Consider the following 57,671-nt stretch of genomic DNA (forward strand, 5'->3'; position numbering starts at 1 on the left):
TTCCCGATTCCGTGAGATATATGTCTATCGTTGCCCAGCGCTTGGGTGTTATGTCGATACATCTCATACTGCCCTTGATGGGTCCCCAAAAGAAAACCATAAAGAAGTCTTCATCGGGGAATATGTGACCAACATCAGATGTGGCTTCTCCCGGCAGCATTCTCTCTCTATGGATGTCGTGCTGCGTATCCCAGACCAATCGAAGTTCATCCTTACCTTCTTTGGAGTAATGAATAATTACGCCGGGGGTGGCAGTATACCAAGCCGCCAACAGGGCAATTAATGCGAAGAGAACGACATGACGGGCCTTAATTTTTCTCGCATTGATGATCAATGACACCTGCTCCCCATTCTTGTGGTGCAACCGAAAGAACCTCATCCATCACCATTTTCGCTGTGATGCCACCATTAGGATGCTGGTTAAAAAGTTTAATACCAATACCGACAGATATCCGGTCGGGATCGTCGTCCCATGCGCGGAGTCCCTCGACGTTCTCGGCACGTTGAGGCCCTCGGTGTTTTCTTCTTTCCTGTGGTTTTGTTATGTCAGTGAGCGCCCCGACAGAGTCTGAGACTATCTGCTCCAACCCTGCACCGTCGGCCAGTACGCTCTCTGAAAGACCACCTGCGCGCCCAACATAGCCATAGTGGATGTTGGACCAAATATCATAGAAGTATTCGTACTCGCCTTGCTTGTGGTAATACCCACCGAACTTCTTATGGATTTTCGGCTTGTGGTCCCAATCCCGATACTGCCCCACGCGCTCAGTCCAGATCGCCATAGCAGCAGCGCCATTTGCAGCACCAATAGCTTGTGGGCTGCTCGCACCTACTTGGGCATACCAAGGCAGCTCCATTTGCTTACGGGTTTCTTCCGCAACGTCATAGCTGAGCAGTTCCTTCATCTTCAGGACAGATGGGTGGTGGATGTTGTTGTTCATCTCGTCGGCTATATATGCCGCCAGTTCTTCCATCATGTCTGGGTCTTTGCAGACGGCAGGTTCCGCTTTCTCTTCAGGTTTCTCCTCGGGCTTCTTACCAGCAGCCTTAGGGTCTACCAAAGCGTTCGCCGCTAAGGCTTTCTCTTTGAGATTCGGGTCGGCCAACAAGGTCGCCATCTTCTCATCGTCTACGGAACCGTCTGGCCGGAAGGCTCCCAGCGCCATGAAGTTAATAATGGTCGCGCCACCAGCGTCACCCATGACAAAGCCACCACCGACATCGCCTGAGCCCGTGATGATCGTCCCACCGTGACTGGTAGGGCTCCCTAAGTGGGCCATAGGACGGCCATTCACCTGAATAGAAGGAAAGCCTGTAGTGATGACTGCACCACACCCACAGTGGACTTGCCCCTACAAAACCGGACACCAACTCTCCGTTAAATTGATGCAGCTGCCAAGCGCCTGAACTCCCTCGGTGAACGGTAGTTCAAGGCGCTGTGCGGATGCTGCTCGTTGTAGTGTTCGAAGGCAATCGCCAGGTTACGCAGCGCCGTTTCCCGATCCGGCTTGGGCATGTGCGCCACGTAGTCACGCTTGATCGTCTTCACGAAGCTCTCGGCCATGCCATTACTCTGCGGGCTACGCACTGGTGTGGTCACCGGCTGCAAGCCGATCTGCCGAGCAAACAGGCGCGTCTGTTCGGCGGTGTAGGCCGAACCGTTATCGCTGAGCCACTGCACCGGCGTTGCAGGCAGTTGATCACCGAAGCGCTTCTCCACACTTTCCAGCATCAAGTCGCGGATATCATCGCCGCTGTACCCGGTCGGGCTCGCGACCCAGCCGATGGCTTCGCGATCACAGCAGTCCAGGGCGAAGGTCACGCTCAGTTTAGCGCCGTCCTCACAACGGAACTCAAAGCCGTCCGAGCACCAACGCGTATCGCTGGTTTGCACCGCAATACGGCCTTCGTGCCGACGCGGCACGCCGGGTTGTTTGATCCGGCGCTCAAGCAGCAGGTTGTGATCACGCATCACCCGGTAAACTCGCTTCACGTTGATCGCAGGTAGCAGCTGGGTTTCACGGGCGCGACGCAGCAATCCCCAGACTCGATGGTAGCCATAGCTGGGCAGCTCGCTGACCTGTTGCTGGATTTCGGCCACCAACTCAGCGTCGTTCACAGGCCTGCTTCGCCGTGTCTTGGGCGATACCGATTGCTTGATTCGAACCGTTAATTGCGAGCGCGCCACACCGAGACATTCGCTGACCAGTTTCACTGGTCGTCCCCCGGCAACAAGGGTGAGTGCGCAATCCATTTTCGCGACCGGGCGATCTCCACGGCCTCTTTGAGGATTTCCGCTTCCATCGTTTTCTTGCCCAACATCCGTTGCAGTTCACGGATCTGCTTGAGCGCATCGCTCAGCTCTGAGGCCGGTACCACGGCTTCGCCAGCACTGACCGCCGATAGACTGCCGTCCTGGTACAGCTTGCGCCACAGGAACAACTGGTTGGCATTGATGCCGTTGCGCCGAGCCACGACCGAAACGCTTTGTCCTGGTTCAAGGCTCTCTCGAACCATGGCCAGCTTTTGCTCTGGGCTCCAGCGACGACGCCGCTCCTGGCCCAAAAGCTCACCACTCTTATCGTTGCTATTAGTCATAAACATAACCGTTTGCCTATCCCTTATCGTAAGGGGGAAACGGTGTCCTGTCTTTCATGGGGCTCGTTCACACAGGTATCTCCAACACGAGCGGATCCCATGAAGTTGATATTCACGTCACCGGAGGCGGAAGCGATAGGTGTAGTCCCGTGACCGGGTAAAGGGCAGACGTGTTTGTCACCCAGTCGTGCAGAAGAAATCATTGAGCATCGTCCTTGCGTCTTTCGTCCATAGACAATAACCAGCCTTTAGGCGAGCGCGTGGGAGGCTACCGGAAACGGAAGGGCAGGTCAGTAGGAAAAGTCTTGATTTGAGTGAAACAGAGAGTCTCGTTTGTGCGACCTCCCTGCAACTCATGCCTCCAAGACAAAACTGTGAGGAAGGGCTAACTATTCTGATCGGGGAGATTTGTCACCTTCATTGATAGTGCTTGATTCCCTGCCAGCACCTCAATTATGCCCTTACGGATTGTTGCCTGTTGCGCTTCCGTATCAGCATGATAACGCGGTGCATACGACGAGTTTTTGATGTGTGTCTTATCGAAATCGTAGTTAAGGATGGTCTGAAGTAGTCACGCTTTTCTGGCTGACTTCAGCCTCCGCTGATTTTGAAAACGGCGAATCGACCAAAACGATCAGATCATCCGCGTATTTCTGCGCTTTTAGCCGCCGCGAGCACCTCGCAACGGTCATTTCCCACATTACAGGCGCACCTCTCCTGTACTCGTCAGTAAATGTCGGCGTGCCATCCACAGATTCGACAGCGCGAATAGCGTCACCAGTTGCGCGGTGTTTTTGGCCAGGCCACGGAAGCGCGTTTTCACAAAACCGAACTGGCGCTTGACCACCCGAAACGGGTGCTCGACTTTGGCGCGCACCTGGGCCTTGGCCTTCTCGATCTTGCGCTTGGCTTTGTATAGAGCGCTACGCTTACCCAGCTTTTTGTAAGTACTGCGGCGTGCCGCGATCTGCCAGATCACCTCGCGCCCATCATGCTCGGTACGTTTCTCGACGCCGGTATAACCGGCATCGGCGCAGACCACGTTCTCCGCACCGTGCAGCAATTTGTCCACCTGAGTGACATCCGCCACGTTGGCGGCTGTGCCCACCACGCGGTGCACCAGACCTGACTCGTCATCCACACCGATGTGCGCTTTCATGCCGAAATAGTACTGGTTGCCCTTCTTGGTTTGGTGCATTTCTGGATCGCGTTTACCGTCCTTGTTCTTGGTCGAGCTGGGCGCATTGATCAGCGTGGCATCGACAATGGTGCCTTGGCGCAACGACAACCCTCGGTCACCCAGATAGCCATTGATCACGGCCAGGATGCCGGCAGCCAGCTCGTGTTTCTCCAGCAGTCGGCGGAAGTTGAGGATGGTGGTTTCGTCGGGAATACGCTCCAGATTCAGCCCGGCGAACTGCCGCAGGATGGTGGTCTCGTACAGCGCTTCCTCCATCGCTGGATCGCTGTAACCGAACCAGTTCTGCATCAAATGTACACGCAGCATCGTCATCAACGGATAAGCCGGACGACCGCCTTCACCCTTCGGGTAGAACGGCTCGATCAGTTTGATCAAGCCGTTCCACGGCACCACCTGATCCATGTCGATCAAGAACAACTCTTTGCGGGTCTGCTTACGCTTGCCTGCGTACTCGGCGTCAGCGAAGGTCATCTGTTTCATCGGAAAGCTCGGCGGGTGGAGTCCCGGTATTTTGCCAAAATCAGGAAGTCTTCTTCAGAGTTTCCTTAAGAACTACCGCCATTTTGTGCAGCAGTTCTGCCAGCAAATCAATTCTTTTGGTATCCCATTGTTCCGGCGATAGTTTGTCGTTACACAGGAGGTCGTGATACTCCTTCTATGCTTCAACCACGGCTTTTTCCTTCTTGTGACTTTTCATGAACTCAAGGTCAATGCGATTTAGGGCCTCGACATGACCCCAAGAAATCACATAGCCACGAGTAGCCATCAGTGTTTTGAAAATACTTAACTTGCGACCCCTAATCTCGTTTCGCTCGTCCAGATATCGTGTCGCCTGTACTGCAAAAAATGGACTGAGCAGAGTTACCAAGATGATTAGCCAATCCGAGATGGTTACTTTGTCCACGTTCAAGCCCTTTATTTACGGGTGGGATCATGGCTGGGACTGACCTACGATTTCGCTGCCAACCATCGCACTGTGACAGCATAGGTCTCCTTGAGAATCTGGCAGAAAAATCTCAATGACCACCTCAATCAGGTTCTGCCCTCGCGTCCCCCCGTAGGCCCTCCCGCCTCAGCCTTATCGCGCGCTTGCCTGAGCCTTATCGTGCCCGCGCAGGCCTCTGGAAGTGGCCATTCGAGGTGTCACAAACCGTTAGACTTCCGTTAGAACAGTGTTAGACATCGGCTGAAAGACGCCCGTAGAATGGGGCTCAAATGCCTCATTGGATGCCTTATGGAGTTTTTCACCGAATACGCCAGTTTCCTGGCCAAGACCGTCACCTTGGTGATCGCCATTCTGGTGGTGCTCGCCAGTTTTGCCGCGATGCGCAGCAAGGGCCGGCGCAAGTCGGCGGGGCAGTTGCAGGTCAGCAAGCTCAATGATTTCTATAAAGGTCTGCGCGAGCGGCTGGAGCAGACCTTGCTCGACAAGGATCAACTCAAGGCCCTGCGCAAGGGCGAGGCCAAGTCCGAGAAAAGCGAGAAGAAGCAGAAGAAAAAGCCCGAAGCCAAACCACGGGTGTTCGTGCTCGACTTCGACGGCGACATCAAGGCCTCTGCCACCGAAAGCCTGCGTCACGAAATCACCGCGCTGCTGACCCTCGCCACACCAAAGGACGAAGTCGTCCTGCGTCTGGAAAGCGGCGGCGGCATGGTTCACAGCTACGGTCTGGCCTCATCGCAACTGGCGCGTATCCGCGAAGCCGGCGTGCCGCTGACCGTGTGCATCGACAAGGTCGCGGCGAGCGGCGGCTACATGATGGCGTGCATCGGCGAGAAGATCATCAGTGCGCCGTTCGCGATTCTCGGCTCGATCGGTGTGGTCGCGCAGTTGCCCAACGTCAACCGCCTGCTGAAGAAGCACGATATCGACTTTGAAGTGCTGACCGCCGGTGAATACAAGCGCACCCTGACCGTGTTTGGCGAAAACACCGAAAAGGGTCGTGAGAAGTTCCAGGAAGACCTGGACATCACCCATCAACTGTTCAAGAACTTTGTCGCCCGCTACCGGCCGCAACTGGCCATCGATGACGTGGCCACCGGGGAAGTCTGGCTCGGCGTTGCGGCGCTGGACAAACAACTGGTCGATGAACTCAAGACCAGCGATGAATACCTGGCGCAGAAAGCCAGACAGGCCGAGGTTTATCACCTGCATTACGCCGAACGCAAAAGCCTGCAGGAACGCATCGGCATGGCCGCCAGCGGTTCGGTCGATCGCGTGCTGTTGAGCTGGTGGAGTCGTTTGACCCAGCAACGCTTCTGGTAAACAGTCAGGCATAAAAAACGCCGGTCAATGACCGGCGTTTTTTTATCCGCAGTAAACCGTTTGGCTTAGCGGCGACGGAACAGCGGCAGCGGTTCGTCGGTGGCTGCCTGATACGTCACCGAGAAGTCCTTGAGGCCTTCCAGGGCTTCGTACGGGTCTTTGTCTGCACGCACGGCAAAGGCGTCGAAGCCACAGCGGTGCATGTAGAACAACTGGTCGCGCAGCACGTCGCCAATCGCCCGCAGTTCGCCTTTGAAGCCGTAACGGTCACGCAGCAGGCGCGCGTTGGAGTAGTTGCGGCCGTCGGTGAATGCCGGGAAGTTCAGCGCGATGACCTGGAATTCAGCCACGTCGTCACCGATTTCCTCGGCTTCTTCGTCGGCGTCCAGCCATACACCCAGGCCGCCATCGCGGGCCTTGAGCATGCGGCTGTGTTCGCGCCAAAGTTGCAATGGAACGATCAGATCGTCGCAGTTGCTGATCTCGTCGATATTGAAATCCTTTAGCAGCAGGTGCCAGGTTTCGTCGACGACTTCGTTGTTCTTAATGATTCGCTGCATAGACGCGTTCCTTGAAGAGGTCGATGCCAATACGCTGATAGGTGTCGATGAAGCGTTCGTCTTCGGTACGTTGTTCCACGTACACGTCGATCAGCTTCGAGATGACGTCAGGCATGGCTTCCTGGGCGAACGACGGGCCGAGGATCTTGCCCAGGCTCGCATCACGGCTGGCGCTGCCGCCGAGGGAGACCTGGTAGAACTCTTCACCTTTCTTGTCCACCCCGAGGATGCCGATATGGCCGACGTGGTGGTGACCGCAGGCGTTCATGCAACCGGAGATGTTCAGGTCCAGCTCGCCGATGTCGAACAGGTAGTCCAGGTCGTCGAAACGGCGCTGGATCGATTCGGCAATCGGGATCGACTTGGCGTTGGCCAGCGAGCAGAAATCACCGCCAGGGCAGCAGATGATGTCGGTCAGCAGGCCAATGTTCGGCGTGGCGAAACCGCCTTCACGCAATTCGCCCCACAGGGTGAACAGCTGGCTCTGCTCAACGTCGGCGAGAATGATGTTCTGCTCGTGGGAGGTACGTAGCTGACCGAAGCTGTAGCGTTCGGCCAGATCGGCGACGGCGTCGAGCTGCTTGTCGGTGATGTCGCCCGGCGCTACGCCAGTCGGTTTCAGCGACAGGGTCACGGCCACATAACCCGGCTTCTTGTGCGCCAGGGTATTGCGCGAGCGCCAGCGGGCGAAGCCAGGATGTGCTTTGTCGAGCTCGGCCAACTGGCCCGTCTGGTTGTCCAGCGCCTTGTAGTCCGGGTCGACGAAGTGCTTGGCGACGCGATGCAGTTCGGCTTCGGTCAGTGTGGTCTGGCCACCGCGCAGGTGCTCCATTTCCGCATCGACTTTCTGCGCGAACACTTCAGGGGTCAGCGCCTTGACGAGGATCTTGATCCGCGCCTTGTATTTGTTGTCGCGACGGCCGTAGCGGTTGTAGACCCGCAGGATGGCGTCGAGGTAGCTCAACAGATCCTGCCACGGCAGGAACTCGTTGATGAACGCGCCAACCACTGGAGTACGGCCGAGGCCGCCACCGACCAGCACGCGGAAACCGAGTTCGCCAGCGGCGTTGTGCACCGGCTCGAGGCCGATGTCATGAACTTCGATGGCGGCGCGGTCAGCGGTCGAACCGTTGACGGCGATTTTGAATTTGCGCGGCAGGTAGGCGAATTCCGGGTGGAACGTAGTCCACTGACGAACGATTTCGCACCATGGACGCGGGTCGATCACCTCGTCGGCGGCGACACCGGCGAACTGGTCGGTGGTGACGTTGCGCAGGCAGTTGCCGCTGGTCTGGATCGCGTGCATCTGCACGGTGGCCAGTTCGGCGAGGATGTCCGGGATGTCTTCCACCGCCGGCCAGTTGAACTGCACGTTCTGCCGCGTACTGATGTGGGCGTAGCCCTTGTCGTAGTCACGGGCAATCTTGGCCATCATGCGCGTCTGTCGCGAAGTCAGCTGGCCGTAAGGCACCGCCACGCGCAACATCGGCGCAAAACGCTGGATGTACAGGCCATTTTGCAGGCGCAGAGGGCGGAATTCTTCTTCGCTCAGCTCACCTGCCAGATAGCGTCGGGTCTGATCACGGAACTGCTTGACGCGGTCCTCGATGATCCGCTGATCGTACTCGTCGTATACGTACATATAAGTCCTGTTCTCAGGCTTTGGGCTACTCGGAAAACGCTGCGTTTTCGCTTGCTGGAGTCCGATGGTGCCTCTGCAATTCTGCGCGCACGGCCGCGCGCTCCTTAACGGAGCCGGGGCAATATACCCGTTTGCAGTTATGCGCAAAAGTGATGTTTGAGTATATGTAAAGAACCAAATCGCCTAACGAGAACGGTTATTAGCTATTCCACATTTGTCGTGCGGACAATCATCGTCTTAACTGTGGACGAGTCTTTCTGCAATCACCGATAAAACCGATAAGAGGCGATGCAATGAGCAATCCGACCAAGGCAAGGAAAACCGATAGCAGCGTTGATGCATGGGCCATTTTGTTCCTGATCATTCTCGTCGTAGGGACAGCGGTATTTTGGGTCAGTCATCAGTAAACGACCCTTCCGGGCCCGCGCCCGACGATTGTCGGACAAAAAACGGGATCAGGCGTCAATAGCCGGTGGTTCGAGGGCTATACTGCGCGGCCTTTTTTCCTTGGGCCCGGATGATTCATGTTGAAGTTTTTACACCTCAGCCTATTGCTGCTTGGCGCATTCTGCGGGTCCGTTGCGCGCGCGGAATCGGTGCTGTTCCTCAATCCGGGCTCGACCGAGGAAGCATTCTGGGTCAGCTATTCGCAGTTCATGCAGGCGGCCGCCCGTGACCTGGGTGTCGAGTTGCAGATCCTTTATTCACAACGCCAGCCAGACCTGACCGTGGCCCAGGCCCGCGTCGCCCTGCAGGGGCCCGAACGTCCTGACTATCTGATCTTCGTCAACGAACACTACGTGGCGCCGCAGATTCTGCGTCTGGCGCAAGACAGCGGTGTAAAACTGTTTATGGTCAATGCCGGGCTCACAGCCGATCAGCAAGCGCTGGTCGGCGATCGCGCGGACCGGGTCGGCAGTCTGGTGCCCAACGACGAGGAGGGCGGCTACTTGATGATGAAGGAGCTGATTCGCCTGCATCCTGCGGTGGTACGCGGCGAGAAGATCGAGGTGTTGGCATTTTCCGGCCTGAAGATTACGCCGTCGGCACAATTGCGTGAGCTCGGTATGCAACGTGCGCTCGCCGAGCATCCACAAGTACGCCTGCGACAACTGGTCTACAGCGGCTGGACGCAGCAGCGTGCCTATGAACAGGCGAAACAACTGGTCAGCCGCTATCCGCAGGTGTCACTGGTGTGGTCGGCCAACGATGAAATGGCTTTCGGTGCGATGCGCGCCTTTGCCGAAGCGGGCAAGGTCCCGGGCAAGGATGCGCTGTTCAGCGCGGTCAATACCTCGCCGGCCGCTTTGCAGGCGCTGGTGGACGGGCGTCTGAGCGCACTGGTCGGCGGGCACTTCACCCTCGGCGGCTGGGCGCTGGTGCAGGTGCACGACGATGCGCAGGGTGTCGATCTGGAGCAGCACGGTGGTCGCGACCGTCAGTTGCCGCTGCTGCAACTGATCGACAAAGCTCACGCTCGGAAATTGCTGGCAATGGGCGCAGCGCCGAACTACGGGGTTAATTTTCGCCAACTCTCGGCGAAGGGGCGCCCGGCGTCTTACCGCTATGCATTCGACCTGCAAACCCTGATGCGCTGAACCACTTCACACCCCGGCGAAATGCAGCACCAGTTTGACGATGGCCAGCAAGGTCAGGGCAAACACCGCCGTGAACACAATCCCCAGAATCACGAAATGGCCGGGCTTGCCGTGGGTGAAATCCCTTGCCCGGTTCTTTGCGCTCTGCACCCCGAAGGCGGCGGCCATGACACTGTGCAGCATCTGCCAGAAGCTCGGCGGTTTGTTGTCGACTGGATCGTCCATAAATCCCTCGTCAGCGCTGTGTGAACAGTAAGCATAGTCAAATAAAGTCTGGGCACTGGCCTCTGTCGTCGGGCGTTATCCGATCTTCATTCGCGATAGATATGTACCACCAGCGCGGCCTTGCCCGGTGATTGACTGACGCTTCATTCAACAGCGTCAGGTAATCCCCCCATGATTGACACCCCGGCGGCCCTGGAAAAGGGTCAGCATCATCGTTTTCTGAAAAAAAAACTGCACGCGCGGATACGCCATTTCACCGGCGCCGATATCCATCATTTAAGCCGGGCGAGAACGCCTGGCGGGTTGGCCGAAGGCAGCCTGCCAGCGTGGTTCGCGGCGCTGCCGGTTGATCAGCGCCAAATCGTGCGCGACAGCCAGGCGCGCAGCCGCACCTCCAATGAAACCCTGGCGAAAACCCTCAAGGGATTCAAAAGCGTCGCCGAGTTTGCGCAACCGTTGCTTGAGGCGGCTCTGGAGAAAAAGTTTGGTTTGAAAGTCGATACAACGAAGACCTGGTGGTACAGCGAAATTCTCACCGACGCGCTGGGTACCGATCAGACCCTGTTGCAGTTGGCGCTGCGCAATTTCCGTGAAGGGCAAACCTTTAGTGCGCGCGAGCTGATCGCCGAACAGGGCGAACCGGCGCCCATGGGCCGGGGCAGCGAAGGCCTGTACGGTTGGTACTATCCGAAAAGTGGCCCGTCAAAGTGCTACAAGATCAAAAAACTGCCCATTCCACCGGCCGAGTTTGCTGCGCTGTGCCGTGAACTGGATGTCGGCAAACAGTATCAGGATCATCTGCAAGCGATCTTCGACGGCGAGGACAAACGCACTGCTGTCAAAGCCCAGACGATTACGGCATGGAAGGACAGCCTGCGCGTGCATGCACACCTGGCGCATGCCCAGGCGCGGATCTCACCTTCGGGTTATCTCGCGTTACTGGACGTGCTCAACGGTGAAAAAAACCCACAGCTGGACGGTGAAGCGGTCGCGTTCAGTCAGTTGTATGTACTCGGCTCAGCGGTCAGCGAAATGTTCGTCATCGGCGCCCGCCGACGCAAAGGCAAGAACATCGATTTCAGCTGGAATAACCCCGGTGTGAATCTGTTTGACGTGCTGACCTATAAAGATTCGCGGATCATCGTTTGCATACCCGGTGATCCGGTGGCTCCGGTCAAGGAGTACCCTTCGCTGCGAGCCTTTGAAAAGGATCTGGCGCTGCGTTTGCGTAGTGTGAATTACCAGCGCTGGTTCATGCGCCTGGTGCCCCACGGCGAGGCCGGCAAGTTTCTTGGCAAGATCCAGCCGGCCTTGCAGACGCTGAAGTGGAACGCTGACTTTGCGTACCGGGGGCAGGGCATGGCGGGCAGTCGGGACGGTGCCTACGAACGTGTTTACCATGACGAACCGCAACTGGACATCATTGAGGCCTTCTTCGCGGGCGAGCTGTTCAATGAGCTGTATGACAGGCACGAGAAGCGCCTGAAAACCTCGGCGGAGCAATTGGCAGTGCCCACCGCCAAGGTCGATCATGACGCCTGGTATGAGCGCATGATGCACTACGCCGAGTGGGGCCTGAGCATCCTCAACGTCGCGGCGTTTTTTGTGCCCGGCCTGGGCGAAGTGATGATGGCCGTGATGGCCGTGCAACTGACGATGGATGTGTATCACGGCGTGCAAGCGTGGAGCATCGGTGACACCGACCTGGCATGGCATTATCTGGGCGCGGTGGCCGCCAACGTAGCGTTCATGGCCGTCGCCGGCGCTGCAGCGAGCAAAGCACCGAAAATACTCGCTACGCCGATTGTCGAGGGGCTGGTCAAGGTCCGGTTGCCGTTCGGTGACGAACAACTGTGGCGCCCGGGCCTGACCCCTTACAAGAGCACAACGCGCCTGCCTGCGGGGCTTGCGCCGGATGCGCTGGGCCAATACACGCTGGACGGCAAAAGCTATCTGAAGATTGATGGCGAGGTGTATGAAAAGACCTTCGATCCGCAGGCCAACAGATGGCGAATCAAGCATCCAGATGATCCGCAGGCGTATCACCCGGTGCTTGAGCACAACGGCCAGGGCGCCTGGCGACATGGCTTCGAGCGCCCGCTGGAGTGGGATCGTGCCACGTTGCTACGACGCCTGGGCCCCGCGACGGACGGCTTTGACGTGGCGACGCTGGAGCGCATTGCCGATCTCAGCGGCGTCGACGATGCCGCCTTGCGCGCCATGCACACGGACAACCTGCCGATGCCTTCGACGTTGGCCGACACGCTGCGCCAGTTTCGAATCGACCGCCAGCTTAATGAAATGATTGAACAGATTCGCCTTGGCCAAGCCGTTCCAGACGACCTTTACCCGTATGCCGTGCCAGAGATGGTCAACCTGTCGCGCTGGCCGCAGGGGCGTGTCATTGAAGTGTTTGACCCGGCCAACCCGAGCAGCGCGGTTTCCCGTTATGGTCAGGCCACAACACCGGCCAGGTCGGCCATCAGGGTTTCCCGGTCGCAGGTTTCAGCAGGCCAATTGCCGGAACAGGTGCTTGCAGCGCTGGACGAGCAAGACACCGTCACTCTGCTCGGTTTTGAAGGTGCCAGGGTCCGCGCCCAGCGCACCGCCGTGCTGCGTGAACAACTGGCCAACCATGTGGCAGCCAACAAACGTACGGTGTTCGAGCGCATCAACGCAGCCGACCGCGCGCCTGTCACACAAACACCGGGATTGACGGCGTTACGCGAGGTATTTCCGAAACTCTCGACAGGCGCGGTCGAAGAGATTCTGAAGGCTGCCAGCGCGCGCGAGCGGTTGTTCATCAAACAAAACGATCGCCTGCCGACCAGCCTGCTGCTGAAGGCGCGTGCGCGAATGCGCATCGCGCGGCTGAATCAGGCGCTGGTCGGCCTGCAGCTGGACAACGCAGCCTCGGCCGACAGCCGTCGCCTGGCCCTGCACGCCCTGGAAAAGCTGCCCGGCTGGCCGGATAACCTGCGCCTGGAGGTCCGCCAGCAAGACGTGGCCGGCACGTTGCTCGACAGCATCGGCAGCGAGTCGGCCACACAGGTCAAGTACCTGGTTACCGATGGCTATCAGCACAATCAACCCGGCCAGTTCCAGGCGTTCGATCAGGTGGGCAATCCGCTGAACAGCGTACCTGCTAGAGGTGACAATTTTTACCCCTCGATCATGTCGGCGCTGCCGGATAACGCGCGGCTGCAACTGGGGTTACCGCATGTAGGACAGCAGGCGCAATTGCAGCGCGCACTGGCCAGCCATGCGACAACGCACCGTGAGCAGATGCTCGAGGTGCTGATTCCGCATGCACCCGCCCGGCGCTTCAAGTCACCGCTGAAACTGTCCGACGGACGTACGGGCTATCGCTTGAGCGGACGCGGTGCGGGCGGCAGGCGCAATCATTTGTTGCTGGCACGGGTGCGGGATATCTACCCCAACTTCTCCGATGAAGTGGCTGAAGGCATGGTCAATCAATTATTGCTGGAGGGGCGGAGCACCTCACAGATTTTCCATTTACTCAATGAGCGGGCCCGCGAATATGAGGCGCTACGGGTGCAGCTGGAGCACTGGAGTCAGGCCGACGGTGCGGTGTTTGTGCGCGCTCCGGTCGCGCGAGTCATTCTCGACACCTGGCGCCTGCGGGGGCTGTGTGATGTCGAAGCCACTGTGCGTCTGGACCTGAATGCCGTCGACCGTTTGCCCGAACTGCACGCCAACTTTCCACATGTACGCACACTGGGGCTGAGCATTACCAACGTGGTGGGCCAAAGCAGTGAGGCCTTCGTGCGCCAGTTTCCCAACGTTCGGGCGCTGGAAGTGGCGATCTGGCAGGGCGCCGTGGGCACACTACTGGTCGAATCACTCAGATCACTGACGAGCATTCGCGAGTTACAAGTGATCGGCAGGCTGGACCAGGAATTCAGCGACACAGCTCAAGCCCTGGTGGATGCCATGCCCCAACTGGAGCGCCTCGCGTTGCACGGCATGACAGGCGAACTGGACGTCAGTCGTCTGTCGAATCTGCGCTCATTGAACATCTCCGGAACCCAGCAGAGCTGGCCAAAAGGCGTATTCGGGTTGCCGCATCTGAGGGCGCTGGACCTCAGTTATACGCGGATCACCACACTGCCGGACGAACTGTTTGTGGAGCCTCAGCCGCTCTGGGCCGGGTTGAAGATCAACTGGGCCAGACTCGATCAGGAGCAGTTCGTCAAAGCCTACGACTACCTGCACAACGACCCGGCCCACAGGGTCAATACCGAACAAATGCTTGATGTCTATTGCCGCGGCACACTCAAGGAGGCCATGGATTCGGGCAACGAGATGGCGACGACGGCGTTGCGCCAACTGAAGCGTGAGGGGCTTTCCGGGCAGACGCTGCTGGCGCACGTCAATGGTGTACGCCAGGACGGTAACGTACTGTCCGAGCAGCTCACGGTCTGGCAGCAAACCCCCAAAAGCGTCAACGGCAAACCCGTCGGGCTGCGCGATCGCGAAGTGGCAGCCTCGCGGATACGCGAGTGTTGGCGCAATGGCCTGCACCAGCGCTATGGCGCACAGCAGTCGGCGACGGCTTTTGAACCGCGTCCCGGACCTTCGACTTCGCGGCCCGGCCCGATAACGTTGCTGGCCGATACCGCGACGCTTGAATTGCCTGCTGCCACGCTGGGTGATCTGCCGCAACTGCCGACGCTGTCAACGACCGGCTTCAGCCATGTGCGCACCCTGAAAATGTCGGAAGTGCTGGTTTCACCCGAGGACTTCAGCGCGTTTTTGCGCCATTTTCCTGAGCTCGGCACCCTGGATCTGAGTCGCAATCAACTGCTCGAGATGCCGTCGATTCTGCCTGGCCTCGACCATCTGAATAAGCTCAGCCTGCACCACAACTACCTGTCGATCACCTCAGCTAACCAGACCCGCTTGAACGGTTTGCACGGTCTGGAATATCTGGATTTACGCTACAACCGCATTGAGTCATTGAATGCCACTTCGCTGCGCGGCTTGAAAGTCTTGCGCCTGGGCCATTCGGCGATCGAGAACTGGCCCACGGGGGTGCTGGATTTGCCGAATCTGTTGCAACTGGAGCTGAACAACAGTGCGATCACGACAATCCCCGAGGCCGCACTGACAGCCCGAGAGGGCCTCTGGATTGATTTGAGCGGCTGCCGTCTGAGCGAGAATGCGCGCCAGCGTTTGCTGGAGGCTTCTCGCTCGATCGTGCCAATGGGTATGTCCAGAGCCGACTTGCGCGATGGCATCACCGTGAGCGGTGGCCCGGCTTACTACCCGCCGCTGGTGAGCAAAAATCCCGAGCTGCTACTGGCGTTGCCGGTGATGCAGACGAGCGACCTGTCGCGGATGACGGCGCAAGCTCGACTGCAGCGGCTCGATACCGAATTGGGTGGCGCCGAGGCGATCCAGGCCGTAGACGAACTGACGGGACGCCTGGGTGGCGCCGTTCCCCTGTTCGCGCAACTGACCCGATGGGATGAGCAATTTCAGGCATTGACCCGGAGCCTGAACGAGTGGATTTCGGCGCCGCCATTTCAATTGCGCGAACTGTCCTTTCCCCTCTGGGTGTCCGCCATGGAGCGACGCAAGGCGGCTGACCTGATTCTCGCCTGCTGGCGCCAGAATCTGCGCGGTGCCGTGCCGGTTGAGGGGCTGGACGGTGGCTTTACCCTTGACCTGTTCGACATTCCACTGGGGCGATTGCCGGCCTTGTCAGGTGATTTTGCCCACGTCGGCGTACTGAAACTGAACAGGCTTTTTCTCGCCGAGAACGGCCTTGACGGATTTCTCGATGGCTTTGCAGGCGTGCACACGCTTGAACTCAATGGCAACCAACTCACGATGCTGCCGGAACCGGTGACCGCTTTGCCCGCGTTGCGTCGGCTTTCGGCTTCGCATAATCGCTTGTCCGCGTCGCCAGCGCTTCAGACGCACCTGAGCGCCCTGACTCATCTGCAATCACTTGATCTGTCGCAGAACTGGCTGGAAGAGCTGGATGTGTCGGCGTTGACCGGCCTTGAACGCCTCGTTTTGCACGGCAATCGATTGGTCTACTGGCCGGGCGGGGTGCTGACGCTCCCGGCACTGCGCGCGCTTGATCTGCGCGACAACATGATCGAAACCATTCCCCAGGTGTTGATGAGCGATGCTCATCGCCGGCTGCGCGCAGGCACTAATCTGGCGAACAACGATAACCTGGAAGGCGCCAGCCTGATCATGCTGCGCAACCACATGCAGGACGGTGAAACAATGCTGGGTTGGCCTTCCACTGAAATTGACGAAGTGCTGGAAAGCCTGGTGAGCGATAGCGACTTCGATACTGAAGAGTCTGCCATGAGTGACGAGATGATCGATGTCAGTCATGTGACGGGAACGGCTGCGCGCGAACGCTGGATCGATCCGGCTGCCGATGACGCCGAGGCATTGACGCGGGTCTGGAACGATCTGGAACAGGTGCCGGACAGTGCTGCCTTCTTCAACCTGCTCGATGGTCTGGATGGAACGAGGGATTTCCTTCAGGGACGTACCGAACTCACCCGTCGCGTGCATCGGGTGCTGACAGTTGCCGAACAAAACCCGGAGTTGCGGGAAGTCCTGTTCAACATGGCCAAGTCGCCGCAAACCTGCAAAGACGGACGCATATTGCTGTTCAGCGATATCGAAGTAAAAGTCTTTGAACTGGAAACCGTTCAGGCAACGCCTGAGAGTCAACAGGACAACGTGTTGTTCAAGCTGGGCAGAAATCTGTTTCGTCTGGGCAAGCTTGAAAAGATTGCCGACCGCGACATTCTGCAACGTCAGTCACAGGGTGGCAGGCCTGACCCGGCGGAAGTGCGCCTGGCTTACCGAATCGGCCTGCGCGAGCGTCTTGAGTTGCCAGGGCAACCCACCGACATGATCTACAGCGGCAACGTGACGGCGTTGATGCTGGATGCCGCCTACGCCGAGGTCATTGCCGCGGAACAGAGCGATGCTCTGATCGAGGAGATGGTCGGACGTCAGTACTGGGCCGATCATCTGAGGCGTAAGTATCCGCAGCGATTTCGCGTATTGAAGGAGGCTCAGGCCAAGACACAAGGCGAATTCGAGGACCGTTATCCTGACCTGAACGATGCCTATCTGGCGGAGCTGGGCACGCTGGAAGTCACGTTCAAGACCGAGGAAACCGCATTACTGGTTGAGCTTAGCAAAGTCGAACGATTGCAGTTCACTCAGTAAACGGTGCAGTGACACCTCGGCCGCCGTGAGGCATGCCGAGGTGTTTTTCCGGATCGGCAGTGCTTTGACTCAGTTGTCGTAACCCAGGTTCGGCGCCAGCCAGCGCTCGGTCACACTCAACTCCTGACCTTTGCGCGAGGTGTAGCTCTGCACCTGATCCTTGTCGACTTTGCCCACGGCGAAGTACTGCGCCTGCGGGTGGGCGAAGTACCAGCCGCTGACCGCTGCCGCCGGGAACATCGCGTAATGTTCGGTGAGGAACACGCCGCTGCGCCCGGCGCGCATTTCTTCAGCTTCCGGGTCGAGCAGGGCAAACAGCGCCGCTTTCTCGGTGTGATCCGGGCAGGCCGGGTAGCCTGGGGCAGGGCGGATGCCGCTGTATTGCTCTTTGATCAGCGCGTCGTTGTCGAGCGTTTCGTCCATGGCATAACCCCAGTGTTCTTTACGCACCTGCTGGTGCAGCCACTCGGCGCAAGCCTCGGCCAAACGGTCGGCGAGGGCCTTGACCATGATCGAGTTGTAATCGTCGCCAGCGTCCTGATAAGCCTTGGCGACCTCTTCAGCGCCGATGCCGGCGGTGGTGATGAAGCCACCCACGTAGTCGGTCACTTCGCTGTCTTTGGGCGCAACGAAGTCGGCCAGCGAGAAGTTCGGCTTGCCGTCGGTCTTGATGATCTGCTGACGCAGGTGATGCAGCTTGGCCAATGGCTTGCCGTCATCGCCATACAGTTCGATGTCGTCGTCATGCACCTGATTGGCCGGCCAGAAACCGAACACCGCACGAGCGCTGATCAGCTTCTCGTCGATCAGCTTGGCGAGCATCTCTTGCGCGTCCTTGTACAGCGCGGTGGCGGCTTCACCGACCACTTCGTCTTCGAGGATGCGCGGGAACTTGCCGGCCAGATCCCACGAGATGAAGAACGGCGTCCAGTCGATGTATTCGGCCAGCACCTTGAGGTCGATGTTGTCCAGCACCTTGCTGCCGGTGAAGGTCGGTTTGACCGGCTCATACGTCGCCCAGTCGAACTGCGGCTTCTTGGCGATGGCGGCGGCGTAGCTTAAACGCTCGGTGCGGGCGCTGCGGTTGGCGGTGCGCTCGCGTACTTCGACGTATTCGGCACGGGTTCTTTCGACAAACCCGGCTTTCAGTTCTTTCGACAGCAATTGCGTCGCCACGCCTACAGCGCGGGAGGCATCGGTCACGTAAACCACCGCGTCGTTGCTGTACTTCGGCTCAATCTTCACTGCGGTGTGCGCTTTGGACGTGGTCGCGCCGCCGATCATCAGTGGCAGGTGGAAGTCCTGACGCTGCATCTCGCGCGCCACGTGGACCATTTCATCCAGCGACGGCGTGATCAGGCCGGACAGACCGATGATGTCGCACTTCTGCTCTTTGGCCACTTGCAGGATTTTTTCCGCCGGCACCATCACGCCGAGGTCGACGATGTCGTAGCCGTTACAGCCCAGCACCACGCCGACAATGTTCTTGCCGATGTCGTGCACGTCACCCTTGACCGTAGCCATGAGGATCTTGCCCTTGGCTTCCGGCTTGTCGCCTTTTTCCAGTTCGATGAACGGAATCAGGTGGGCCACGGCCTGTTTCATCACGCGGGCGGATTTCACCACCTGCGGCAGGAACATTTTGCCTGCGCCAAACAAGTCGCCGACGATGTTCATGCCCGACATCAGCGGGCCTTCGATCACTTCGATCGGGCGGGCGAACGACTGGCGCGATTCTTCGGTGTCTTCGACGATGTGGGTGGTGATGCCCTTGACCAGCGCATGTTCCAGACGCTTGTTGACGTCCCAGTTGCGCCACTCTTCGGTCTCGGCTTCCTTGACGCTGCCGTCGCCCTTGTACTTGTCGGCGATGGCGAGGAGGGCGTCGGTGCCTTCCGGCGTGCGGTTGAGGATCACGTCTTCAACGGCGTCGCGCAGCTCCACAGGGATCTGGTCGTAGATCTCCAGTTGCCCCGCGTTGACGATACCCATGGTCAGGCCGGCGCGGATCGCGTACAGCAGGAACACCGAGTGGATCGCCTCACGCACCGGGTTGTTGCCCCGGAACGAGAACGACACGTTGGACACGCCGCCGGACGTCAGCGCATACGGCAGCTCGTCGCGGATGTAGGCGCAGGCATTGATGAAGTCCACCGCGTAGTTGTTGTGTTCTTCGATGCCGGTGGCCACGGCGAAAATGTTCGGGTCGAAGATGATGTCTTCCGGCGGGAAGCCGACTTCGTTGACCAGAATGTCGTAGGAGCGTTTGCAGATTTCTTTCTTGCGCGCTTCGGTGTCGGCCTGGCCAGCTTCGTCGAACGCCATCACCACCACGGCGGCGCCGTAGCGCTTGCACAGCTTGGCATGATGAATGAACTGCTCGACGCCTTCTTTCATGCTGATCGAGTTGACGATGCCTTTGCCCTGAATGCACTTGAGGCCGGCTTCGATCACCTCCCATTTCGAGGAGTCGATCATGATCGGTACGCGGGAGATGTCCGGTTCGCCGGCGATCAGATTGAGGAAGGTCACCATGGCCTTCTTCGAATCCAGCATCCCTTCGTCCATGTTGATGTCGATCACCTGCGCGCCGGCCTCGACCTGCTGCAGGGCAACTTCCAGCGCTTCGGTGTAGTTGTCTTCACGGATCAGGCGGGCGAACTTGGCGGAACCGGTGATGTTGGTGCGCTCGCCGACGTTGACGAACAGCGAGCTGCGATCAATGGTGAACGGCTCCAGACCCGAGAGGCGGCACGCCTTGGGAATGTCCGGAATCTGCCGCGGCGCATAACCGGCCACGGCTTTGGCGATGGCCTCGATGTGCCCCGGCGTGGTGCCGCAGCAGCCGCCGACGATGTTGAGGAAGCCGCTTTGAGCGAACTCTTCGATGACCTTGGCGGTTTGCGACGGCAGTTCGTCGTACTCGCCGAACTCGTTCGGCAGACCAGCGTTCGGGTGCGCGGAAACGTGGGTGCTGGCCTTGTTCGACAGCTCTTCCAGGTACGGACGCAATTCGCTGGCGCCGAGGGCGCAGTTCAGCCCCACCGAGATCGGCTTGGCGTGGGCCACGGAGTTCCAGAACGCTTCGGTGGTCTGGCCCGACAGGGTACGACCGGAGGCGTCGGTGATGGTGCCGGAAATCATGATCGGCAATTCGAGGTGCAGCTCCTCGAACACGCCTTGCACGGCGAAAATCGCGGCTTTGGCGTTGAGGGTGTCGAAGATGGTTTCGATCAGGATCAGGTCGGCGCCGCCCTCGATCAGGCCTTTGGTGGCTTCGGTGTAGTTCTCCACCAGCTCATCAAAGGTGACGTTGCGATAGCCAGGGTTGTTGACGTCAGGCGACAGCGAGCAGGTGCGGCTGGTCGGGCCAAGTACGCCGGCGACAAAGCGTGGCTTGTCCGGGTTCTCGGCGGTCTTGGCATCGGCAATCTTGCGCGCCAGGCGTGCGCCTTCTACGTTTAGCTCGTAGGCCAGTTCTTCCATGCCGTAGTCGGCCATGGAAATACGCGTGGCGTTGAAGGTGTTGGTTTCCAGAATGTCGGCGCCGGCATCCAGGTAGGCTTTCTCGATGCCACCGATCACGTCCGGGCGGGTGATGACCAGCAGGTCGTTGTTGCCCTTGACGTCACTCGGCCAGTCCGCGAAGCGTTTGCCGCGATAATCCTGCTCTTCGAGCTTGTAGCTCTGGATCATGGTGCCCATGCCGCCGTCGAGTATCAGGATGCGCTCTTTGAGAGCTTGCTTGAGAGCTTGAAGGCGGACGCTGCGATCGGACATTTGGACTACTCGGAAAGACCATTACGAAGGAGCGGGATCATAACAAACCTGTGCGCTTTTGGAGCATGTGCAGGTTTTTCATGAATATCGCTCATGTTGGTACGGGCGTCATACTGTAGAATCGCGGCGTTTTTCTTCAGGGTCGGGATCAGGCACATGTCGTACCGCGTCATCAGCATTGTTTTGCTGTTCTTAAGCTGGGGCGCCGTTGCGCAAGAGCCCTTGACCTCGCCTGTGTCATACACCCGCGATATCCAGCCGATCTTCACCGAGAAGTGCGTGGCCTGCCATGCGTGCTACGACTCTGCCTGTCAGCTCAACCTGGGCAGCGGCGAAGGCGCGGCGCGTGGCGCGAGCAAAATGCCGGTCTACGACGGCGAGCGCACGCAGGCGGCGCCAACCACGCGTTTGTTCTATGACGCCTTCGGCAAACGCGCCTGGCAGCAAAAAGGCTTCTATTCGGTGCTCGACGCCCAGGGCAGTCAGGCGGCATTGATGGCGCGCATGCTGGAGCTGGGGCACCAAACCCCGTTGACGCCCAACGCCAAGCTGCCGGAAGACATTGTGCTGGGCCTGAACCGCGAGAACATGTGCGCGATGCCCGCCGAGTTTGAGGGTTACGCCGGTGCGCATCCAAAAGAGGGCATGCCGCTGGCCGTCACAGGGCTGACCGATCAGCAATACCAGACGCTGCAGCGCTGGCTGGCGTCTGGCGCGCCGATTGACGAACAAGGCCTGGCGCCGAGCGCCAAAGAGGCGTTGCAGATCGTCCAGTGGGAAAACCTGCTCAATACCCCCGGCGCACGCCAGAGTCTGGTAGGGCGCTGGTTGTTCGAGCACTGGTACCTCGCGCACCTCTATTTCAAGGACGGCGAGCCAGGACATTACTTTCAGTGGGTGCGCTCGCGCACACCAAGCGGTCAGCCGATCGATCTGATCGCCACGCGTCGCCCCAACGACGATCCGGGCACCCAGGTGTATTACCGCTTGTGGCCGGTGCAAGGGGTGATCGTGCACAAGACCCACATCACTTATCCGCTGAGCGCGGCGAAGATGGCGCGGGTCAAAAGCCTGTTCTACAGCGGCAACTGGCAGGTCAACGCTTTACCGGGTTACGGCCCGCAGAGCCGGGCCAATCCTTTCTCTACGTTCGAGGCGATTCCGGCGCAGGCGCGCTATCAGTTCATGCTCGATAACGCTGAATACTTCGTGCGCACCTTCATTCGTGGCCCAGTGTGCCGTGGTCAGATCGCCACCGACGTGATCCGTGACAACTTCTGGGCGCTGTTCCAGGCGCCGGAACATGACCTCTATATCACTGACCCGAATTATCGCGGCCAGGCCACGCCGTTGCTGGCCATGCCCGGGCAGAACGACGACGTCGGCAGCGTACTGAGCCTGTGGCGCAACTACCGTGACAAACGAAACGAATACGAAGCCTTGCGCCGCGACAGCTACGCCGATTTGCCGGCACCGAGCTGGTCGACCCTGTGGGCCGGCAACGACAACGCGTTGCTGAGCATTTTCCGCCACTTCGACAGCGCCTCGGTGAGCAAAGGCCTGATCGGCGAGGTGCCGCAAACGATGTGGCTGTTCGACTATCCGCTGCTGGAGCGCACTTATTACCAGTTGGCAGTCAACTTCGATGTGTTCGGCAACGTCTCCCATCAGGCGCAAACCCGCCTGTATTTCGACCTGATCCGCAATGGCGCCGAGCAGAACTTCCTGCGCCTGATGCCCGCCGATTCCCGAGAGGATTACCTCAACGATTGGTATCAGAGCAGCGGCCAGTTCAAGATGTGGCTCGATTACGAAGCCATCGACGACGACAAACCGACCGGCCTGAAGCTGGACGAGAAGAATCCGAAATACGATTTCGCCCAGCAGTTGCTCGCGCGCTATGGCGACCTGAATGCGCGACCGGATCCGATCAATCGTTGCAACGGCGCTTATTGTTCGCGACCGAACATCGATCCGGCGCTGCAAAATGCCGAGCAAGCGCTAAGCCGCCTGGCTTCGCGCCCGGCCGCGGGCCTGAAGGTCATCGATCAGTTGCCGGAGGCCACCCTGCTGCGCGTCGAAACCGCCAGCGGCAAACGTGAGGTCTACAGCCTGTTGCGTAACCGCGCCCATAGCAACGTGGCGTTCTTGCTCGGTGAGTCGCTGCGTTATCAGCCGGGGCTCGACACGCTCACGATCTATCCGGGTGTGCTCAGCAGTTATCCGAACTTCATCTTCAACGTTCCTGCCGAACAAGTGCCGGCGTTTGTCGATGCGATGGAAAGTGCCAAGGACGCCAATCGTTTCGAGAAAATCGTCGAACGTTGGGGGATTCGTCGCAGCCATCCGCAATTCTGGATGTATTTCCACGATCTGAGCCAATACATCCACGAGACCGAACCGGTGGAAGAGGGCGTACTGGACATGAACCGCTACGAGAATCTTTGATCGTTTGAGGCTGGCCTGCTGTCACAGCTTCAGGTAACACACAAATCCCCTGTGGGAGCGAGCCTGCTCGCGAAGGCGGAGTGTCAGGCACCGAATCCATTGAATGTGCCATCGCTTTCGCGAGCAAGCCCGCTCCCACAGGGTGAAGTGGTGTTTTTGGGAATGTGGACAGGAGCCATCGATGTTGATCTCAGTACAGGCCCTGCGTGCGCTCGCCGCGTGGACGGTGGTCTGTCACCACTTCATGCAGATTTTTTTCGATTTCCAGGCGCGTGGGCCGGTCGGTCAGATGTTCATCGACAAAGGCGCGGTAGGGGTCGATATCTTCTTCGTCATCAGTGGCCTGGTGATTTTTCTCTCGACCGAAAACAAGACCCTGCGGCCCGGGCAGTTTCTGCTGTATCGGCTGTTTCGTATCGTCCCGGCGTATTGGCTGTATACGTTGCTGATGGCGTTGCTGGTGGTTTACGCGCAGCCGCTACTGCCCGACCAGACAGTGGACTGGGGTCATTTTCTATCGTCGCTGCTGTTCATTCCCACGGAGAATCCCGGCGGGTACGGCATCTATCCGACATTGAATGTCGGCTGGACGCTCAATTACGAAATGCTGTTTTACGTGCTGTTTGCCTGTGCGCTGGTGTTTCGCTGGCAGGTTCGCTTGCTGGTAGCGGCGGCGCTGCTGTTTAGTGCCTGTCAGGCGTTTGGCTGGATTAATGAGTTCTACCGTGCGGACATCGTTTACGAGTTTTTGCTCGGCATCGGCATCGGCGTGCTCTATCGCCGTGGATTGATCGGCGCGGGGTTGGGGTTGCCGTTGCTGGGGATCATCGGCGCATTGCTGGCGATTTATCACCTGGCGCCGGCGCCGAGGCTACTCAATTGGGGCCTGCCAAGTGCGGTGCTGGTCATGGCGTGCATGGCACTGGAGCGTTATGTCGAGCGCAGTCGGGTGCTCAAGCTGTTGGGCGATTGCTCCTATTCGGTCTATCTGATGCATGTCCTGGTGCTGTCGGCCGGTGGTTTCGTGGCGCAGCGCTTCGGGATCAACCCTTATCTGATGTTCGGCGTGTGCGCTTTGGCTATCGGCGTCGGCTCGTGGTTGAGCTACGAATGGGTGGAAAAACGCAGCTACCGTTGGCTCAAGGCGCAGATTTACGACAAACCCGGCGAGAATCTTTCCCGACAAAAATACTAGGACTTTGTCCGGCGCAATGATTGGCGTAAACTCCGCCACAAGCCTGCGAGGAGTTTCCATGACCGCTATTACCATTACCGACGCCGCCCACGATTACCTGGCCGATCTGCTCTCCAAGCAGAACACCCCAGGCATCGGCATCCGCGTCTTCATCACCCAGCCTGGCACCCAGTACGCTGAAACCTGCATTGCCTACTGCAAGCCGGGCGAAGAAAAACCCGAAGACACGGCGTTGGGGCTGAAAAGCTTCACCGCTTATATCGATTCGTTCAGCGAAGCCTTCCTGGATGACGCGGTAGTCGATTACGCCACCGACCGCATGGGCGGCCAGTTGACCATCAAGGCGCCAAACGCCAAAGTGCCGATGGTCAACGCCGATAGCCCGGTCAACGAGCGCATCAATTACTACCTGCAAACTGAAATCAACCCGGGGCTGGCCAGCCACGGCGGTCAGGTCAGCCTGATCGATGTGGTTGAAGACGGCATTGCCGTGTTGCAGTTCGGTGGCGGTTGCCAGGGCTGCGGCCAGGCCGACGTGACCTTGAAGGAAGGCATCGAGCGCACCTTGCTCGAGCGTATTCCTGAGCTCAAGGGCGTTCGCGACGTGACCGACCACACGCAGAAAGAAAACGCCTACTACTAAGGTGTTCGCTGCGGACATGAAAAACGGCGCCCCGTGAGCGCCGTTTTTTTATGGGTGAAATGTGCCGACGCCTTCGCGAGCAAGCCCGCTCCCACATTTGATCGCATTCCAAATGTGGGAGCGGGCTTGCTCGCGAAGAGGCCCTCATGGGCGATACAAATGTGCATGCCCCGCGCGATATAAAGATGACTCGCTAAACACCTCACTCCCCAACACCCGCCCGACCAGAATCAACGCCGTGCGCCGAAACCCTTTGACGTCAACCTTCTCGGCAATGTCCGCCAGCGTCCCCACTACCCAATCCTGATCCGGCCACGTCGCCCGGTGGATCACCGCAATCGGGCAATCGGCGCCGTAATGCGGCAGCAGTTCAGCGATGATCTTCTCCAGATGATTGACCCCCAGATGAATCGCCATGGTCGCGCGATGCTGCGCCAGACTGGCCAACTCTTCACCCGCCGGCATCGCGGTTTTATCGGCGTAGCGAGTCAGAATCACGCTCTGCGACACATCGGGCAGGGTCAGTTCGGCACCCAGTAACGCCGCACACGCCGCTGTCGCCGTCACCCCGGGAATGATTTCGAATGGAATATCCAGCTCGCGCAAATAGCGAATCTGCTCGCCAATGGCGCCGTAAAGACTCGGATCCCCCGAATGCACTCGCGCTATATCCTGGCCCTTGGCATGGGCGGTTTTGATCAGTTCGATGATCTGTTCCAGATGCAGTTCAGCGCTATTAACCACTGTCTCTGCCTGGTGACCGTCCAGCACCGCCGCCGGTACCAGCGAGCCTGCATAGATGATCACCGGGCAACTGCGGATCAGCCGCTGGCCTTTGACGGTGATCAATTCCGGGTCGCCGGGGCCTGCGCCGATGAAGTAAACGGTCATCGTTGAATCCTTTGGAAAAGAGGTGCAGCCATGCTTCAGATGAAGATCGCTCATGATCGATGGCGGGGATTATCGGGATTTTACGCAGCGCCGGCCAATGCCAGCGTTGCCTGAGCGTATTTTTGCCGGGAAATCAGCAGTTTTGCCGGTGCCTGAATCAACTGTTCAGCGAGCGCCAGTGCGGCACTTTCGGCGACGCCGTAGCAACCGGTGCGTTCGTAGGCGATCTGCGAATGGTGACTGAGCTGCTGTTGATAGCTGGCCAATTGTTCGCTGCTGAAATACAGCAACGGCAGGGCCAATTGTGCGGCGAGTTCTTGCAAACCTGGCTCATCGCGTTTCAAGTCGATGCTGGCCAAGGCCTTGACCGCTTCGAGCTCAATGCGATGGGCCTGCAAGGCTTGATCGAGTAACGCGCGTAATGTGCTGGCGGGGCAGCCGCGCTGGCAGCCCAGGCCGACCACGAAGGTCGGCGCTGCGCTGTCATCGGTCATAGGTGGTATTGACCTTCGCTTTTGCGGCGGAACAACCAGGCACTGATCAGGCCCAGGGCCAGCCAGAACGCCACGTTGGTCAACTGCGAAGCGATTTTGAACTGTGCCTCAAGCGCTTCTGGCGCCAGCATCGAATGCACTTCCGGCTGAGGTGCACCGATGACGTGCGGCACAGCGAGGATCGCCACACCGAGGATCTTCATCAGCCAATGGCGGCTGAACGCGATCAACGCCAGGCCGACGGCGGTGGACGCGGCTGTGCTGATCCACCAGAGCTGCCGTGAAGCCAGATCCGCCGCAGCAGTGCCCGGCAATTCCGGCGGCAAGCCCAAGGTCGGTGCCAGCACGAAAGTGGCGTAGCCGGCCAGGCCCCAGAGCAGACCTTGCGAAGTTTTGGTCGGCGCGCGCAGGGTGTAGAGACCGGCGAGCATCAGGGCAAAACCGACGGCCACCACCAGATTGCCGCCCGTGGTCGAGACCACACGCTGCCAGCCATCTTCCGGTTCCCAGGCTTCGGCGTCGTGGGTGTGGGCAGCCGTGCCAGCTGCATGTTCGTGTACTTCAGCCGCAGGTTCGGACTTTTCATAGGTTTCGGCCTGCAGAATCAGCGGCGAAACCCAGAAGCTTTGCAGCAGGGTGAGGAGCAGGGCGGCCAGCAGACCGCTGAAACCTGCTGTTTGCGCAATACGCTTGATCATGTCGGCAGGTCTCAGTGGCACGGGAACGCGGCGCTGTGGCGGGTATCGTGAGCGGCGTTGTGCACCGCTTCGATGTGCGAGAAACCGGCGAAATAGACGAGGCTGGCGCCCAGGATCGACGCGAAAATGGCGGCGGTCAGGCGTTGGCTCAGGGTGGTGGTGCTGGAGATCTTGTCGGTGTTGCTGGCGGTGCTGCTGATGATCGACATGGCGCTTCCCTCTGGAGTGTCAGCGGGGTCATAGAGCGCATGAAAACCCCTGCGGGTCGGGCTCGCAGAGGTTCGAACAGCGCCCGCCCACCGCGGGTTTGTTATGTTCAGCGACGCATGACTGCGGGCTGTGTGTTGCGGGCCGGTCTCCGGGCTCACGAGGGGTTGGCGTCAGGCCGACCTGCAAGCGTCACCTTCCCATGCCGTTGGGGCACAGTGGTTTTGACGCTTCGCTCGCTTACCGTTGCGGGGGCAGCACCGGACTGACATGGGCTTGAGTAAAGCACATGATTCACCGGTTTCCCGTTTCACCCTGTGAAGGGCACCCGTAACAAGTTGCGTAGGAGAGCATGAGGGGGGGATTTGAGTCAATTGGAGGGGGCATATCCGTTGCTGCGGTAACGGCGGCTTAGGGTTTCGCCCTTACGGCCATCCCTTTCAAGGTCTTAGGTAAAATCCCCTGATACTTCAGCCAGGAGGACCCGAACGATGTGGGCCGATGTTCTAGCGCGTTTCGAGAAAAAAGCACCTGCCAGTGTCATGGCCAAATTGGCGCTGGAGCAGGCCATTGCGCCTGAGTGGATTGATCAGGTCTTCGAAGAGCATCGGCAACGGCAGTATTCTCGTGAGCTACTGTTCTCGACCATCATCAAGCTGATGTCCCTTGTTTCATTGGGCTTGAAGCCATCCCTGCACGCCGCCGCGCGGCAACTGGAAGATCTTCCTGTCAGTTTGGCTGCCCTCTACGACAAGATCAGTCGTACTGAACCTGCGCTGTTACGCGCTCTGGTCACAGGTTGTGCGCAACGTCTGACTCCGACCATCAAGGAGCTGGGCTGCACCAAAACGTTGCCGGAGTGGTGGACGGCAATCATTTGGCTTCCACTGAGAAACGTCTGGGCGCTCTACGCCATGAGCGAGGCGCCGCTCGTCCTGGCTTTTCGGTGGTTGTTTACGACCCCGATCTCGATCAGGTCATCGACCTTCAGGCGTGTGAGGATGCCTACGCAAGCGAGCGTGTTTGCGTGCTGCCTCTACTGGCCAATGCCGAGCCAGGCCAAGTGTGGCTGGCTGATCGACTCTATTGCACGCTCCCGGTCATGGAGGCTTGTGAGCAGGTCCAGACGTCCTTTGTCATTCGTCAGCAAGCCAAGCATCCACGCCTGATTCAAGAGGGTGAGTGGCAAGAACCCGTGCCTGTGGAAACAGGCACTGTGCGTGAGCAGATCATCCAGGTCAGAGGCGGTTACCAATGTCGGCGTGTCGAACTGACGCTTCATTCGCCAACAGACTCGGGTGACAGCAGCTTGATGTTCTGGAGCAATCTACCCCAGAGCGTCAGCGCGCAGCAGATCGCGCAACTCTATCGCCGTCGCTGGAGTATTGAAGGTATGTTTGTAGTGGTCTAATGAAACCGGACACCCATTTAGGCGAGAATGCTCGCCAGATAGAGGTGTCTGATGACCAAACAACGTCGTTCTTTTTCCGCTGAATTCAAACGCGAGGCCGCAGGCCTCGTGCTCGATCAAGGCTATAGCCATATCGAAGCCAGCCGCTCGCTTGGTGTGGTTGAGTCCGCGTTGCGCCGCTGGGTTAATCAGCTTCAGCAGGAGCGCACTGGCGTTACTCCGCAGAGTAAAGCGCTGACGCCAGAGCAACAGAAAATCCAGGAATTGGAAGCTCGAATCGCTCGACTTGAGCGGGAGAAATCCATTTTAAAAAAGGCTACCGCGCTCTTGATGTCGGAAGAGCACGAGCGCACGCGCTGATTGATCAACTGAGCCCCCAAGAGCCGGTTGATTGGCTTTGCGCAGTCTTTGACGTCACTCGTTCGTGTTACTACGCCCATCGTCTCAGGCGCCGAACTCCAGACGTTGAGCGGCTTCGGTTGCGCAGCCGGGTTAACGAACTGTTTACGCAAAGTCGAAGCGCCGCCGGTAGCCGCAGCATCGTGTCGATGATGCAGGAAGACGGCGAGCAAATTGGGCGGTTCAAGGTGCGAGGCCTGATGCGGGAACTGGAGTTGGTCAGTAAACAACCTGGATCACATGCCTACAAACAAGCGACGGTTGAGCGGCCTGACATTCCGAACATATTGAATCGAGAGTTTGATGTGCCGGCGCCGAATCAGGTCTGGTGTGGCGACATCACCTACATCTGGGCTCAAGGGAAATGGCATTACCTGGCTGTCGTTATGGATCTTTACGCGCGCCGAGTGGTGGGCTGGGCGCTGTCGAACAAGCCGGATGCGGATCTGGTCATCAAGGCGTTGGACATGGCTTACGAACAGCGTGGCAGGCCTCAAGGGCTTCTGTTTCACTCGGATCAGGGCTCGCAATATGGCAGTCGCCAGTTTCGCCAACGGCTCTGGCGTTACCGCATGCGCCAAAGCATGAGCCGTCGTGGAAACTGCTGGGATAACGCGCCGATGGAGCGTGTGTTTCGCAGCTTGAAAACTGAATGGATACCGACCGTGGGCTACATGACAGCTCAAGAAGCGCACCGCGACATCAGTCATTACCTGATGCATCGGTACAACTGGATTAGACCGCACCAATTCAACAACGGACTGGCCCCAGCTCAGGCCGAGAAAAAACTTAACGTCGTGTCCGGGATTAGTTGACCACTACAAGTTAAGCAATAAAGCTGTGTGCCTTCGTGGTTGAATATAAGATAAGCGCCTGGGGGCGGAGCTGGCAGAAAATCTTTAATGAGTGTGTCTGTAGAGGTGTTTATCATCTTAATAGATTCACTTTGATGAAAAGAAGCTACTCGGCTACCGTCTTTGCTTATGGCTAAATAGTATCCAGTAAAGGTTGTGAATCTTTTTATAATTTTTCGGGATAGGGTGGAGAAGATTATAAGGCCTTTATTGTAAGCGCTAGCATATATTTTTTCGCCATTTGGTGTTATCACCAGAGAGTGTCAGATTTTTTGTGTGCGGGCCGGTAATGGCCTGCCGTCAGGCAGGCCGGGTTTTACCAGGTCGGCCTGATAAATCGATCTCCGTACAGAATCGCAAATTGGTTCATCGCACTCTTCCAGTCATGAGCCGCCGAGCCCCAGTTTGCCGTGATGTTACGCAGCCCAAGCCAGATCAGCTTGGTCGCTGCGTCATCCGTCGGGAAGTGGCCCCGGGTCTTGATGATCTTGCGTAGCTGAGCGTTGATGCTTTCGATAGCGTTGGTCGTATAGATCACTTTTCGAATGGCAGGCGGGAAGACAAAAAATGGAATCACTCGATCCCAGGCTCGTCTCCAGGCCGCCACCACCGTTGGGTATTGCTTACCCCAAGGGCCATTTTCAAAGGCATCCAGTGCTTCCTCAGCCGCTTCTGCGTTGATGGCTTGATAGATCGGTTTTAGCGCCTTGGCCAGCTCACGGCGCTTGTCCCACGCCGCGTAATCGAGGCTGTTGCGGATCAAGTGGACGATGCATGTTTGCAGCGTTGTTGCCGGAAATACTGCGCTTAGGGATGGTCTGAAGTAGTCACGCTTTTCTGGCTGACTTCAGCCTCCGCTGATTTTGAAAACGGCGAATCGACCAAAACGATCAGATCATCCGCGTATTTCTGCGCTTTTAGCCGCCGCGAGCACCTCGCAACGGTCATTTCCCACATTACAGGCGCACCTCTCCTGTACTCGTCAGTAAATGTCGGCGTGCCATCCACAGATTCGACAGCGCGAATAGCGTCACCAGTTGCGCGGTGTTTTTGGCCAGGCCACGGAAGCGCGTTTTCACAAAACCGAACTGGCGCTTGACCACCCGAAACGGGTGCTCGACTTTGGCGCGCACCTGGGCCTTGGCCTTCTCGATCTTGCGCTTGGCTTTGTATAGAGCGCTACGCTTACCCAGCTTTTTGTAAGTACTGCGGCGTGCCGCGATCTGCCAGATCACCTCGCGCCCATCATGCTCGGTACGTTTCTCGACGCCGGTATAACCGGCATCGGCGCAGACCACGTTCTCCGCACCGTGCAGCAATTTGTCCACCTGAGTGACATCCGCCACGTTGGCGGCTGTGCCCACCACGCGGTGCACCAGACCTGACTCGTCATCCACACCGATGTGCGCTTTCATGCCGAAATAGTACTGGTTGCCCTTCTTGGTTTGGTGCATTTCTGGATCGCGTTTACCGTCCTTGTTCTTGGTCGAGCTGGGCGCATTGATCAGCGTGGCATCGACAATGGTGCCTTGGCGCAACGACAACCCTCGGTCACCCAGATAGCCATTGATCACGGCCAGGATGCCGGCAGCCAGCTCGTGTTTCTCCAGCAGTCGGCGGAAGTTGAGGATGGTGGTTTCGTCGGGAATACGCTCCAGATTCAGCCCGGCGAACTGCCGCAGGATGGTGGTCTCGTACAGCGCTTCCTCCATCGCTGGATCGCTGTAACCGAACCAGTTCTGCATCAAATGTACACGCAGCATCGTCATCAACGGATAAGCCGGACGACCGCCTTCACCCTTCGGGTAGAACGGCTCGATCAGTTTGATCAAGCCGTTCCACGGCACCACCTGATCCATGTCGATCAAGAACAACTCTTTGCGGGTCTGCTTACGCTTGCCTGCGTACTCGGCGTCAGCGAAGGTCATCTGTTTCATCGGAAAGCTCGGCGGGTGGAGTCCCGGTATTTTGCCAAAATCAGGAAGTCTTCTTCAGAGTTTCCTTAGCGCCTCTGGCATGCCTTTGAGACCGTCAGTCACGGCGATCAGCACGTCCTCTACGCCGCGGGTCTTGAGGTCGTTGAAGACCTTCATCCAGAACTTCGCACCCTCGGTGTTTTCGATCCAGATACCAAGAATATCGCGCGTTCCATCGGGTAAAACACCCAGCGCCAAGTAAATCGCCTTGTTGCGGACAAGGCCTTCTTCTCGGATCTTGACCCGCAGCGCATCGAAGAAAATGACTGGGTACATCGGCTCAAGCGGTCGCTGTTGCCACGCACCAATTTCCTCCATCACCTCGTGCGTGACTGAGCTGATGAAGTCATGGGAAACGTCCGTCCCGTATTGCTCAGAGAGGAAAGCGCGGATTTCTCGAACGGTCATGCCTCGGGCATACATGGCGATGATCTTGTCATCAAAACCGGTGTAACGCCGCTCATGCTTGGGGATCAGAATGGGGGCAAAACTGCCATCCCGATCACGGGGAATCTCCAGCCGCAGCGGGCCATCCCCCGTCAAAATCGTCTTGCCCGTTTTGCCATTGCGCTGGTTGGTTTCATCCTCTGGGCGCTGCGCGCCCGGCGGATACCCCAGGTGGTGACCGAGCTCGGCACTCAATGCTCGCTCAATCAAGGCCTTCTTGAAGGCCGCAGAAGCGTCTTCAATAGCCTCTGCGGTAATCAGCCCCTCACCGAACTCTTCGAGCAGCTCCTTGGGGATTTTTGGTAGGTCACGCAGGGGTTTCTTTTTGGTTGGCATACATGCACCTCTTACTCATGTTATGCCCGAACACAAAATTTCTGACACCCCCTATCACCATTTCATGAAAGCGCTCAATGTCTTCCTTTTCAATAAAGCCAATTGTACGGTTAGTCCGGGAATCAATCATCGCGATTTGTCTATCAAGCTCAACATATACCGTGCCCTCACGGCCTATTACGATATTGTATTGAGGAGATCCCAAATCGATATAACCCACAGGCCCCTCAGCCAAAACCTCCACCCGCGCCACAACATCACTGGCCCCCATACTCCTGGCAACTAACTCATGCCCCCCCTCAGTCCCCGAGGCAATAATCCCCGTAACAGTTACAACCTCCTTGGCATCAGTAATGAAATCACGCTCACCACCAACACCTCCACCCGGAAACTGGAATCCCGATGCAAGGCGCAAAGTCACCACCGCATCCATCTGCGGAACGCCATCACGGGTTAGCAGCAAACGGACATCGAACGCTTCACCAGAAAAAACCTTATACGGCCCATTGGTGAACTCCAGCATTGCGGCCGGCAATGCCTCGCCAATCACCTGCGCCCGCGCAACCCTGGAACTCCCCACCGCTTCACCATTGGCTCTGTGCACCTTGTAAGTCGCCGTCACAGCGCCGTCAGGAATCACGTGCTTATTAGGCACTTCAACAATACACAGCTTCCTCTGCCCGAACTCATCTGCCTCCACCGTGCCGGCAGGCGGCGTTACCACGACGTCAGGCTGGCCGGTAACTTTGCAGATGTACGTCACGGAAATCAGGTCGCCCACCTGAAAACGTGAGTCACCGGTCGGCACAATGATCAACAGCGGATTGCCGGCCAGTTTCTCCAGATCGATTTTGGTCTGGTCATCTCCCGGATCGTTGAGGCGTTCGCGCAAAATCGGGCTGTCGAACGTCTCTGCTTCCAGATGAATGTCCAGCCGCTTCTCCGGGGATTTGCTGGGGTTGCCCAACTGGTCGGTGACAATGTATTCGATCACCGCACTCGGGTTGTTGCCCGCTGCGAGAAACGTGTCGGTGAACAGTTTGTAGGTGATCGGTGCGTTGCCATCGGCGACATCGAAATCGACCTGGGTATCGCCTATCAGCAGTCGGATGCGGTCATAGGGGCGCCGGTTGTTATAGAAGAACCTGAACTCCACGCCTTGCGCTGCGCGTTCGGTACTGACGCCTTCGTTGATCACGTCTGGGGGGATGACAAGATCCAGATTGTCCGGCGTACGCAGGTGATAGAGCACCAGCAGGTCACGGGAGTCTTCACTGGTGTTGCCGCCGACGCGGAAGACCTTGTAATGCAGGCGGTTGACACCCTGCCTAAGGTACCCGTGTGGTATGTACAGACGCAGACGCTGCGCTTCTTCGCCCGGCTGGATGGTCACGCCGGCCACGGGTGTGGGGTCGTCGTTGATGTACAGATCCACGCGATCATCGACCGCCATGGTCCAGGATTGCAGTTGTAACTCTGGCCAGGGGTCGATCAGGCACAGCAGGCCTTGGGACTGGCCGTCGTAAAGCACTTGGGGAATGCCACCGTGGGCGATGCCTGCCGGTCTCACCGGGGTGAACCAGCCCTGGATGATCACCGGGAAGAGCGCGAACAATTGATTGAGTACGGCGGACTGGATATCCATCACTTGCTCCTGGAGGCGAAAAGCCCGAATGCGCTCGGGAAGTGGGCTAATCAAACATCAGGCGGGGCAAGCGGGCTACTGTCAAAGTTGACAGGTAGGCGCCATTTCCGGACGAGTGGTTAACTCGGTCAGAGGTGCAAGAAGTGTTGCGGGCGCATTGCGGTGGGAGGAGGGACGGCAAAGGATTGCGGCCTGCGGCGGGACTTGGACGTTGTACCGGGCTGGCGCCTGTTTGAATACCAAACCCTGTTGACATGGGCTTACCGCGAAAACCCAGCGCCCCCGGCAGGCGCTGCCGAAGGCTGCAATCTTTTGATCTTTTGCTTTTCGCACCGGGCTCGCGCTAAGGTCAACGGCGCCTTTCAGCAAGCACTTTGCGCGCCGGGGCAATTGTGTGTTCGGGGATGGAAATGGATTCCGCAGAAATTCTTGTGCTTCAAGCCAGTTACACCAACCCACTGCACGCCGAGGCCATCGGCGTCGTGCTCAATCACTATGCAGAAGATCCCATGGGCGGCGGTCATCCGATCGACCCTGAGTTGCTGCGCCGGTTACCCGAAGAATTGGCGCGCCGACCACACGCGTTCAGCGTGCTGGCCTTTGTCGGTGGCGAGCCGGCAGGCCTGGTGAATTGTTTTGAAGGGTTTTCCTCGTTCGCCTGCAAGCCTTTGGTCAACGTCCACGATGTGGCGGTGATGGCCAGGTTTCGTGGCCTGGGCCTGAGCCAAAAGATGCTTCGCAAGGTCGAGGAAATCGCTCGCCAGCGTGGCTGCTGCAAGATCACCCTGGAAGTGCTGGAGGGTAACGCAGTGGCGCAAAACGCTTACAGCAAATTCGGTTTCACGCCGGGCATGTTCAACCCTGATCACGGGCGGATGCTGTTCTGGATCAAGCCACTGCAGGCATAAAAAAAGGCGCCCGAACCGGGCGCCCAACTGTCATCTCCAGGGCCAGAGCGGAGCCTGTGGAGGTCCATCGGTTGCTCTACAAAACCTACTCGCGATAGGCCTCGGTCACTTGCGCCGTCTGGTCGGCGGGAACGCGAATTTCTTTCGCCTTCGCCTCGCTTGCGTGTTCGCTTTGCGCGTGGTGAACCGGGAAGTTGTCGTAGTAATGACGCATGCGCTCAGCGCCGCCTTCGGCAAAGACGCTGGCAGAGCCGAGCGTGAATAGACTGGCAAGGATTGCCGTAGTGATTTTCATGGTGCCTCCTACTGAACAAGTGGGAGCCGTTCGTCCATGAAGCAGATCTCGGAACAGACTGTGCCGGGCAGGCATTAACTCGGGGTTAACACGCTGAAAGTGGCAAGGGAGGAGCACGCCCTCACCACAAACGTTGATGGATGCCAGAACGGGTCAGAGCTTCCAGTCCAGGCTCAGGGTCACCGTACGCGGGTCACCCCAGTACACACCGTTGTAAAAACCGGCGTTGTCGTAATATTTCTGGTCGAACAGATTGTCGACGTTCAGCGAGGCCGACACGTGTTTGTCGAACTCATAGCGCGACATCAGCTTGACCACGGCGTAAGCGTCCTGGCGAATCCGCGTTTTTTCGGTGATGAATTTGCCGTTGGCACCGCGGCCGACCGGGCGATTGGAGTTGCCGTACATGTCGCTCTGCCAGTTGACCGCGCCTCCGACGGTCAAGGCCTGCCAGTTGCCCGGCAAGCGGTAGGCCGTCGACACTCGGAGCATGTTCAATGGCTCAGTGGTATTGCTGCGTTGTTTTTCGCCGTTGGCCGCGTGGGTGTAGGTGTAGCCGGCGGTCATGTTCCAGCCGTTGAGGATTTCCCCGGAAACTTCGGCCTCGAAGCCGTTGACCTTGTTGCCCTTGCCGCCGGATTTGGAAAATTCCTCGCCGGTCACCGGATCCGGAGGTACGGAGTCGTCACGTTCGGCGACGTTGTCCTGCGTGCTCCAGAACAGCGCAGTGGTGAGGTTCAGGCGTTCTTCGAGCAGGCTACCCTTGAGCCCGAGTTCGTAGTTGCTGCCGACGACCGGATCGAGGTAATTGCGACTACTGTCGCGCGCGCTCTGCGGTTTGAAAATGTCGGTATAGCTGGCGTAAACCGTGTATTGAGGCGTGAGGTCGTAGAGCAGGCCGGCGTAGGGCGTCCAGATATTGTTCTGGCGCTGGTGGGTGGCGTCGACGCGGGTGAGTGTTTGCCGCGCGTCGTAGTAGTAATCGGTGCTGGTTTCGTCCCAACTGCCATAACGGCTGCCGAGTACGGCATGCAGCTCATCGGTCAGGCTCAATCGAGTGGCGATGTAGCCGGCCTTCTGGCGGGTGATGCCCCGTGAGCCGGGGAGGCTGGTGACGGTGTCGGCGAATTTGGCGATGTCGCTCATGTATTTCCAGTCACGGATGTTGTCGTAACCGGCGGCTTGCGGACTGTCAAAGGCGTGGGGCGAGTTCGAGCGGCTTTCAGCCTCGCCATAGCCGAACATCATTTCGTGCTCGCGCCCCAACAGCGCGTACGGGCCTGAGACGTTGACGTCGTACACCTTCATTTTCTGCGTACCGAGCATGTGCCCCCTGTACGCGGACATGCCACTGCGATCCGCCTCGGGGAAACCCCCGCCGCCGTAGTAGACCTTGCCATCGATATCGCTGTCGCGGTGGGTATAGGCAGCCTTCAACTTCCAGCCACCGCCCAGTTGCTGATCCAGGGTCGCGAACGCGGTTTTATCTTTGAGTGGCCACGAACTCCACGGCGTCGCCATGTTCGTTGAGCGGCTCAGTCCGGCCTTGCCGCCGTCAGCGTTCCAGTACGGTACGGTGCCCCAGGACGTGCCCTGAACCTGCTTGTCCTGATAGTCGTAACCCACCGCGAGCACGGTAGAGTCGCTCAGATCGGCTTCGAGAATGCCGTAACCGACCTCGCGTTGCAGGGCATATTTGTCCCGGAACGACTGGCTGTCGCGATAGGCCAGCACCGTGCGCCCGCGCAGACGCCCGTCGAAAGCCAGCGGGCCGCCGACATCGACGTAGCTGTAGTAATCGTCATAGCTGCCGCCACTGACCCCGGCCAAGGCCTGCAACTGTGCGGTGGGGCGTTTGCGCACCATGTTGATGGTCGCCGACGGGTCGCCGGCACCGGTGGTCAGGCCCGTGGCGCCGCGTACCACCTCGATACGGTCATAGATGATGGTGTCCGCATCGGACTTCATCCGCCCGAACGTATTGAGCATTCCGTCAATCTGGAAATTGTTGATGGAATAACCGCGCGCCGAATAGCTGACCCGATCAGAGTCGTTGTGCTGCACCACGATGCCGGTGGTCTGACTCATGGCCTCGGACAATGTACCGAGTTTGAAATCATCCATTTGCTGGCGGGTGACCACGGATACCGATTGCGGGGTTTCCTTGATCGACAGATTCATCCGCGTCGCTGTGCTCATGGCGCCGGTGGTGTAGGCCGCAGAGTTTTCGGTGGTGGTACCCAAACCCTGCGCGGAAATGTTGGTGGCGGCCAGTTCCAGCGCAGTGGCGGGGGGCTCAGCCGGTTTTTCAGGATCGGTTTCGGCGAGCAGATCGCTGCTCACGGCCATGCTGTACAAGCCGAGGGTGAGTGTCATGGAACGGGTGATAGGCGCGAACATCGCAGCCGACTCCTTGTCTTCGAGGGAAAAATCCATTGCTTCAAAGACGAGGCGGCGCGCTGCGATTTAGTAACAAACGAGAAATATTGTTATTTGAGGGGGGCTACGGGCAGCGTCTGCCGGTAAACAGCGAGCAGTAAAAAGGGGCCAATCGTTGGCCCCTTGCGTTATTAATGTTGTGCGACCTCTGCGGGGTCCGGTTTTTTCGGCTTCATCAAACTGAAGTCGATGAGCGCTCGTTGCTCACGTTCATAGGGGTTGCCGATCATCAGCGGACGCGCTATGAAACGGTCGCTGACCAGGCTCTTGCTGCGATCGAGCTCATCGAAACTCAACCCTGCCATGTCTGCCCACGTGTGGATCAGGTGCGAGCTGCTGTAAGGCCGTCCCAGGTCAGCGGCGAAATTCCAGTCGTGGTTTTCTTTCCACTTCGGCGACGCCCAGGCCATGAACGGAATCGTGTACATCGGCGCGGTCGGCTTGTTCTCGTTACGGCCCAGGGTCTTGTGGCCGACCGAGTCGAACACGTCTTCGCCGTGGTCGGAGAGGTACAGCAAGAAACCGTTCGGGTCGGATTTGGCGTAGTCCTTGATCAGGCTGGAAACCACGAAGTCGTTGTACAGCACCGCATTGTCGTAGCTGTTGTAAGTGGGTACCTGATCATTGCGCACACCGGCCGGCACGCCGCTACGATCCTGGAACTTGTCGAAGCTCGGCGGATAGCGGTACTGGTAGCTCATATGGGTGCCGAGCAGGTGCACAACGATCAACTTGCGTTGGGCCGGATCGGTCAACGCCTTGTTGAAGGGCTCGATCACATCGCCATCGTACTGGGCGGCATTCTGGTTGCGGTTGTTGTTCAGATACACCTGCTCGTCGGCCAGTTCGGAGAAGGTCGTGAGCATGGTGTTGCGCTTGGTCATGGTCTGCTGGTTGGTGATCCAGAAGGTTTTGTAACCGGCCTGTTTCATCATGCTGACCAGCGATGGCGTGGACAGGTACAGGTCCGGATTTTCCTCATCGGCGAAGGTCAACACTTGCTGCAACGCTTCGATGGTGTACGGGCGCGGGGTGATGACATTGTCGAAGACCGACAGTTGATCCTTGAGCTTGTCCAGTTCAGGCGTGGTCTTGCGCGGGTAACCGTAGAGGCTCATGCGCTGGCGGTTGGTCGATTCGCCGATGACCAGCACCAGGGTCGCCGGCTGATTGGCCGAAGCGTCGGTGAGGTTTTTCAGCGGCGCGATCTTGCTGGCGCTATCGAGCATGCCCTGCATGTCCGCCAGGGTTTCCAGATAACGGTGATAGGCCACGGCCATCTGCCACGGCACGGCCGGCTCGATACGGGTTTCGAACTTTTCAAAGCCCTGGGCGAAGCTGCCGGTGCGCATCGTCTGTTTGACCAATGGATAGCCGATCACCGCGACCAGAATCGCCATCGCCGCCACGAAGGCGCGGCCACGGGGCAGGTACACCGGGCGCAGACGCGTCCACAGGAAATAGGCGAACAGGGTGTGTGCGAGGAACGCCGGCACCATCCACCAGGCAAAGTACTGGGTCATGTACTCGCCGGCTTCAGACACGTTCGACTCGAACATGATGAAGATCACGCTCTGGGAAAATTCTTGCTGATAGATGAAGAAATAACCCAGGCTCGCCATCGAGCAGGCCCACAACACCACACCGATCAAGGCGGCGAGCAGTCTGGTGCGCTGGGGAAACAGCAGCATCGGCGCCAGCCAGATGGCACTCATCACGAACGCCTGACGAAAGCCCGTGAAGCCGGAGGTACCGGTCAACTGGATCAGCAGTTGGGTAATGCCCGAGAAGTACCAGAAAAAGACAAACAGCCAGAGAAACCCGGCCCAGTCGAAACCTGTCGCAGACTTGTTGCTGCGTTTGAACATCGCCATCAAGCGCTCCAGCCTTTGAGAGTGTTGCTGCCGGTGCACGGGGGTACACCAGCGACTTTCGGCCACACCATCAGGTAGCGGGCAGCCACAATGACGCAAGTATCCGTAATTTATTGTGAAAAGTTTGTGAGTTACCACTGCGCGTGGGTGGGCGTGCGGTACAGGAGTACCGCATGGCTGGCGAGGCAATCAGGTTTCATCGCTCCATTGAGCAGGCCTGACGCACTGTCACCTGTGACTGACTCCAAAGGATATGGACATGACCCGACTTGACCCGGCGCCGCCCCTGTTGCAAGTAAATGAAGTGCTGGCTGATGCCGTCGCCCGGGAGTTTGCCGACCGGCCTATCGTGATCACGGCAGCCCTCATGCAATTCAGCGCCGCGCTCAAACAGCGCTATCCGCAACTGGACATTGATGTGCTGGTCACGACCCTCAATGTGCCTCGTTGGGAGGACAACGAGCGCGTAGCGACCGACGATACAACTGCGACCGCTCGTTCCAGTGCGCCACTGTTTGAAATCATGATTCACAGCATTACCGGCAAAGCCACGCTGGCATTCACCAGCGAACATTTTCTCAGTGATGCGAACGGGCGTCGCCTGAACATCGACATTCGTGAGGTCGAAAGCCTGTTAAGAGCGCTGCCTGGGGCGATGAGCGCGGCCTTACAGCAAGCGCTGACGGATTTCTGGAATGAACCTCTGGCCACCGGTACCACGCGCTGGCAGTGGCTGGCGGACATCTGCAAGGCGGCGCTCCTGCTCAAGCTGGGTCCGCAGGACACCAGCAGCCATCTCGACGCGGAGCAATGCCACACGCTGCGACAGATTACCCATTGTCCGCAGAAGGCCCTGCGTTTGCAGACCTACGGCAGCGGTTGTGCTGAAGCATTCTTGCTGCAATACAGTGCGGGGACGGGTGGCGCAGTCCGGACCGGCGCAGAGATCCTGGTGACCCGGACCGTTAATGGCCGCAAGATCGTACTGGCGTTTGACCCCGCCGGTGACATTGCCTGCTTCGACTCGCTGCAGGCATTTGCCGACCAGCGATGCTCGATGCTCGGGTCAGCCTCGTATGAGCAACAAATGCAGCCGTGGACGATTGATACGGATGTCTTCGTCACTCTGGCCCAAGCCATCCTCGACGCGCAGCTTGGGCAATTGGCCGAATCAGGCGAGACAGCCGGACAGGATCTGGCCAGGCTGGAAGCAAGCTACGCCGCGATCACTGATACGTCGAGATGCTTTCGCTCGCACCGAACGACTCCTTACGCGCAGCCGTTGTTCAATACCGTGCTCGACAATCCGCCCGATTGGATGTCCCGGGCCACGACTCAGGACGTGCTTGAGTGCAGTCGATATTTGCTGGAACTGGCGGCGTTGCAGTTGGTTGCGGACGGCCGCAGCTATGACGACGGTATCGAAACAGCTGCGGTGTTCGCCCGAAACGCGCTGGTCAAAGGCATGTCTGATTTCAGTCCGAGCGTAGACCCTGACAACCTGTTGATCACCCATACGCGCTATGAGGCCGATGCTTATGGTTCACCCACCGGTACTGCGATCGTCGAGACCGATACGTTGACTCGCCGGGCATTGAAAAACCTTGCCGGCTTGCTGCCGGGCAAAACCGAGTTGCACAACCGCGACGGCAGCCCGTTACCCGCCTGGGTGACCGCAGACACCTTGCGCAGGCTGGTGACACAAGCCGATATCGGCGCGCAATACACTCAACTGATCAAGCAAAAGTTGATAGATGACCTGTCACAGAAAGCCTGGCGCGAACAGCGCTTCGCCCAGTTGATGCGTGTGCAACTGCCGCTGCTGGCGCTTGAATGCAAAATCACCGGCGAGGGCGGGCTGACCGAAGCGGGCTATCGACAGGTCGCCGCGTTGATGCAGCCGGACATCGCCGCACGGAAACTGGACGCGCAAGTCATCGTCATCAGGGCTCTGTCCTTTGTGCTGGTCGAGGTCGAGCGGAGCGATGAGGTGGCTAACATGTTCGTGATTGGCCCCCGCGACGCTGAGCGTGGGCCGCATGTGCTGTATCGCCCGCTTTATACACCGTCGCTGATGCAGTTCGACTCTTTGACCGCGTTGCTGGCGGCGATCCGCAGCGATGTGGCGCTGGAGCACAGCATGCTCGACTGGCTGCACCCCGAGGCGCGAAAAATCTATGCGCACGGCGGCTTTACTGAACCTCATTTAGCCAGGCTGTCGATCGATATCGACTTTCCCACCCTGCGTACGCCAGCCGCGCCGGTACTCAGTGAAGAGCCCCTTAGTGGTGATCCGTTGAGCGAACTCTACCAGGCCAATGCGAAACTACTGCTGCAGAGTGCGGATGAGCAAACGATCTCCAATAGCGAGTACCGTTGGTCAACCCTGCTGGGCTTGGGCGAGCGGGTGTTCGATTCCTTGCTGGGCGCGGTGATGCCCTATGTGCGCGGGCCCGCGGCGGCGGCAGGCTGGCTGCTGCTTCTGGAGCGTGAGGCACTACAGTCTCTGCATGCCTTGGCGCTGGGCGACGCGTTACCGGCGCGACAGTTTTTGTTTGATGTATTGATTCAACTGGTATTGGTATTGCTCAGCCATCGCCATCCCGTGAGGGCGGTAGCGCACGATGTACCCGCCACCTCTGTCGTTCGCCCGAACGGGCCAGCAGGCCGGTTGCTTGCGACGACGGCCACCACGCAGAAGATGCCGGGTTCGACGCTCGATTTTTCGCTTGCGCCACCCAGAGATACCCTCGCTACGCTGCAGCGCTATTTGCTGGCTCATCCCGAAGGTCTTGGCTCGCGCATCGAAGCACCACCGTTGCCGGGCATCCATGTCGTAGACGGCCGTTGGTATGCGCAGGTACCGGGGCGTATTGCCGGTTGGGGCTGGGCGCGGGTGGCGCCGGCCGAAGGACAGAATGTGCTGATGCTCAATCCGGCTGGGGCGCCCATCCCCTGGCTGGAGCTGCGCAACAATGGCACGGGGCTGTGGGACACTGCCGCGGAATTTCGCGTGCGTCATGGTGGTCGTGTGTCGAGCCAATTGAAAGAATATGTCTTCGGCGATCCACAGCTCATCGCTGAACGTGCAGCCAGAGAAGCCAGGCTTGTGCGCTTGAAAGAACAGCGGATGGAACTGGATAAGCAAATCCTCCATGCCGAGGAGATCGGCAATGCTGCGCTGTTGGATTTCTATAAAGAGTCGATGACGTATAAAGCGTTACAGGAGAACGTCAGTCAAAGTCAGGGCAAGGAACTGAAGCAATACCAGCGAGACCTGGCCTCGTCGCAGCAGAAACTGCGCATTTTTAATCAGACAAAGCTCAAGGCCGGTACGTCGTATGTGGAATTGCAGCTCAAGTGCATTGCGCAACTCGACAGACTTGGCCCGGTGTTCGACGCTGATGAACACTACCTGCGCGAAGCGAAGTTCTCCTGCATTGAGGAAAAACTGGTGCGCTACAACATGGTTGAAACCGCATTGGAGAGCCTGTCGAGCATCGATCCGGAATTGGGTTTTGAAAACCGTCAGGTCTTTGCGCAGGTTTATGATGATCCGCTTGTTGCCGATACCACGCCTTATAATGCGCTGCTGGAAGCGCGCAAACGCATTCTCAGGCACTACCCGCGCAGAGTTGAAGTCAGCCAGATGGTCGAGGCGACTGCCGCGGAACTGGCGCAACTGGACCAGCAGTTTTTTCATGGGCGACGTGCTGTCGTGCACCTTGAAGGGATAAAAAAGCGTCGACTGAACACCGAAGGACTGAAGGTGTTCGAGCTGATGTCAATTCAGGGCGCCCTGACCGGCGATCCAGCGCTCGAGCCGAGCATGGTCGAAGCCGCCGGTATGGCGGGGTTGCGCGCGATTCCGCTGGGGCGAGTGACCTCGCACCTGCTGGAGCTCGATACCACTTTCGGTTTCACGGCGAATGAGCGGGTGCTTCTGCTCAAGGATGCAATCAATCACTACCGCAACGCCGAAGCGTTTGCGCATTATCTTGAACCCACCGATGGCGCGAAGTCGTTTGTGCCGCAGGAGTTTGTCAGCAAGCTGCAGGAGCGCCTGACAGCCTACCGGCTCAAGGCCGAGGAAGAGCTTTCCAGGGCAGCCCATGGGCTGGAGGCCGGTGTTGCGGAGGTTGAACCGGGTGTCAAGCAGACCAAACGCAGACGGAGCCAGAAGCGCCGGGTGATTGAAACCCCGGATGGCGTACTGATGGGGGAATCGAGTGATGAGGCTGATGATCCGGATGATGCCGTCATCGCCACTGACATCTACACGGGCCGGCAAACGACTTATTACCGTCACGATGAAGCGGAGCCTGTTTACCAGGCTCGACGGGATGAGTCGCCTGAGGTTCCGAAAACCAGGCCGACGCCGGGACTGAGTAAACTACTCAAGGACGCCGTCGCGTTGCTCGGCGGTGTTGAGGAGCTTAAGGTGCGTGTGAGTCAGACTGGCAATCGTTCACTGGAGCCCAAGAGTCAGGAAGATACGCTGGTTTACCAGGCGCGCAAACTCGATCAGACCGCTGCAGCGCTGAGCCTCAGGCTTGATGAGTACGCGGCGGAACAGCTAACCCGGGCTGCCGACCTCAAGCGCCAATTGGCGTTGGCCGCTCAGGCTCTGCGGGAGGAGGGCGTCCGTCTGCGCATCGCGGGGGCTCGCCGTCTACCGCCGACGGTGGGCAACCTTGAATACCTGCTGCAAAAAAACGAGGTGCGTATCGGCAACTGGAACTGGGCTGACAAGACCAGCGCTACCCATGGGCCTGAGTATTTGCTGGAATTTGAGGTACTGGATGAAAAAGCGCTGGTGCACCGCGAACATGCGGTGCTGTGGTTTGCCCACTTCCACTGCAAGACGAAAAAAGCAGGGAGTGTGAGAAAAGGCCACCTGAAAGCGGCCAAGCTACGGTTCAAGACTTATGCAGACCAGTTACGCGAGGCGCAAAGCAGCCAGGTGCAAGCGATAGAGAGCGCGAATATTCAGAAAAGCGTGGCGGCAAGGCTGTTTTTCAAATATTTGCCGCCAGCGGAACAATAAAACCAATGAAGCCGTTCGCGGGGCGGTTGCAGACCGCCTTCGATCAGTTATGCAGCGTGCGCAACACCGGCGCCGGCACGCAATCCTGCATGGCTTGAATCTGTTGCAGGCGCTCTTGAAGGTGAGCAACCTCACGCAACAATTGTTCGCGTTCTTCGCGCAGTTGGCGCAATTCGTCGCGACGAACGGTAACGTACAAAGTTTGTGGGGGACGTGCGGTTACAACGTTGTCCATTGCTCACCTCGCAAATGGCATGCATCAACTGTGATTTTGCCGCTCGTTTGCGAGAGGCAGAACACTATCGGCATCAATTTTGGTTTCTTTTGCCTGTGAATGGAACTTTTTTATTTTTCATGGTCGGTGTGTCTTCGGCACGTTTCGAGGCGTTATCTGTCTGGATCGGGCACAATGCCCGGAAACTTCACCCCAGCGCTCTGGACTAACCTCCATTAGTCGCGTTGGGCTATAACCTTTGACACACATTTATTTGTAGTAAGGAGCATCAGCACATGCAACTCGGGATTATTGGACTGGGCCGCATGGGCGGCAATATTGCACGGCGTCTGATGCTCAACGGTCACTCCACCGTTGTTTACGACCGCAATACTGCCTTTGTCGACACCCTGGCCGCCGAGGGCGCTACTGGCGTTGCCGATTTGCCGGCACTGGTCGCAGGCCTGGCCAAGCCGCGTGCGGTTTGGGTCATGCTGCCGGCCGGTGCGCCGACCGAAGACACCATCGAAACCCTGAGCCACCTGCTTGAAGCCGGCGACACCATTATCGACGGCGGCAACACCAACTATAAGGATGACATTCGCCGGGCCAAAACCCTGTCCGAGAAGGGCCTGCACTACATCGATGTCGGCACCTCCGGCGGCGTCTGGGGCCTGGAGCGCGGCTATTGCATGATGATCGGCGGCGACGCCGAAACCGTGACCCGTCTTGATCCGTTGTTCGCCGCTCTGGCGCCGGGCATGGGCGACATTCCGCGCACCAAGGATCGCAAGTCTGATGATCACCGCGCCGAACATGGTTACATCCACGCAGGTCCCGCCGGTGCCGGGCACTTCGTCAAGATGATCCACAACGGCATCGAGTACGGCATGATGGCCGCGTTCGCCGAAGGTTTTGACATCCTCAAGACCAAGTCCAGCGAGCGCCTGCCGGAAGATCAGCGTTTTGATCTGAATGTGGCTGACATCGCCGAAGTCTGGCGTCGTGGCAGCGTGGTTTCTTCCTGGCTGCTCGACCTGACCGCCGATGCACTGGCCAGCGACCCGAAACTTGACGGTTTCTCCGGTTCGGTTGCCGACAGCGGTGAAGGTCAATGGACCATCGAAGCCGCCATGGAGCAAGCGGTGCCGGTCCCGGTGCTGTCCAACTCGCTGTTCTCGCGCTACCGCTCACGTGGCCAGGGCACCTTTGGCGACAAGATTCTTTCGGCCCAGCGCTTCGGCTTCGGCGGCCATGTGGAGACAGCGAAGAAATGACCCATACGATCCGCAGAAAATCCAAGGCAGACCCCGCACCACCGACCACGCTGTTCCTGTTCGGTGCCCACGGCGACCTGGTCAAGCGCTTGCTGATGCCAGCGCTGTACAACCTCAGTCGCGACGGTTTGCTTGACGAGAATCTGCGGATCGTCGGCGTTGACCATAACGCCATTACCGATGAAGCCTTCGCGCAAAAGCTCGAAGACTTCATCCGTACCGAAGTGGCGGCGAAGGTCGGCAAGGGCGATCAGATGCTTGATCCGGCCTTGTGGGCCAAGCTTGCCAAAGGCATCAGCTACGTTCAGGGCGATTTCCTGGACGACAGCACTTATTCTGCGCTGGCGGCGAAAATCGCCGACAGCGGCACTGGCAATGCGGTGTTCTACCTGGCCACCGCACCGCGATTCTTCAGCGAAGTGGTGCGCCGACTGGGCGCTGCCCAATTGCTTGAAGAAACCCCCGAAGCGTTCAGAAGGGTGGTGATCGAGAAGCCGTTCGGCTCCGATCTGCAAACCGCCGAAGCACTGAACGCCTGTTTGCTCAAGGTGATGTCCGAGAAGCAGATCTATCGGATCGACCATTACCTGGGCAAGGAAACCGTGCAGAACATTCTGGTCAGCCGGTTCTCCAACAGCCTGTTCGAAGCGTTCTGGAACAACCATTACATCGACCACGTGCAAATCACCGCCGCCGAAACCGTCGGCGTCGAAACCCGTGGCAGTTTTTACGAACACACCGGCGCACTGCGTGACATGGTGCCCAATCACCTGTTCCAGTTGCTGGCCATGGTCGCCATGGAGCCGCCAGCCGCGTTCGGCGCTGATGCGGTGCGCGGCGAAAAAGCCAAAGTGGTTGGCGCGATCCGTCCATGGACGGTGGAAGAGGCGCGGGCCAACTCGGTACGCGGCCAATACAGCGCGGGTGAAGTCGGCGGTAAAGCGCTGGCCGGTTATCGCGAAGAGGCCAACGTCTCGCCCGACAGCAACACCGAAACCTACGTCGCGCTGAAAGTGATGATCGACAACTGGCGCTGGGTCGGCGTGCCGTTCTACCTGCGCACCGGTAAACGCATGAGCGTGCGTGATACCGAAATCGTCATCTGCTTCAAACCGGCGCCATACGCGCAATTTCGCGATACCGAAGTCGACGAGTTGCAGCCAACGTATCTGCGCATCCAGATCCAGCCCAACGAAGGCATGTGGTTTGACCTGTTGGCCAAGCGGCCGGGGCCGGCGCTGAACATGGCCAACATCGAGCTGGGGTTTGCCTACAAGGACTTCTTCGAGATGCAGCCGTCGACCGGTTACGAAACGCTGATCTACGACTGCCTGACCGGCGATCAGACGCTGTTCCAGCGTGCCGACAACATCGAGAACGGCTGGCGCGCCGTGCAGCCGTTCCTCGACGCCTGGCAACAGGACGCGAGCGTGCAAACGTACGCGGCTGGTGAAGACGGCCCGCAGGCTGCCGAAGACTTGCTGACTCGCGATGGTCGCGTCTGGCACGGTCTGGGATGAGCCAGCCGATCCGTTTTCTTCTGAGCGACATGGACGGCACGCTGTTGCTGCCCGACCACACACTGAGCCAACGCACAGTCGCCGCTGTGCGCTCTTTGCGCGAGGCAGGCGTGTTGTTCAGCCTCGCCACCGGGCGCCCGCCGAAAGCCATGTTGCAGCAGATCGAAGCCTTGGGCGTCGATCTGCCGACGGCGGCGTTCAATGGCGGCACCATCGTCAATCCGGACGGCAGCCTGCTGGCGGCGCACTACTTGCCGGGGACCACTGCACTGATTGCCTTGGCGACGTTCGCGGATCAACCGGACGTCGAAGTCTGGGTGTTCAGCGGCGGCGATTGGCTGGTCAAGGACGCCAACGGCCCGATGGTACCGCGCGAGCAGCACGGCCTCGGCTATCCGCCAGTGGTGGTCGAGAGCTTTGAACCGTATCTGGAGCGCATCGACAAGATCGTCGCCACCAGCAACAACACCGGGTTTCTGATCGAGCTGGAGGCGCGCCTGTTGCCCAAGGTCAACGGCATGGCGCAAGTCTCGCGCTCACAGCCGGTGTATCTGGACGTGACGGCGCTGGAAGCCAACAAGGGCACCGCGCTAGCAACCATTGCTGCGCATCTTGGCATCCCTCTGGAGCAGACCGCGGCGATTGGCGATGGCGGCAACGATCCGGCAATGTTCCATTGCGCGGGCTTGTCGATTGCCATGGGGCAGGCGGAGGAGGCGGTACGGCGTCAGGCGGATGTCGTCACTGCGCCGAACACCGAAGATGGCGTGGCCCAGGCAATCGAGCAGTACATCCTCCCTCGCTGACCCAATCGGAAAACCCAATGTGGGAGCGAGCCTGCTCGCGAAAGCGGTGTGTCATTCAACGAATCCGTTGTCTGTCACTCCCTCTTCGCGAGCAGGCTCGCTCCCACAGGTTTGTTCAGTGCTTGTTAGAGCCAGTAGCTGACGGCGTACCAGCCCAACAGCCCCATCACAATCGTGTACGGCAACGCCATCCACACCATCCGCCCATAAGACAATCGCACCAGCGGCGCAACCGCCGAGGTCAGCAGAAACAGAAAAGCGGCCTGCCCGTTCGGCGTCGCCACACTCGGCAAATTGGTACCGGTGTTGATCGCAATGGCCAGCGTCTCGAAGTGCTCGCGGCTCATGTGTCCGGCCAGAAATGCCTGTTTCACTTCGGTGATGTAAATGGTCGCGACAAACACGTTGTCACTGATCGCCGACAGCAGGCCATTGGCAATAAACAGCATGCCCGGTTGTTGATCCATTGGCAGCGCCAGCACCCATTCAATCAGCGGCACAAACAGCTGTTGATCGTGAATCACCGCCACCACGGCAAAGAACACCACCAGCAAAGCGGTAAACGGCATGGCGTCCTTGAACGCGCTGCCCAGACGATGCTCGTCGGTGATCCCGGTAAACGCGGTGATCAACACGATCACCATCAAACCGATCAGGCCAACTTCAGCGACGTGAAAGGCCAGGCAGCCGATCAGGATCAGCGCCGCAGCGCCTTGTACCAGCAGCGCCGCACGTTGGCGCGAGGTGCGCTCGGCGTTGTCTTCAGCCGCGTAATTGGTCAGGACGGCACGAACGTTGTCCGGTAGCAGCGTGCCGTAACCGAACCAGCGCAGTTTCTCCAGCAATACGCAGGTCACCAGACCTGCAGCCAGTACCGGCAAGGACACGGGCGCGACTTTCAGGAAGAATTCGGCGAAATGCCAGCCCATTTCATGGCCGATCAGCAAGTTCTGCGGCTCGCCCACCAGTGTGCAGACACCACCAAGCGCCGTGCCGACGGCGCCGTGCATCAGCAGGCTGCGCAGGAACGCGCGAAACTGATTCAGATCATCGTGATGTAGCGTTGGCAGGTGCTGGTCATCGCTGAATTCGCTGTCCTGACGTGGATCGTTGCCCGAGGCCACCCGGTGGTACACCGAGTAAAACCCCACCGCCGCGCTGATGATCACGGCGGTGACCGTCAAGGCATCGAGAAACGCCGAAAGAAACGCGCAGAGAAAGCAGAACATCAGCGCCAGTGCCGCTTTCGAGCGCACGCCCAGCAACAGCCGCGAGAACAGAAACAGCAGCAGGTCTTTCATGAAGTAGATGCCAGCCACCATGAACATCAGCAGCAGGATCACCGGAAAGTTGTGCACCAGTTCGTCGTAGAGCGCCTGTGGCGTGGTCATCTTCAGCAGCAGGGCTTCGATCAGCAATAGGCCGCCGGGCATCAGCGGGTAGCACTTTAGAGCCATGGCCAAGGTGAAGATGAACTCGATCACCAACAGCCAGCCAGCCGCGACGGGGCCGACGGTGAACAGCGCCACGGCATTGAGGATCAGAAATCCGACGATGGTCGCCTTATACCAGCGTGGCGAGTGCCCGAGAAAATTGTGCGCGAACGCCTGGGCCATTGAAGCGGACATCGCTTGCTCCTTGTTTTAAAGAAGCGCGCAAGTTGCCGGATGTGTCAGCCAAGTTCAAGGCTTAACTGCGTGAATACAGTCCTTTATCGCAGCCTTCGGCAGCTTCTACACGAAGCGAGTTGTTACAGGTTGGTGTAGCGCGCAACCATCGCCCGGTAATTTCCATCCAGCGAGTAGCCTCCGACCAGAATCGCCCCCTCTGCTTGCACCGCCAGTGAATTGGCGGTATCGAGGCTTCGTCCCAAGCGCGTGCGCAACCAGCCCCGGCTTTGGCCGAAGCTCGGGTCCAGGCTGCCATCGAGCCGATAGCGGGCGACGATGAAATCCGCCTCAATCCCGCCAATGGTCGCGCCGACGGCGATGATCCGGCCGTCCGCCATGCGTTGGGCGGCGCTCCACTGGCAGCCGCTGTGGCCGATATCCAGCAAATGCGGCTGGTCGCCATTGCAATGTAAATCCGGGCGGCCATTGCCGTGCAGGCGGAAGGACAGACAGCGGATCGGGTCACGACTGCTGCCAAAGCAGTGCAGCGTGTCGTCGGACTCAATGATCTGACTGACCAGAGCGCTGTTGCCCTGAGCCTTGAATGCCATAAAGCCGTCCACTGCAAAGCGTTCATCGAGTCGCCCATCGGGCAGGTAACGCGCCAGCAGACCTTCCTGGGGAAAATCGATGGAGCCGCCCACCAGAATTCGCCCATCCTCCTGCAACAGCAGGCTGCCGAGCCAGGTGTTAAGCAACAAATGACGGATCATCACAAAGCCGCGACCGTTGAAGGTTTCATCCAGGTGGCCGTCGGGTTTGAGGCGAATCAGCATGCCGGCATGGTCGGCGAGTTCGAAATGATGATTGGCGATCAGCACAATGTGCCCGTCATCCTGCACCGCAAAATCGCAGGCCTCTGCGCCCGGCACTCCAGGCGGTAGCCAGCTGTCGCGGGTGCCCATGGACAAGTCGCCCGGCAGGCGCACCACTTGGTAACCCTTGTCTCCAAAGGATTGATCCGGCCGGCCGTGCGCATCGAACAGGGCGAGGGCGGGCAGGGTGCGACGGCTGTTTTCATAATGCAGGCCGGCCAGCAGGATTCGTCCATCGGGCAGCGCCTGGACTTTGCCGGCCATGGCTTCGAAGCCTTTGGCAAACGTGTCGATCACGCTGCCCTGAACACCAAAAGACAGATCGGCGGAGCCATCGGCGAGCAATCGGGCAAGGCCGAAACGGCTGCCCTCGGCAACGCCGACTTTGGCCGCGACCAGAATCCGCCCTTGGGCATCGAGCGCCAGATCCTGGGTCAGGCTGCACTCGCTGTCGGCAAAGTACACCTGAGCGACGCCCCTGACGGCGAAGGTCGGGTCGAGTTGACCGGCATTATTGAACAACGACGGCAGCGCATAAGTGTTCTGGTTGGACATGCACGCATCTCCTTGCGAGTGACCAAAGCCGAATACCGGTCGGGTAACTGCATGAGCGGAACATTCAAAACCTGAACAGGGAGAAGTACAACTGTAAGAAATAACAGGTGGAGGGTCGCACTGTGCCAGAACAGTGTCTTTTTGAACCAGTCGCAAGCGTGCCAAGCAATTACACAAGAATGCGCGGTTGAAAGTTGTACAGAAGCATGGCGAATTAAAAAGCAAGAACAACTAAGGCGAGAAGGGCGGATGACTGAAAAGTCATCCGCATCGCCCGGTTATCAGTGTGGCATTGACCACGATTGCAGCGTGTAACCTTCATCGCTCAGTTCGGCGCGGGCTTGCTGCAAAAGTTGCTCAAGCTGTGCCGGGTCGGAATAAGCACTGCTTGGAATTTGTTTACGACCGATGTGGGAGTTGGTGCGGTCGATAACGGTCAGGCTCAGTTCGCCATTGCCGTCTTGTGGTGCCCAGGCCACGCACTGGAAAGGTTTGAACGCGTGGTTGGCAATCAAAAGAGCTTCGTTGATACGGAGCGGGGCGGTCATGGGGTCTTCTCTCTGTAGTGCCCAATCAAATGATCTGCCGTCGGTTGGGCTTACCGTTCGGCTGGTTACTTGTACTGATGCACGCAACCGGGGAGCAGGTCACACACGAAACAAAGAAATTTCAACTTTCTTTCAGTTGTCGGGTTACACGAGCGATGTTGAAAGCCTGGTGAAAGCTTTTAAAGAGGAGGTAAGTCGATAGCTGACTAACAACTGCGCTACTTATAACAAGTTTGCTTGTACACCTATAAGCAATCGATACAAGGCCCTGTCAAAATCTTGCTAATGTTACAGCCAGGTCTGCCAAATGACTGTTTTTACAACCATTTCATAAAATTTGGCGCCAAGGAACAGTCATGATCGAAGCGCCTGCGTTACGACGTTTACTGGTGGTCGACCCTTGTGACGACTGCCATCGCTTATTACCGGGTTTGCGCGCGGTAGGCTGGGATGTCGACAGTTGTACGCTGGAAAATGCTGCCGATCGCAGCTGCGATGTCGGCCTTTTGCGTTTACAGCCTTTTCACCTCGAACGCCCCGAAGCGGTCAAGGAGCTGATAAGCCGCAGTGGTACCGAATGGATCGCGGTGCTCAATCAGGAAGTCCTGCGTTTACAGAACGTCGGTGACTTTGTCTGTGAATGGTTTTTCGATTTTCATACCTTGCCATTCGACGTGTCGCGGGTGCAGGTCACCCTTGGCCGTGCGTTCGGCATGGCGCGCCTGCGCGGGCAGGGCACGATCCACGTGGATCAACCCGAACACGAACTGCTGGGCGACAGCAAACCGATTCGCGAACTGTGCAAATTGCTCAGTAAACTGGCGCCCACCGAATCGCCGGTGCTGATCCGTGGCGAAAGCGGTACCGGCAAAGAACTGGTCGCGCGTACGCTGCATCGTCAGTCCCAGCGCCACAGCAAACCGTTTGTGGCGATCAACTGCGGGGCGATTCCCGAGCATCTGATTCAGTCCGAGCTGTTTGGTCATGAAAAAGGCGCGTTTACCGGCGCCCATCAGCGCAAGGTCGGGCGTATTGAGGCGGCCAACGGTGGCACCTTGTTCCTCGATGAAATCGGTGATCTGCCACTGGAGCTACAAGCCAATCTGCTGCGCTTTCTCCAGGAAAAACACATTGAGCGGGTCGGTGGCAGTCAGCCAATCCCGGTGGATGTTCGCGTGTTGGCGGCGACCCACGTCGACCTCGAAGCGGCTATCGAGAACAAGCGCTTTCGCGAAGACCTGTATTACCGCCTCAACGTCCTGCAAGTCGTCACCGCGCCATTGCGCGAACGTCACGGTGATCTGTCGATGCTGGCCAACCATTTTTCCCATTTCTACAGCCACGAAACCGGGCGCCGGCCGCGCAGCTTCAGTGAAGATGCACTGATTGCCATGGGCAAGCATGACTGGCCGGGCAACGTGCGTGAACTGGCCAACCGCGTGCGCCGTGGCTTGGTTCTGGCCGAAGGCCGGCAGATCGAGGCGCGGGATCTGGGGCTGATCAGCCAGCACTCGATCGCCACACCCATGGGCACGCTGGAAGACTACAAGACCCGCGCCGAGCGCCAGGCACTGTGCGACGTGTTGAATCGGCACAGTGACAACCTCAGCGTTGCTGCCAAGGTGCTTGGTGTGTCACGACCAACGTTCTATCGCTTGTTGCACAAGCATCAGATTCGTTAAAACCGAAGATCAAAAGAGCGCAGCCTGCGACAGCTCCTACAGGGTCTACCTGTGTAGGCGCTGTCGCAGGCTGCGCTCTTTGCTTTAGAAGTAATACGGGAATTTCAGGCTGAAGGAAAAGTCCGGGGCGTCATCGGTCAAACCGATGGACAGGTTGGGCACGATGGTCAGGTTGTCGGTGGCCGCAATGGTCATGCCGACGTTGAAGTAACCGGCGTTGGCGTCACTGGACACCACCGATTGCCAATCACCGCCATCCTGTTTCAGCTTGCTCTTGCGCTGCACCAGGTCAGACATCGAGAACGACATACTCATTTTCTCGTTCAACGCGAAAGCGACACCGGCACCAATCTGGAAGCTGTCGCCGATCTTCACCTTGCCCGGGTTTTTCTGGTTGACGGTGGAGCTGATGTCGTCGAACGACTCTTCAAGGTTGTGGGTGTAGGACAGACTGCCGAACAGCACCGCCGGGTCGAACGTCTTGACCAGCGAGATGCCGGGCGTGACCGACCAGACGCCGTTGCCGGTGGGCAGGGTGTCAGGTACGAACAGGTTGCTGTTGGCATCGGTCTGGCGCAGTTTGATGCCGAACGGGTCCTTGCCGGTTGGCGCCTTGACGCGCAAGGTCACCACGGCGTCCGGGGTGTTGACCGACTCGTCGAGGAATTTGTAAGCGATGCCGAAGTTAACGTCACCGATGGTTGGATCGCGGTCGACGTCCTGCTCGGTGGTGACGTTGGAGGCACCGCCATTGCCGCCGCCGGATTGATAGGTCGAACTGCGATAGACCACCGGCACGTTCAGGTCGAACTGCCAGCGGTTGTCGAAGTTGTAGCGACCGGTCAGATCCAGCGTCCAGGTATCGGCCTTGATCCGGTCCAGGTTGATATTGCCGAGGAAGATCGAGTCCAGCGCGAGAAACCCGTTGAGAATCAACTGACGGGTGTCGTAGCGCGAATAAGTGATGCCGGTTTCAACGCTGAACTTGCCGCCACCGAAGAAGCCACTGGCCTCGTCATACAGGTTGGAGACACTTTGCGCCGGTTGCGAATCGTCGGCCAGCGATTGGCCGTAGGAAGCGCCACTGCCCCCAGCAGCGCCCCCGGACGCGGCTGCGGCTCCGGTACCGGCGGCCACCCTCTGGTTGCCTTTCATGTCGGACGGCGATTTGGCCAGACGTTTTGGGGGCGGGGCGACGGGTTGATCTTCGACCTGGCGAACTCGCTGCTCAAGTACCGCCAGGGCTTTTTGTTGTACTTCGTATCGTTGCTTAAGCTCCAGAAGTTCCTGTTTCAGAGCTTCTACATCGGCGTTCGGTGCCGCTTGCAGCATCGCCGCCGGTAGAAGAGTGCTCAGACATACAGCGGCACGCAGTGATACTGATCGATACATGAATAAGCCGTCCCTTTAAGCCCAATGATCGAGACTCAGCGTAGTTCAATATCCAATATTGCGTAGAGCCCTGAGTTGAGTCAGGTTGCAGTCCAGTGCGCCGGCGCTCATGCCGTTATTGTTCAGTACGACGTTGAGTTGGGTCATGTTGTTGACCATGTTGGCACTGCCGAGCAGGCGGGTGTTCTGCAGCAAGCCACCCTGGGCGACTTGTTGCAGGGCGGTGCCCTGATTGCCGGAAGCCTGAATGGCCATTTGGACGCCACCGCTGGTAGCTGAAACCGCAACGTTACCGGCGGCATTACTGCCTGTGATGGTCTGTCCAGCCACTAACGCCTGCCCCTGCTGAGGTAACAAAGCGGGCGCCTGAGCGGCTTCCCTGACGTTAATCGCGACGTTGTTGCTGGCGGTGTTGTCGTCGCCGGCGGCGCGTACGCTTTGGGTCACGCCCTGGCTGCTGTTAAGTCCCGCCCCGCCGATAACACTGCCCGTGCCCAGTGTTGGCGTGCTGCCGTTGCCATGCTCCTTGATTGTCTGGACATAGAACTCGGGTTTTACGGTTGATGCCTGAAGTTGCATCGACGTCGATGCGCCGATCAGGTCACCGCTGGCGTTGCGCCAGGTACTGCTCATGACAATGCCGAAGCTGATAATCCGCCCCGGCATGACGTAACGACCGCGTAGCTCGGACAGTTCCTTGTCCTGTATTTCGATAGGTTTGAATCCTGCATTGGCATAGCCTGACGCACTTGCTGCCAGGCAGGCGGCGGCCAGCCAGTATGAGGTTTTCATTTGCTGCTCCCGGGACATCCAGCCCCATTCTTTATAATCGGCGATTAAAAGAAGTCGCTCTGTATGAACCCGAAGTCCATCAATTCAGCATCTTTGACAGGGTTGAAGCCATCCAGCTTGTTCTTGGCCGTCAGGGGTGTCGGCGGGCTGCGCAAGGCGTTGGCCTTGTCATAACCGGGGCCGACGATGGCGAAGACAATGCCGTTCCAACCTTTGACAAAGTCATCATGGGAGTAGCGTTTGTGGCCCAGAACCGGGTCTGCGATGTAAACCCAATCCTTGTCCGCACGCTGCAACACCACGAAATGCTTGTAGCCGCGAATTTCGATCAGTACCACCACCGGTATTGTTACCGCGTCGAGTTTTTCCGGTGGAATCTTGTAGCCCCTGGCGCGCATGCCGATGCTTTCTATGTAGCGCTTCATGTCGAGCATGGAAAAACCCTGAGTACGAACAAGGTCCTGGTCAGCGTTGACCAGCATGCCTTTGATAATGTGCTCCTCATCGACGTCGAGCCAATAGCCTTGGCGTAACACCGTGGCCAGTGCGGCGGCGCCGCAACTGAAGTCGGTTTTCTGTTCGACGATGTCGGCAAACTTGCGCTCACGAATACTTTGCACGTTCTTGTAGACGAGTACGCCACCTGGCAGGGCAGCGATAGGCATCTGGGCAGCCTGAGTCAGGCCAGACAGGCAAAGCAGAGCGAGAAGGGCAGTCTTACGCATGATCGATACGCCTTTACGGACTGAGGAAAAGCCCCGTTTCCGGGGCTTTCGTTTCGATCGCGATTACATGCAGGCTTTGCAACCTGCAGCGATGGACAGCGAGTTGCTTTGTTGGTTACCCACACCAGCGGCGTTGTTGTAACCAGCGTTACCGGAGAAGTTGTTACCAACGTTGGAGACGTTTGCGTTGTTGGTCACAGGGTTTTTCCAGCCATCCGGGGTCAGCACTTGTTGCGTGGTTACGCCAGCGAGACCGAATACACCCACAGCTTCGAAGGTGGCTTTCTGATCTTTGCTGCCGCCGTAGCCGCCATTGCCGCGGTCATTGCCGCCATAACCGCCGCCATGGCCTTTATCACCTTCGA

40 protein-coding genes, 4 pseudogenes and 1 riboswitch (2 of these 45 cut by a window edge) are annotated in these 57,671 nt (G+C 58.4%); of the genes and pseudogenes, 14 read left to right on the top strand and 30 right to left on the bottom strand.

Annotated features, from left to right (window positions below):
* From ATI02_RS08210 to ATI02_RS08235, 7 genes and pseudogenes are all read right to left on the bottom strand, one after another.
* Positions 1–379 carry the 5' portion of a hypothetical protein gene (locus ATI02_RS08210; RefSeq protein ID WP_100845992.1) on the bottom strand. Its footprint begins 83 nt before the window's first position, so 379 of the gene's 462 nt are visible here — the first part of the coding sequence; the start codon lies at positions 377–379; the stop codon falls past the left edge of the window.
* The gene (locus ATI02_RS08215; RefSeq protein ID WP_420875233.1) at positions 309–1,280 is read right to left on the bottom strand and encodes a polymorphic toxin type 44 domain-containing protein; all 972 of its coding nucleotides are present in this window, start codon (positions 1,278–1,280) and stop codon (positions 309–311) included. Before ATI02_RS08215 ends, ATI02_RS08210 begins: the two co-directional genes overlap by 71 nt.
* Before the next feature lie 98 nt (positions 1,281–1,378).
* Positions 1,379–2,598 (bottom strand): IS3 family transposase gene (locus ATI02_RS08220; RefSeq protein WP_425273603.1). Its coding sequence is split into 2 segments (ribosomal slippage): positions 1,379–2,253 and positions 2,253–2,598, totalling 1,221 coding nucleotides; the frame shifts between segments, so codons are not numbered across the junction.
* A gap of 71 nt (positions 2,599–2,669) precedes the next feature.
* Positions 2,670–2,801, bottom strand: a pseudogene (locus ATI02_RS08225) (PAAR domain-containing protein); the annotation flags it as partial.
* Positions 2,802–2,983: 182 nt separating this feature from the next.
* Complete coding sequence (locus ATI02_RS33235; RefSeq protein WP_420875235.1) at positions 2,984–3,157, bottom strand: DUF6680 family protein; 174 nt, start codon at positions 3,155–3,157, stop codon at positions 2,984–2,986.
* A gap of 141 nt (positions 3,158–3,298) precedes the next feature.
* Positions 3,299–4,279 carry an IS5 family transposase gene (locus ATI02_RS08230; RefSeq protein ID WP_100845114.1) on the bottom strand — a complete coding sequence of 327 codons (981 nt, stop codon included), beginning with the start codon at positions 4,277–4,279 and terminating at the stop codon, positions 3,299–3,301.
* Positions 4,280–4,454: 175 nt separating this feature from the next.
* On the bottom strand, positions 4,455–4,703 hold the full coding sequence (locus tag ATI02_RS08235) for a DUF6680 family protein (protein ID WP_100845995.1): 249 nt from the start codon (positions 4,701–4,703) through the stop codon (positions 4,455–4,457).
* A gap of 330 nt (positions 4,704–5,033) precedes the next feature.
* Between ATI02_RS08235 and sohB the strand changes: the two genes are divergently transcribed.
* Positions 5,034–6,065, top strand: coding sequence for a protease SohB (gene sohB / locus ATI02_RS08240; protein ID WP_095189785.1), 1,032 nt, complete (start codon positions 5,034–5,036; stop codon positions 6,063–6,065).
* A 65-nt stretch (positions 6,066–6,130) separates the two neighbouring features.
* Here sohB and ATI02_RS08245 read toward each other — a convergent pair whose 3' ends face one another.
* Together ATI02_RS08245 and ATI02_RS08250 are read right to left on the bottom strand one after the other, a co-directional pair.
* Positions 6,131–6,625, bottom strand: a complete 495-nt coding sequence (locus ATI02_RS08245) for a DUF934 domain-containing protein (protein WP_100845996.1) — start codon at positions 6,623–6,625, stop codon at positions 6,131–6,133.
* Positions 6,609–8,267 (bottom strand): nitrite/sulfite reductase, encoded by a 1,659-nt coding sequence (locus ATI02_RS08250; protein WP_100845997.1) that lies wholly within the window; start codon positions 8,265–8,267, stop codon positions 6,609–6,611. Before ATI02_RS08250 ends, ATI02_RS08245 begins: the two co-directional genes overlap by 17 nt.
* 524 nt (positions 8,268–8,791) lie before the next feature.
* On the opposite strand from ATI02_RS08250, the gene ATI02_RS08255 reads away from it, so the two are divergent.
* A complete protein-coding gene (locus ATI02_RS08255) occupies positions 8,792–9,865 on the top strand; it encodes an ABC transporter substrate-binding protein (protein ID WP_100845998.1) in 1,074 nt (357 codons plus the stop codon).
* Positions 9,866–9,871: 6 nt separating this feature from the next.
* Here the strand turns inward: ATI02_RS08255 and ATI02_RS08260 are convergent, their stop codons facing one another.
* Positions 9,872–10,090, bottom strand: a complete 219-nt coding sequence (locus ATI02_RS08260; RefSeq protein WP_095189789.1) for a DUF2970 domain-containing protein — start codon at positions 10,088–10,090, stop codon at positions 9,872–9,874.
* A 171-nt stretch (positions 10,091–10,261) separates the two neighbouring features.
* Here ATI02_RS08260 and ATI02_RS08265 point away from each other — a divergent pair, with 171 nt between their 5' ends.
* On the top strand, positions 10,262–17,323 hold the full coding sequence (locus ATI02_RS08265; protein WP_100845999.1) for an NEL-type E3 ubiquitin ligase domain-containing protein: 7,062 nt from the start codon (positions 10,262–10,264) through the stop codon (positions 17,321–17,323).
* A 69-nt stretch (positions 17,324–17,392) separates the two neighbouring features.
* Here ATI02_RS08265 and metH read toward each other — a convergent pair whose 3' ends face one another.
* On the bottom strand, positions 17,393–21,103 hold the full coding sequence (metH, locus tag ATI02_RS08270; RefSeq protein ID WP_100846000.1) for a methionine synthase: 3,711 nt from the start codon (positions 21,101–21,103) through the stop codon (positions 17,393–17,395).
* Positions 21,104–21,259: 156 nt separating this feature from the next.
* Between metH and ATI02_RS08275 the strand changes: the two genes are divergently transcribed.
* From ATI02_RS08275 to nfuA, 3 genes are all read left to right on the top strand, one after another.
* The gene (locus tag ATI02_RS08275; protein WP_100846001.1) at positions 21,260–23,551 is read left to right on the top strand and encodes a fatty acid cis/trans isomerase; all 2,292 of its coding nucleotides are present in this window, start codon (positions 21,260–21,262) and stop codon (positions 23,549–23,551) included.
* A 181-nt stretch (positions 23,552–23,732) separates the two neighbouring features.
* On the top strand, positions 23,733–24,746 hold the full coding sequence (locus ATI02_RS08280; RefSeq protein ID WP_100846002.1) for an acyltransferase family protein: 1,014 nt from the start codon (positions 23,733–23,735) through the stop codon (positions 24,744–24,746).
* A gap of 58 nt (positions 24,747–24,804) precedes the next feature.
* Positions 24,805–25,389, top strand: coding sequence for a Fe-S biogenesis protein NfuA (nfuA, locus tag ATI02_RS08285; protein ID WP_003225494.1), 585 nt, complete (start codon positions 24,805–24,807; stop codon positions 25,387–25,389).
* 144 nt (positions 25,390–25,533) lie between these two features.
* Here nfuA and cobM read toward each other — a convergent pair whose 3' ends face one another.
* The 4 genes from cobM to ATI02_RS08305 form a co-directional block, all read right to left on the bottom strand.
* Positions 25,534–26,280: a precorrin-4 C(11)-methyltransferase gene (gene cobM / locus ATI02_RS08290; protein ID WP_100846003.1), complete on the bottom strand. Its 747-nt coding sequence runs from the start codon at positions 26,278–26,280 to the stop codon at positions 25,534–25,536.
* A gap of 80 nt (positions 26,281–26,360) precedes the next feature.
* On the bottom strand, positions 26,361–26,774 hold the full coding sequence (locus tag ATI02_RS08295) for a cobalamin biosynthesis protein (RefSeq protein ID WP_095189794.1): 414 nt from the start codon (positions 26,772–26,774) through the stop codon (positions 26,361–26,363).
* On the bottom strand, positions 26,771–27,472 hold the full coding sequence (locus tag ATI02_RS08300) for a CbtA family protein (protein WP_100846004.1): 702 nt from the start codon (positions 27,470–27,472) through the stop codon (positions 26,771–26,773). Before ATI02_RS08300 ends, ATI02_RS08295 begins: the two co-directional genes overlap by 4 nt.
* A gap of 11 nt (positions 27,473–27,483) precedes the next feature.
* On the bottom strand, positions 27,484–27,681 hold the full coding sequence (locus ATI02_RS08305; RefSeq protein ID WP_095189796.1) for a CbtB domain-containing protein: 198 nt from the start codon (positions 27,679–27,681) through the stop codon (positions 27,484–27,486).
* A gap of 123 nt (positions 27,682–27,804) precedes the next feature.
* Positions 27,805–28,026, bottom strand: a riboswitch (cobalamin riboswitch).
* 195 nt (positions 28,027–28,221) lie between these two features.
* On the opposite strand from ATI02_RS08305, the pseudogene ATI02_RS08310 reads away from it, so the two are divergent.
* Both ATI02_RS08310 and ATI02_RS08315 read left to right on the top strand, forming a co-directional pair.
* Positions 28,222–29,078 (top strand): annotated as a pseudogene (locus ATI02_RS08310) (IS4 family transposase); the annotation flags it as partial.
* 63 nt (positions 29,079–29,141) lie between these two features.
* Positions 29,142–30,304 (top strand): IS3 family transposase gene (locus ATI02_RS08315; protein ID WP_095191983.1). Its coding sequence is split into 2 segments (ribosomal slippage): positions 29,142–29,397 and positions 29,397–30,304, totalling 1,164 coding nucleotides; the frame shifts between segments, so codons are not numbered across the junction.
* Positions 30,305–30,659: 355 nt separating this feature from the next.
* Here ATI02_RS08315 and ATI02_RS08320 read toward each other — a convergent pair.
* The 4 genes and pseudogenes from ATI02_RS08320 to ATI02_RS32380 form a co-directional block, all read right to left on the bottom strand.
* Positions 30,660–31,157, bottom strand: a pseudogene (locus ATI02_RS08320) (transposase); the annotation flags it as partial.
* A gap of 142 nt (positions 31,158–31,299) precedes the next feature.
* Positions 31,300–32,280 (bottom strand): IS5 family transposase, encoded by a 981-nt coding sequence (locus ATI02_RS08325; RefSeq protein WP_100845114.1) that lies wholly within the window; start codon positions 32,278–32,280, stop codon positions 31,300–31,302.
* A gap of 66 nt (positions 32,281–32,346) precedes the next feature.
* Positions 32,347–33,102 (bottom strand): annotated as a pseudogene (locus tag ATI02_RS08330) (IS256 family transposase); the annotation flags it as partial.
* Positions 33,074–34,747, bottom strand: coding sequence for a hypothetical protein (locus ATI02_RS32380; RefSeq protein ID WP_208637870.1), 1,674 nt, complete (start codon positions 34,745–34,747; stop codon positions 33,074–33,076). The gene ATI02_RS32380 and the pseudogene ATI02_RS08330, both read right to left, overlap by 29 nt.
* 410 nt (positions 34,748–35,157) lie before the next feature.
* On the opposite strand from ATI02_RS32380, the gene ATI02_RS08340 reads away from it, so the two are divergent.
* Entirely contained in the window at positions 35,158–35,655 is a 498-nt protein-coding gene (locus ATI02_RS08340; RefSeq protein WP_100846005.1) for a GNAT family N-acetyltransferase, read from the top strand.
* Between the two features lie 85 nt (positions 35,656–35,740).
* Here ATI02_RS08340 and ATI02_RS08345 read toward each other — a convergent pair whose 3' ends face one another.
* From ATI02_RS08345 to ATI02_RS08355, 3 genes are all read right to left on the bottom strand, one after another.
* Positions 35,741–35,950, bottom strand: a complete 210-nt coding sequence (locus ATI02_RS08345; protein ID WP_095189001.1) for a hypothetical protein — start codon at positions 35,948–35,950, stop codon at positions 35,741–35,743.
* Between the two features lie 153 nt (positions 35,951–36,103).
* Entirely contained in the window at positions 36,104–38,350 is a 2,247-nt protein-coding gene (locus ATI02_RS08350; protein WP_100846006.1) for a TonB-dependent siderophore receptor, read from the bottom strand.
* 170 nt (positions 38,351–38,520) lie between these two features.
* Positions 38,521–40,263: a phosphoethanolamine transferase CptA gene (locus ATI02_RS08355; protein ID WP_100846007.1), complete on the bottom strand. Its 1,743-nt coding sequence runs from the start codon at positions 40,261–40,263 to the stop codon at positions 38,521–38,523.
* A 259-nt stretch (positions 40,264–40,522) separates the two neighbouring features.
* Between ATI02_RS08355 and ATI02_RS08360 the strand changes: the two genes are divergently transcribed.
* Positions 40,523–45,310 (top strand): dermonecrotic toxin domain-containing protein, encoded by a 4,788-nt coding sequence (locus tag ATI02_RS08360; RefSeq protein ID WP_100846008.1) that lies wholly within the window; start codon positions 40,523–40,525, stop codon positions 45,308–45,310.
* Between the two features lie 43 nt (positions 45,311–45,353).
* On the opposite strand, the gene ATI02_RS08365 is transcribed toward ATI02_RS08360, so the two are convergent.
* On the bottom strand, positions 45,354–45,545 hold the full coding sequence (locus ATI02_RS08365; RefSeq protein WP_095188997.1) for a DUF6026 family protein: 192 nt from the start codon (positions 45,543–45,545) through the stop codon (positions 45,354–45,356).
* A gap of 275 nt (positions 45,546–45,820) precedes the next feature.
* Between ATI02_RS08365 and gnd the strand changes: the two genes are divergently transcribed.
* The 3 genes from gnd to ATI02_RS08380 are packed head-to-tail and all read left to right on the top strand — an operon-like array spanning position 45,821 to position 49,127.
* Entirely contained in the window at positions 45,821–46,801 is a 981-nt protein-coding gene (gene gnd, locus ATI02_RS08370; protein ID WP_095188996.1) for a phosphogluconate dehydrogenase (NAD(+)-dependent, decarboxylating), read from the top strand.
* Complete coding sequence (zwf, locus tag ATI02_RS08375) at positions 46,798–48,321, top strand: glucose-6-phosphate dehydrogenase (RefSeq protein WP_095188995.1); 1,524 nt, start codon at positions 46,798–46,800, stop codon at positions 48,319–48,321. The genes gnd and zwf overlap by 4 nt, the downstream gene beginning before the upstream one ends.
* Positions 48,318–49,127 (top strand): HAD family hydrolase, encoded by an 810-nt coding sequence (locus ATI02_RS08380; protein ID WP_100846009.1) that lies wholly within the window; start codon positions 48,318–48,320, stop codon positions 49,125–49,127. Before zwf ends, ATI02_RS08380 begins: the two co-directional genes overlap by 4 nt.
* A gap of 125 nt (positions 49,128–49,252) precedes the next feature.
* Here ATI02_RS08380 and nhaB read toward each other — a convergent pair whose 3' ends face one another.
* The 3 genes from nhaB to ATI02_RS08395 all read right to left on the bottom strand — a co-directional run bounded on the left by nhaB (position 49,253) and on the right by ATI02_RS08395 (position 52,715).
* On the bottom strand, positions 49,253–50,755 hold the full coding sequence (nhaB, locus tag ATI02_RS08385; RefSeq protein WP_100846010.1) for a sodium/proton antiporter NhaB: 1,503 nt from the start codon (positions 50,753–50,755) through the stop codon (positions 49,253–49,255).
* 122 nt (positions 50,756–50,877) lie between these two features.
* Positions 50,878–52,167 (bottom strand): delta-60 repeat domain-containing protein, encoded by a 1,290-nt coding sequence (locus tag ATI02_RS08390; RefSeq protein ID WP_100846011.1) that lies wholly within the window; start codon positions 52,165–52,167, stop codon positions 50,878–50,880.
* 281 nt (positions 52,168–52,448) lie between these two features.
* Positions 52,449–52,715 carry a hypothetical protein gene (locus ATI02_RS08395; RefSeq protein ID WP_095188991.1) on the bottom strand — a complete coding sequence of 89 codons (267 nt, stop codon included), beginning with the start codon at positions 52,713–52,715 and terminating at the stop codon, positions 52,449–52,451.
* A gap of 356 nt (positions 52,716–53,071) precedes the next feature.
* On the opposite strand from ATI02_RS08395, the gene ATI02_RS08400 reads away from it, so the two are divergent.
* Positions 53,072–54,397, top strand: a complete 1,326-nt coding sequence (locus ATI02_RS08400) for a sigma-54 dependent transcriptional regulator (RefSeq protein ID WP_100846012.1) — start codon at positions 53,072–53,074, stop codon at positions 54,395–54,397.
* An 84-nt stretch (positions 54,398–54,481) separates the two neighbouring features.
* Here the strand turns inward: ATI02_RS08400 and ATI02_RS08405 are convergent, their stop codons facing one another.
* The 4 genes from ATI02_RS08405 to ATI02_RS08420 all read right to left on the bottom strand — a co-directional run.
* Complete coding sequence (locus tag ATI02_RS08405) at positions 54,482–55,789, bottom strand: fibril amyloid transporter FapF (protein WP_095188989.1); 1,308 nt, start codon at positions 55,787–55,789, stop codon at positions 54,482–54,484.
* Positions 55,790–55,834: 45 nt separating this feature from the next.
* Entirely contained in the window at positions 55,835–56,581 is a 747-nt protein-coding gene (locus ATI02_RS08410; protein ID WP_095188988.1) for a fibril amyloid subunit FapE, read from the bottom strand.
* Positions 56,582–56,625: 44 nt separating this feature from the next.
* Positions 56,626–57,306 (bottom strand): fibril amyloid maturation endopeptidase FapD, encoded by a 681-nt coding sequence (locus ATI02_RS08415; RefSeq protein WP_095188987.1) that lies wholly within the window; start codon positions 57,304–57,306, stop codon positions 56,626–56,628.
* A 63-nt stretch (positions 57,307–57,369) separates the two neighbouring features.
* Positions 57,370–57,671, bottom strand: partial view of an amyloid-like fimbrin subunit FapC gene (locus ATI02_RS08420; protein ID WP_100846013.1) — the final stretch only. 694 nt of this gene lie beyond the right edge of the window; the window shows 302 of its 996 coding nt (coding positions 695–996); its start codon lies beyond the right edge, outside the window — the gene reads right to left on this strand; its stop codon occupies positions 57,370–57,372.

This window comes from Pseudomonas baetica, from assembly GCF_002813455.1.
Lineage (GTDB): Bacteria > Pseudomonadota > Gammaproteobacteria > Pseudomonadales > Pseudomonadaceae > Aquipseudomonas > Aquipseudomonas baetica.

Excerpts from the sequence above, each read along its gene's own strand:
- sohB (WP_095189785.1), top strand. The coding sequence starts at position 5,034 with ATGGAGTTTTTCACCGAATACGCCAGTTTCCTGGCCAAGACCGTCACC.
- ATI02_RS08245 (WP_100845996.1), bottom strand. The coding sequence starts at position 6,625 with ATGCAGCGAATCATTAAGAACAACGAAGTCGTCGACGAAACCTGGCAC.
- ATI02_RS08350 (WP_100846006.1), bottom strand. The coding sequence starts at position 38,350 with ATGTTCGCGCCTATCACCCGTTCCATGACACTCACCCTCGGCTTGTAC.
- ATI02_RS08260 (WP_095189789.1), bottom strand. The coding sequence starts at position 10,090 with ATGGACGATCCAGTCGACAACAAACCGCCGAGCTTCTGGCAGATGCTG.
- ATI02_RS08360 (WP_100846008.1), top strand. The coding sequence starts at position 40,523 with ATGACCCGACTTGACCCGGCGCCGCCCCTGTTGCAAGTAAATGAAGTG.
- zwf (WP_095188995.1), top strand. The coding sequence starts at position 46,798 with ATGACCCATACGATCCGCAGAAAATCCAAGGCAGACCCCGCACCACCG.
- ATI02_RS08255 (WP_100845998.1), top strand. The coding sequence starts at position 8,792 with ATGTTGAAGTTTTTACACCTCAGCCTATTGCTGCTTGGCGCATTCTGC.
- metH (WP_100846000.1), bottom strand. The coding sequence starts at position 21,103 with ATGTCCGATCGCAGCGTCCGCCTTCAAGCTCTCAAGCAAGCTCTCAAA.
- ATI02_RS08215 (WP_420875233.1), bottom strand. The coding sequence starts at position 1,280 with ATGGCCCACTTAGGGAGCCCTACCAGTCACGGTGGGACGATCATCACG.
- ATI02_RS08345 (WP_095189001.1), bottom strand. The coding sequence starts at position 35,950 with ATGAAAATCACTACGGCAATCCTTGCCAGTCTATTCACGCTCGGCTCT.
- ATI02_RS08280 (WP_100846002.1), top strand. The coding sequence starts at position 23,733 with ATGTTGATCTCAGTACAGGCCCTGCGTGCGCTCGCCGCGTGGACGGTG.
- ATI02_RS08325 (WP_100845114.1), bottom strand. The coding sequence starts at position 32,280 with ATGAAACAGATGACCTTCGCTGACGCCGAGTACGCAGGCAAGCGTAAG.
- gnd (WP_095188996.1), top strand. The coding sequence starts at position 45,821 with ATGCAACTCGGGATTATTGGACTGGGCCGCATGGGCGGCAATATTGCA.
- nfuA (WP_003225494.1), top strand. The coding sequence starts at position 24,805 with ATGACCGCTATTACCATTACCGACGCCGCCCACGATTACCTGGCCGAT.
- ATI02_RS08365 (WP_095188997.1), bottom strand. The coding sequence starts at position 45,545 with ATGGACAACGTTGTAACCGCACGTCCCCCACAAACTTTGTACGTTACC.
- ATI02_RS08230 (WP_100845114.1), bottom strand. The coding sequence starts at position 4,279 with ATGAAACAGATGACCTTCGCTGACGCCGAGTACGCAGGCAAGCGTAAG.
- ATI02_RS32380 (WP_208637870.1), bottom strand. The coding sequence starts at position 34,747 with ATGGATATCCAGTCCGCCGTACTCAATCAATTGTTCGCGCTCTTCCCG.
- ATI02_RS08400 (WP_100846012.1), top strand. The coding sequence starts at position 53,072 with ATGATCGAAGCGCCTGCGTTACGACGTTTACTGGTGGTCGACCCTTGT.
- ATI02_RS08395 (WP_095188991.1), bottom strand. The coding sequence starts at position 52,715 with ATGACCGCCCCGCTCCGTATCAACGAAGCTCTTTTGATTGCCAACCAC.
- ATI02_RS08265 (WP_100845999.1), top strand. The coding sequence starts at position 10,262 with ATGATTGACACCCCGGCGGCCCTGGAAAAGGGTCAGCATCATCGTTTT.
- cobM (WP_100846003.1), bottom strand. The coding sequence starts at position 26,280 with ATGACCGTTTACTTCATCGGCGCAGGCCCCGGCGACCCGGAATTGATC.
- ATI02_RS08390 (WP_100846011.1), bottom strand. The coding sequence starts at position 52,167 with ATGTCCAACCAGAACACTTATGCGCTGCCGTCGTTGTTCAATAATGCC.
- ATI02_RS08305 (WP_095189796.1), bottom strand. The coding sequence starts at position 27,681 with ATGTCGATCATCAGCAGCACCGCCAGCAACACCGACAAGATCTCCAGC.
- ATI02_RS08410 (WP_095188988.1), bottom strand. The coding sequence starts at position 56,581 with ATGAAAACCTCATACTGGCTGGCCGCCGCCTGCCTGGCAGCAAGTGCG.
- ATI02_RS08380 (WP_100846009.1), top strand. The coding sequence starts at position 48,318 with ATGAGCCAGCCGATCCGTTTTCTTCTGAGCGACATGGACGGCACGCTG.
- ATI02_RS08340 (WP_100846005.1), top strand. The coding sequence starts at position 35,158 with ATGGATTCCGCAGAAATTCTTGTGCTTCAAGCCAGTTACACCAACCCA.
- ATI02_RS08250 (WP_100845997.1), bottom strand. The coding sequence starts at position 8,267 with ATGTACGTATACGACGAGTACGATCAGCGGATCATCGAGGACCGCGTC.
- nhaB (WP_100846010.1), bottom strand. The coding sequence starts at position 50,755 with ATGTCCGCTTCAATGGCCCAGGCGTTCGCGCACAATTTTCTCGGGCAC.
- ATI02_RS08405 (WP_095188989.1), bottom strand. The coding sequence starts at position 55,789 with ATGTATCGATCAGTATCACTGCGTGCCGCTGTATGTCTGAGCACTCTT.
- ATI02_RS08295 (WP_095189794.1), bottom strand. The coding sequence starts at position 26,774 with ATGACCGATGACAGCGCAGCGCCGACCTTCGTGGTCGGCCTGGGCTGC.
- ATI02_RS08415 (WP_095188987.1), bottom strand. The coding sequence starts at position 57,306 with ATGCGTAAGACTGCCCTTCTCGCTCTGCTTTGCCTGTCTGGCCTGACT.
- ATI02_RS08355 (WP_100846007.1), bottom strand. The coding sequence starts at position 40,263 with ATGGCGATGTTCAAACGCAGCAACAAGTCTGCGACAGGTTTCGACTGG.
- ATI02_RS08300 (WP_100846004.1), bottom strand. The coding sequence starts at position 27,472 with ATGATCAAGCGTATTGCGCAAACAGCAGGTTTCAGCGGTCTGCTGGCC.
- ATI02_RS08275 (WP_100846001.1), top strand. The coding sequence starts at position 21,260 with ATGTCGTACCGCGTCATCAGCATTGTTTTGCTGTTCTTAAGCTGGGGC.